This window comes from Streptomyces sp. NPDC043427, from assembly GCF_056436655.1.
Window position 1 is genome coordinate 1 of sequence record NZ_JBWKCC010000021.1, and the last position, 57671, is coordinate 57671.

Here is a 57671-nt window from a genome sequence, read left to right on the forward strand (position 1 = left end):
ATGCCCGATGGCAGCGGCCCGCCCGGCGCCTGAGCACGTCCGGCGACTTCCCCAACCCCGACATCAGGTGCGCCTTCCCACCGGTCCCCCGCCCGCAGGGACTCCCCCACAGCCCCCGGATCCATGCAGAAACCCTAAAGACCCGCGACCGCCCCCCGAACGGAACCATCGGTTCATTCACTCGTACTGCGTAAGAGAGGACAGATCACCGGCGGTCGACGACTTGGTGCGCCATAACCCAGTGAAGTGCCCCGGTCCCCGACCGGTCCCCAAAAATGATCAGGGCCGTTTCAGATCTCCTCTGAAACGGCCCTGACCTGCGACTTCGTAAAGTCGGGACGACAAGATTTGAACCTGCGCCCCCTTGACCCCCAGAAGCTGAGGCCACGGTCAGAGCGTCCATATTGTCCAGGCAGTCTGGTAAACGTCCAGGTCAGCGGCTCTGTCCATGTGACGGCGCGAGCCGGTCTGTGAGAAATGTGCGAGACGCATCGACGCCCGAGTTACTCGGCGTTGATGTCTCCCGGTCCCTTCCATTCGGGAAGCCTGGTCATGAAGTCGTACTCCTTGGCGATCTTCTAAGTTCTGCGCACCACCGCAGTGTGCCTCTTGAGGATGTGCCGGTATATGTGACAGGCTCATGTCGACTGAGCGTCGGCCGATATGTCGACATCACGTCATGCACTCTTACCTCACGCCGCGGATGTGAGCGCTTACTCGAACAATAGGCAGTCGGCGATCACATTCCCCCCTTTCAGGAGTGCCGCCGTGCAGCCAGGAATGGCCCGCGCCACCCTCAGACCGACCCAAGCGATTGGCATGAATATGCCAGTACTGGCGTGTGCTGAGTTCTGGGGAGTCCACCCGTCGCAGGGTGACGGCGTGCGGTGGATGAGTACGACTCATCAAGAGACGTAACCCACTCGCAGCGGTGGTTCGGCGGCTCCGCCGTGCCTCGCGGCCCACTCGACCCCGCGGGCGCCGTTCGCGTCGTACAGCGGTCCGACGTCACCGACAACGCGGTGCAGGCCGACATCACCGCGGCCGACCGTCGCCGAGCCGGGCGGTGACCTGGGCGATGCCGCTCGCAGCCGCGTGGCGTAGGCCCTCTGGACACCTCGTGCGGCTGCTCCCTTCCCCCAAACGATGCGCTAGGAGGCGCGCGATGCCCAGAACCACCACACCTCTCTTACGCGCGGCCATGGCAGCCATGTGCTCTTTCGGTCTGCTCGGTGCGGTCGGCGGCACGGCTCATGCCGGTCCGCCGTCCGCGGTCCGAGCGTCCCCGCCCATCTATCTCGACACCTCCTATTCCTTCCCGGAGCGGGCCGCTGACCTCGTCTCACGGATGTCCCTGGACGAGAAGGTCCAGCAACTGCGTACCAACAGCGCGCCGGCCATTCCGCGGCTGGGCGTACAGCAGTACACGTACTGGAGCGAGGGACAGCACGGCATCAACGCGCTGTTCGCCAACACCCATCCGGGCTCCGTGACCGGCGGTGTGCACGCCACCAGCTTCCCCACCAACTTCGCCGCGTCCATGTCCTGGGACAAGGACCTGATGTACAAGGAGACGACGGCGATCTCCGACGAGGCCCGGGGCCTGCTGGACAAGTCGCTGTGGGGAACCGGGCAGAACAACCTCGGGCCCTCGAAGGACAACTACGGGATGCTCACCTACTGGGCGCCGACGGCCAATCTCGACCGTGACCCGCGGTGGGGCCGCACCGATGAGGCGTTCGGCGAGGACCCGTACTTCACCGCGCAGATGGCGGGCGCGTTCGTCAACGGATACCAGGGCCAGAACCCCGACGGCACCCCGCGGAGCAAGTACCTGAAGGTCGCCGCGACGGCGAAGCACTACGCGCTCAACAACGTCGAGCAGGACCGCACCGGGATCAGCTCGAACGTCTCGGACGACGACCTGTACGACTACTACACCGCACAGTTCAAGAGCCTCATCGAGAAGTCGCGTGTCGCGGGCCTGATGACGTCGTACAACGCGATCAACGGCACCCCGTCGGCGGCCAACACGTACACCACCAACCAGATCGCGCAGCGCACGTACGGCTTCGGCGGGTACATCACCTCCGACTGCGGCGCGGTCGGCACCACGTACCAGTCCTTCCCGGCCGGCCACGACTGGGCGCCGCCCGGCTGGACCACGGACCACAAGGGCGCCAACGCGACGTGGACCAGCACCGCCACGGGACGGAAGGTGTCCGGAGCAGCCGGCGGCCAGGCCTACGCCCTGCGGGCGGGCACCCACGTCAACTGCACGGGCGCGGAGGCCACCTCACCCAACCTGGAGCAGGCGATCAAGGCCGGCGTCCTCAGCGAAGGCGTCATCGACAACGCACTGGTGCACCTGTTCACCGTCCGGATGCGGACTGGTGAGTTCGACCCGGTGAACGAGCAGGAATACACGAAGATCACCAAGGACGTCATCGAGTCCCCGGCCCACCAGGAGCTGGCCCGGGCCGTCGCCGACAACGCGCTCGTCCTCCTGCAGAACAACAAGGTCACCGGCCTCGACAGGCCGCTGCTGCCGGCCGACCCGGCCACACTGAAGAAGGTCGTCATCGTCGGCGACCAGGCCGGGAAGGTCACCCTCGGCGGCTACTCCGGCGATCCCACCAAGAAGGTGGACGCCGTCAAGGGCATCACGGCCCAGGTCAAGGCGGCCAACCCCGACGCGCAGATCGTCCACGACGCGGCCGGCACCTCCAGCACCGCGACCGGCCCGGCGACGTTGAGCGCCGAGACCCAGGCCGCCATCAAGAGCGCCGACCTGGTGGTCGTCGCGGTCGGCACCGACGATGCCACGGCAGGCGAGGGCAAGGACCGCGGCGGGCTGGCCCTGCCCGGCAACTACGGCAGCCTCATCGACCAGGTCACCGCCCTGGGCAACCGCAAGACGGTGTTGGACATCCAGTCCGACGGGCCGGTCGCCATCGAGCCCTACCGCGCCAAGGTGGCCTCGATCGTCTTCGCCGGCTACAACGGCGAAAGCCAGGGCGACGCCCTCGCCGACGTCCTGTTCGGCAAGCAGAACCCCGGCGGGCACCTGAACTTCACCTGGTACAAGGACGACTCCCAGCTGCCCGCCCTCTCCGACTACGACCTCACACCCGGCGGGACCGGCGGTCTGGGCCGCACCTACCAGTACTTCACGGGCACGCCGACCTACCCCTTCGGCTACGGCCTGAGCTACACCACCTTCGCCTACTCCCACGTCCGCGCCGACCGCTCCTCGGTGAACGCCGACGGGTCGGTGAACGTCCGCTTCGACGTCACCAACGCCGGCACCGTGGCCGGAACCACCGTCGCCCAGCTCTACGCGGCCACCGGCTTCACGGTCAAGGACCGTGAACTGCCGAAGAAGCGGCTCGTCGGCTTCCAGAAGACCCGGGTCCTGCGGCCCGGCGCCACACAGCACATCACCCTGCGCGTCCGGGTCCCCGATCTCGCCTTCCACGACGGCCGGAAGGCCAAGCAGGTCGTCCACGCCGGCACGTACCGGTTCGAAGTCGGGCCGGACTCCGCCAGCACCGCCGGAGCCGCCAGGGTCACCGTGCACGGCAGCCTCACCCCGCACGTGAAGTACGTGACCGTGCAGCCGGAGGCCGTGGTCTACAGCGCGGGCGACACCATCGACCTCACCGCCCGCAACCAGTGGATCAAGGACGACACCGACCCCACGGCGCAGCCCGGCCGCAACCTGAACGTCACCGCCGATCACGTCGTGGAGGCGGTCAACGACGACGGCTCCTTCCTGGACCTGTCCAGGACCAGGGTCCGCTACACCAGCAGCGACCCCTCCGTCGCCACCGTCAGCAGCAAGGGGCTGGTCACCGCGGTGGGCAACGGCGTGGCCACCATCAGCGCGACGGTGCACGGCGTCACCGGCTCCGCGATGATCCGCGTGCACCACACCCTGGCCCTCTCCGCCGCCCCGATCGTCAAGTCCGGCTCCCCCGTCGCGGCGACCACCACCTACACCAACACCGGCCCGACCGCCCTGCGGCGCGCCTCGGTCACTCTGGGCGTGCCCGACGGCTGGAGGGCAACCCCGACCTCACCGGCCACCTTCACGAGCATCCCGGCCGGCGCCTCGGTCAAGACCACCTGGACCGTCACGCCCCCGGCAGGCGTCACGCCCGGCACTTACGCCCTCGCCGCCTCAGCCACCTATCAGGGTGCCCGGGCCAGCGACGACGCGGCCGGCCAACTGCTCGTCCCGTACTCCTCCATCAGCGACATCACCAAGAACATCGGCATCAGCGATGACGCCACCCCCGGCGCCGGCGACCTCGACGGCGGCGTTCAGAGCCTGTCCCAGCAGGCCCTCGCCGCCCAGGGGATCACCTCCGGCGGCACCGTCACCCACGACGGACTGACCTTCACCTGGCCCACCACCGGCACCGGCAAGCCGGACAACATCGTGGCCGGCGGTCAGACCGTCCCCTTCACCGGAAGCGGCACCAAGCTCGGCTTCCTCGGCACCGCCGACTACGGCAACGCCTCCGGCACCGGCCTGATCACCTACACCGACGGCACCACCCAGAGGTACACCCTGTCCTTCGCCGACTGGTGGAGCACCACTCCCGCCGACGGCAGCGACATCGTCGCCACGACCGACTACTTCAACAGCGGCAGCGGCAAGGTCCAGCAGAAGGTCAGCGTGTACGGCGCCACCGTGCCGCTCCAGGCAGGCAAGACCGTGGCCTACCTGACCCTGCCGAACGTCGGCAATGACGCGGTCAAGGGCCAAGTGGCCATGCACATCTTCGCCACAGCCATCGGCTGACCACCCGTCCCCGGCGGGCGCAGGATCATGCGGCGCCCGCCGGGCGCCCCCAAGGGCCATACCGATCACCGGAAAAGAGGTTCATTCGTGAGACGCACTCTGCGCGCGGTCCTGGCGATGGTGCTACTGCCGCTGGCCGCGGCCTTGACGCTCCTGGCACCCCAACCCGCGGCCGCGGCGAGCCTGACCCGCGTCACCGGCTTCGGGAACAACCCCACCAACCTCAACATGTACCTCTACGTGCCCGACCACCTGGCGCCCAAGCCCGCCCTGCTGGTCCTGGTCCACTACTGCGGGGGCTCGGCCGGGGGGATCTTCGGCGGCAACGGACACGACTACGTGACCGCCGCCGACCGGTACGGCTACATCATCGTCCTGCCCGAGGCCACCCGCGACGGGCACTGTTTCGACGTCTCGTCCCCAGCGGCGCTCAAGCGTGACGGCGGCAGCGACTCCACCGGCATCATGTCGATGGTCGGTTACACACGCCAGCGCTACAACGTCGACCCGGCCCGCATCGTCGTCAGCGGGTTCTCGTCGGGAGCCATGATGACGAATGTGCTGGCCGCCGAATACCCCGATGTCTTCAGTGCCGCCTCAGCGTTCTCCGGGGTGCCGGCGGGCTGCTTCGCCACCAGTAACGGCTCCCAGTGGAACAGCCAGTGCTCCGGCGGCAACATCATCAAATCAGCTCAGCAATGGGGTGACCTGGCCCGCTCCATGTATCCGGGCTACACCGGCCGCTACCCGCGCATGCAGGCGTGGCACGGCACCACCGACACGACCCTCGCCTATCCCAACTTCGGCGAGGAGATCAAGCAGTGGACCAACCTCCACGGCCTGAGCCAGACACCCACCGCCACCGACCGGCCGCAGTCGTCCTGGACCCGCACCCGCTACGGCGGCACCGGCCCGCAGTCCCCCGTCGAAGGCATCAGCATCGCGGGCACCGGCCACACCCTGCCGCAGCCCGGCATGCTCGCCTACGCCATCACCTTCCTCGGTCTCGACGGCGGCGGCACCACCCCACCGCCCAGCACCTCCGGTGCGCTGCACGCGGTGGGTGCGGGCAAGTGCCTGGACGTGCCGAACGCGTCGACGACGGCAGGTACGCAGGTGCAGATCCGTGATTGCCAGGGCGGGGCCAACCAGCTCTGGACCCGCACCGCGTCCGGCCGGCTGACGGTGACCATGTCGGGCACCACCTTGTGTCTGGACGCCTACAACCACCAGACCACGTCCGGCACCAAGGTGGTGACCTGGCCGTGCAACGGCGGCGACAACCAGAAGTGGAACCTCAACACCGACGGAACGGTCACCGGCGTCCAGTCCGGCCTGTGCCTGGACGTCACCGGCGCCTCTACTGCCAACGGCGCCCCGGTCCAACTGTGGACCTGCAGCGGCGGCACCAACCAGAAGTGGAACCTGAGCTGACTCCACCCCTGTCCGGGCCGGGCACGCCCCGGCCCGGACACGGCGAAAACTCCGACGGGAACGCGCCCCCTTGTCAGGGGCATGGCCCTCTTCTACAGTCCCCGGATACGGAGACTATGGGAGCGCTCCCATGAGTGAAGTGTTCCAGCGCTCACTCCCCTCCCCCCGAGAGGACTCCCATACGAACGTCACGGCGCCCCGTCACGAAGAAGGCGGATCCCCCCCATGCAGCTTCTTTCGGCCCCCCGCTCGCCCGCCCGAAGGCGCACCGCCACGTTGCTGGCAGCGCTCTGCTGCGCCGCGTTACCCGTCGTGGCCGCGGCGGCCCAGCCGCCCGCGGCGAGTGCCGCCGCCACTGAGGTCCTGGGTAACGCGACCCACTTCGCCGGGCTCGGCAGCCCCTACGGCGGCTGCGGTCTGCCGCAGCGCGAACTGGACAGCCAGGACTTCGTGGCGCTCAACGTGTTCAACACACCCGGCGACTACTCGAGCACCTACCCCCGCCCGGTGCCGGACTCAAGCGCATCGGTCAAGGGCGTCTTCGACAACGGCCGCAACTGCGGCCGCTGGGTCAAGGTCACCATCGGGGACTACTGCACCGGCACCAACGACGGCGCCCCGGGCCGGCCCTTCTGCCGCAACGGCTCCTGGGTGGCCGACAAGTACAACGGGGCCACCCTGACCATGCTCGTCGCGGACAGCTGCGCCGATTCCAACGCCTGGTGCCGGGACGACCCCAACCACCTCGACCTGGCAACCGACTCCCTCAACCGCTTCCGGATCGGCGGCACCCCAGTGGGGACGATGTATCCGGACCACTGGAACAACCGTCATGTCTCCTGGAGCTTCGTCCCGGCCCCGGACTACAGCGGTGACATCCGTATCGGCTTCATCAGGGGAGCCCAGCGGTACTGGCCCGCCATCGCCGTCTCCCATCTGCCCCACGGCATCCACGGCGTCCAGTACCTGGCGAACGGCACCTGGACCGACGCCGCAATGAACAGCGACATGGGGCAGTCCTACGTCATCGGCGCGACGGCCTCCGGCCAAAGCAGCTTCACCATACGGATCCGCGACGCAGCCGACGCCTGGCTGGGCGGCGGCCGTACGTACTCCTTCTCGCTGCCGTCAGGCTGCGCGGGAGGCTGCTCGCAGGACTACACCGCCGTCCCCTACACCACCGACAGCTCTGGAGGGACACCACCTCCCACTCCCGCGCCGAGCCCCTCAGGCGACACCGCCTGCACGGCGGAGTGGAAGCTGACCGGCTCATGGCAGGGCGGGTACCAGGCCGACGTCACGGTCACCAACACCGGGTCCCGGCCGGTCACCGGCTGGTCGGTGCACCACGCCCTGCCGGGCGGTGTGACCGTGGCGAACCGCTGGAACGCGGTGGTGGATCCGTCCCGCCCCGCCACCACCGTTCACAACGCCTCCTACAACGGCTCGCTGGCACCGGGCGCGTCGACGACCTGGGGGATGACGCTCAGCGGCGACGACCGAGACCTCGGCACACTCTCCTGCACCGCGTCCTGACTCCCGGAGATTGATCATGGCCATGACTTCATTACGCGTGCGCCGCCACCGCCTGCCGCTCTGGGCATTGGTGTTGACCGTGGTGGCGGTGGCCCTTCCCACCATCGCGACGTCGCGCGCACAGGGCGCGGCGACGGGCTGCACGGTCACGTACACCACCAACGAGTGGTCCGGCGGCTTCACCGCCCAGATCCGCGTCACGAATCTCGGCGCCGCCCTGAACGGCTGGCGGCTGGAGTGGACCTACGGCGGCGACCAGCGGGTCACGTCCGCCTGGAACGCGCAGGTCACCCAGTCGGGCAGCGCGGTGACCGCCGTGAACGTCGCGCACAATGCCGTGCTCGCCGCCGGCGGGTCCGTGGACTTCGGGCTCCAGGGCACCTGGCGCACCGCCGACCCGGCTCCCACCGCCTTTGCCCTCAACGGCACGCCGTGCGGCGGAACCGCGAGTCCCACCCCGACGGCGACCGCCTCACCGACAGCGTCCGCGACAGCCACGGCGCCGGCCGAATGCGCCGGGGCTACGATCTGCTCCGACTTCGAGGACCAGACCGGCACCGTGCCCTCGGGCCCCTGGCAGACCACGGCACCCGACTGCCAGGGCACGGGGAAGGTCAGCGTCGACACGTCCGTCGCGTACAGCGGCACCAGGTCGCTGCGCGTCGACGGCGGCGCCGGCTACTGCAACCACGTCTTCGCAGCCTCCACCCGCGATCTGTCCTCCGTCGGGCCCGTGGTGTACGTACGCATGCGGGTCCGGCACACCACCGCCCTGCCCACCAACCACGTCACCTTCGTGTCCATGCCGGACGCCTCACAGGGCGGCAGGGCGCTGCGCGTCGGCGGGCAGAACGGCGCGCTGCAGTGGAACCGCGAGAGTGACGACGCGACGCTGCCGGAACAGAGCCCGGCAGGGGTCGCGCTCAGCACGCCGCTGCCGACCGGCCGGTGGCTGTGCCTGCGGTTCCAGATCGACACCACCGCCCAGTCCATGCGCACATGGGTCGACGACCGGGAGGTCGCCGGACTGCACGTGGACGGGGTGCCGACCCAGAACGTCGACGGGCAGTGGCTCGCCCGTAGGACCCCTCCCCGCCCCACCGGCCTGCGCCTGGGGTGGGAGAGCTACGGCACCGGGGACGACACTCTCTGGTTCGACGACGTGGCCCTGGGCTCCTCACCGATCGGCTGCTGACGCCCGCGTGGGATCCGTCGGGAAGACAGGATCTGAACGCGCGACAGTTGTTGATTCCTTGATCCGTACGGCGCGCAGCACCCGCCTGGTGGGCCGGTCAGCTGCAGGCCCTCGGCCTGGGCCCGGCTCACCAGCTTGTCGATCAGCTGGGTATCGAGCTCATCGATCCCTTACGGCAACGAGGAGATCAGGTGAAACGTCGTAACGCCTTGATGGCCACCGGCGCCGCCGGTGCACTGATCCTGGGTGGCCTTGCAATCGCCACCCTGCCCGCATCGGCAGCCGCCACCGGCTGCTCGGTCGCGTACAAGGTGCAGAGCGAATGGCCGGGAGGGTTCACCGCGGACCTGGCCATCACAAATCTCGGCTCCCCCGTGCGAGGGTGGACCGCGACGTTCGACTTCCCGAACTCCGACCAGAGGGTCACCAACGGCTGGAGTGCCACGTGGACCCAGTCCGGAACCCGCGTGTCCGCCACCAGCCTCGACTGGAACGGAGCGCTGGATACGGGCGGGTCGGCTTCCATCGGGTTCACCGGTGCGTGGAAGGGCGTCAATCCGGAACCCGCCTCGGTTGCGCTCAACGGCGTGACCTGTACCGGCTCGGTGACATCCCCGCCCCCCAGCCCCACCGCCACTCCGACCAGCGGTCCCAGTGGTCCGGCCCCGGAGCTGAAGGTTTCCGGTAACAAGATCGTCACCTCCAGCGGCAAGCCGTACCGGCTGCTGGGCGTGGACCGCTCCAGCGGTGAATACGCTTGTGTACAGGGCAAGGGGCTGTGGGACGGCGCCCCGGTCGACCAGGCTTCCGTCGACGCGATGAAGACCTGGAACATCCACGCCGTACGCCTGCCGTTGAACGAGGAATGCTGGCTCGGCATCAACGGCTCGCCCAATGGCACCCCTTACCAGCAGGGCATCAGAGACTACGTCAACCTGCTGGTGGCCAATGGCATCACCCCGATCCTCGACCTGCACTGGACGCGGGGCGCCTACACCAATGGGCCGGACTGGCACTGCAAGGACACCGCCGCGACGTGCCAGAAACCGATGCCGGACGCGCAGTACGCCCCCCAGTTCTGGACCGGTGTCGCCAACGCCTTCAAGGGCAATGATGCCGTCGTCTTCGATCTGTTCAACGAGCCGTACCCGGAGATCGCCGGCGACTGGGACAAGACCGTCGGCTGGCGGTGCTGGCGAGACGGCGGTACCTGCACGGGCCTTCCCTATGAGACGGCCGGCATGCAGGACCTGGTCGACGCGGTCCGGGCCACCGGCGCGACCAACGTCCTCATGCTGGGTGGCCTGGAGTGGGCCAACGACATGCGCGAGTGGCTGACGCACATGCCGACCGACCCGTTGAACAACATCGCCGCGTCATGGCATTCGTACAGCTTCAACGCCTGTGCGACCGAATCCTGCTGGGACAGTCAGGTCGCGCCGCTCGCACAACAGGTACCGGTCGTCATCGGTGAGTTCGGCCAGGACAACTGCGGCTTCGACTACATGCAGCGGTTGGCGGACTGGGCTGACGCGCACAGCATGGGTTATCTCGCGTGGACGTGGAACCCATGGGGCTGCAGCACTGGTGGCGTGCTCATCAAGGACTGGGCGGGCACCCCGGAACCTGGCATCGGCGAGGGTCTGAAGGCCCACCTGATCAGCCAGGACCCCTACACGACCCCGTAACCGCGCACCCAGCGGCTGCCCAGCCGCGTACGACGCCGCCCCGGCCGGATGCCCCAACGGCACAACTCGGCCCGGGCGGCTTTCGACCACCACGAGTGTGAGTGTGGCGAGGTGCTCGAACCGCAGCCCACAGGGGAGCCGCCGGCTCCCAGACTCCAGGTGTGAAACCGGTCGGCGGCCGGCATCGGAGCGTCCCGCACCAGCCGGATGCCCATTCGTCCTCGTCCGCCAGGATTCCTCGTGCGTGCAGGCGGAGGATCTGCTTGACAGTGCAGGTCAGGAGCGCTTGGCGACCGGCTCCAGGCCACCCGTGACGGCATCATCAAGGTCAACCCCGCCCGGGCGCCCGGCTGGCGACCACTACCGCGGCTGGGGAGATGTCGTCCTCTTCGCCGCCTGCACCGCCGCCCGGATAGGCGAGGTCTCAGGCTGCCGCGTCGGAGACATCGACACCAGCCAATGGATCTGGACCGTGCGGGTCCCCAACTGGTCCCCATAAATGATCAAGGGCCGGTTGCGGAAACCGCCGAAACCGGCCCTCACCTCCGACTGTCTCCAGTCGGTCCGACAGGATTTGAACCTGCGACCCCTTGACCCCCAGTCAAGTGCGCTACCAAGCTGCGCCACGTCCCGGCGTGCGCCCGCGGGTGGACCGCGTGATCAAGCAGGTGAACCCTACCGCACCCGCGACGGTCGCGGCAGCGGACTGTTCGAGGGGTCGGACGTCGTTCGAGAACTCTTGACGGGCGTCGCACCACGTCTGACACTCTCGCAACACGACTTCACACAGATGAAATCGGAGGGGTGCGCGCAGAGGGGTCAGGACCCCGTCATCCGCCCTTCCTTCCGTCAGTCATGTCTCGACGAGGAGACCTGTCCATGCTGCACACCCCCCGGCCCCGCAGCCGCGCGAGACGTTGGGCGGGCCGGCTCGCCGGACTGACCGCGGCCTCGCTGCTCGTAAGCCTCGCCGGACCTCTCGCGCCCGCCCGGGCGGCGGACCTCACCGACGGCCTGGCCCTCTGGTACAAGCTCGACTCCGCCTCGGGCGCCGTGGCGGCCGACGCCTCCGGCAACGGCCGGGACGGCACCGTGAACGGCACCGCCGGCTGGTCCGGCACCGGCGAGGGGCTCGCCTTCAACGGCTCGGACACCTACATCAAGGTGCCGAACAACATCATGAGCGGCATGAACTCGATCACCGTCTCGATGGACGTGAAGATCGACTCCGCGCAGGCGACGCCGTACTTCATGTACGGCTTCGGCAACACGAGCGGCACCGCCGGCAACGGCTACCTCTTCACCACCGGTGACGGCCTGCGGACCTCCATAGCCACCGGCAACTGGTCCACGGAACAGACGACCAAGCCCGGCGACTCGCACGCCCTGACCCGCGCCGTCTGGAAGACGGTCACCTACACCCAGACCGGCACCACCGGTGTGCTGTACGAGGACGGCGTCGAGGTCGGCCGCAACACGGCGGTCACCATCACTCCCGGCGCAATCGGCTCCGGCACCACCACCGCCAACTACGTCGGCAAGTCCGTGTATCCCGGCGACAAGCTCTTCAAGGGCCGGATCCGCGACTTCCGGGTCTACAACCGCGCGCTGGCCGGTACGGAGGTCGAGCAGCTCTCCCTCCCCGTGGCCACCCAGGGCGTCGCGGACGACAAGGCGGCCCTCACCCTCGGCGACACCGGCGCCGTCGTCTCCGACCTGACCCTGCCGACCACGGGCACGGCGGGCGGCTCGAAGATCAGCTGGGCCAGCGACAACCCCTCCGTGGTGTCCGCGACCGGCAAGGTCACCCGTCCGCCCTCCGGTGAACCGGACGGACACGCCACGCTCACGGCGACCCTGACGAAGGGCACCGTGACCGCCACCAAGAGCTTCGACGTCACGGTCCCCGCCGCGTTCGACGACGCCACGGCCACGCGGCAGGCCGCCGAGGCGCTGAGTGTCCACAACCTCGGCGACGTCCGCGGAAACCTGACGCTGCCCGCGACCGGCGCCTACGACACCAAGGTCACCTGGTCTTCCGCGAACCCGGACGTGGTCTCCGCCGACGGCGTGGTCCACCGCCCCGCGCAGGGTGCCGGTGACACCACCGTCGAACTGACGGCCACGGTCACGAAGGGCGACGCGAAGGCGACCCGCGCCTTCACCGCCAAGGTGCCCGAGCTCCCCGTCAAGGAAGCCCTCAAGGGCTACATGTTCAGCTACTTCACCGGCGAGGGCACCGCGGACGGCGAGCAGCTCTACGCCGCTCTCAGCAAGGGCAACGACCCGCTGCACTGGCGGGAGTTGAACGACGGCAAGCCCGTACTGACGTCCACGCTGGGCGAGAAGGGCCTGCGCGACCCGTTCATCATCCGCTCCCCCGAGGGCGACAAGTTCTACCAGATCGCCACCGACCTCAGGATCTACGGCAACGGCAACTGGGACGCCTCTCAGCGCACCGGCAGCAAGTCCATCATGGTCTGGGAATCGACCGACCTGGTGCACTGGACCGACCAGCGCCTGGTGAAGGTCTCGCCCGACTCGGCCGGCAACACCTGGGCGCCGGAGGCGTTCTACGACGAGCAGCGCGGCGAGTACGTGGTCTTCTGGGCGTCGAAGCTGTACGACAACCCCGAGCACTCCGGCGACACGTACAACCGGATGATGTACGCCACCACCCGCGACTTCTACACCTTCAGCGAGCCCAAGGTGTGGATCGACCGCGGCTACTCGGTCATCGACTCCACGATGATCAAGCACGACGGCGAGTACTACCGCTTCTCCAAGGACGAGCGGAACAACACCTCCTCCACCCCCGACAGCAAGTTCATCTTCGAGGAGAAGAGCGACTCGATCCTGAACCCGTCCTACGACCCGGTCGTCGCGGGCATCGGCAAGGGCACGATGAGCGCCGCCGAGGGGCCGCTGGTGTTCAAGTCCAACACCGAGGAGAAGTGGTACCTGTTCGCCGACGAGTTCGGCGGCCGCGGCTACATCCCGTTCGAGTCGACCGACCTCGACTCCGGCCAGTGGACCCCGTCCACCGGCTACGACCTGCCCGCCAAGCCCCGCCACGGCACGGTGCTGCCGGTGACGCAGGCCGAGTACGACCGGCTGCTGCGCGCCTACCAGCCCGACCAGCTCGTCGAGAGCGCCGAGGACGTCTCGGTGAAGACGCGCATCGGTCAGGCCCCGGTCCTGCCGGGCACCGTGATCGCGAAGTACGCGGACGGTGCCGAGCGGCCCGTCTCCGTCACGTGGGACGACGTCCCGGCGTCGGCGTACGCGCAGGCGGGCACGTTCACGGTGCAGGGCGGCCTGCCGGACGGCTCCGCGCTCAAGGTCAAGGCCGAGGTCACCGTCTCCGAGGAGGGCTCCGACGTACCGGCCGACCTCGTCCTTGACTACAAGTTCGACGAGACCGGCGGCAACATCGTCCGTGACTCCAGCGGCCACGGCTACCACGGCACCTACGTCCGCACGCCCGACTTCGGAACGGGCGTAGCGGGCGGCTCCTTCAAGATGTCCGGCGGTTCCAGCTCCTCCACCACCTCGCCGTACGTCCGCATCCCCAACGGCGTCCTGAAGGGCGCTGAGAGCGTCACCGTCTCCACGTACGTCAAGTGGAAGGGCGGGGACAACTTCCAGTGGCTCTTCGGCCTGGGCCCCGACAACAACAAGTACCTCTTCGCCTCCCCCTCCAACGGCGGCGGCAAGCTGTTCTCGGCCATCACCAGGGCCACCTGGTCGGGCGAGAAGCAGATGACGGCGGGCTCCCCGCTCACCGCCGGCAAGTGGCAGCACGTGACCGTCACCGTGGACGGCTCGTCCGAGACGGCGGTCCTCTACGTGGACGGCGTCGAGGCCGCCCGCGCCACCGGGGTCACCGTCAAGCCGTCCGAGCTCTACGACGCCTCGAAGGGCTACTCCGGCTACATCGGCAAGTCCCTGTACTCCCCGGACCCGTACTTCGGGGGCGAGGTGGACGACTTCCGGATCTACAACCGGGCCCTGACGCCCGCCGAGGTCCTGGAGCTCAGCGGCAACACCACGGGCATCGCCGCCGCGACCCACCCGGCGCTGAAGGTCGACGCCATCGTCGACGACGCGCACAGCAGGATCACGCTGCCGCTGACCGAGGGCAGTGATGTCAGCGCCCTCGCACCGCAGTTCACCCTCGCCCACGGCGCGACCATCAGCCCGGCCTCCGGCACCCTGCGCGACTTCACCGAGCCGCAGACCTACGAGGTCACCGGCTCGGACGGCGCGAAGCGCACCTGGACGGTCTCGGCACTGATCATGAAGAGCCCGGTCCTGCCGGGGCTCAACGCCGACCCGAACATCGTCCGCTTCGGCGACACCTTCTACATCTACCCGACCACCGACGGCTTCGCTGGCTGGAGCGGCACGCAGTTCAAGGCGTACTCCTCCACCGACCTGGTCCACTGGAAGGACCATGGCGTGATCCTCGACCTGGGCCCCGACGTGTCCTGGGCGGACAGCAGGGCGTGGGCGCCGACGATCGCCGAGAAGGACGGCAAGTACTACTTCTACTTCTGCGCCGACGCGAACATCGGTGTCGCCGTCTCCGACTCGCCCACCGGTCCCTTCAAGGACGCCCTGGGCAAGCCTCTGCTCAAGGCCGGCCAGTACACGGGCCAGATGATCGACCCCGCTGTCTTCACGGACGACGACGGCCAGTCGTACCTCTACTGGGGCAACGGCCGGGCGTACGTCGTGCCGCTGAACGACGACATGGTCTCGTTCGACGCCGCCAAGGTCACCAACATCACCCCGAGCGGCTACAACGAGGGCTCCTTCGTCATCAAGCGCAAGGGCACCTACTACCTGATGTGGTCGGAGAACGACACCCGGGACGAGAACTACCGGGTCGCCTACGCCACCGGGCCCTCCCCGACCGGTCCCTGGACCAAGCAGGGCGTGATCCTCGAGAAGGACCTCTCCCTCGGCATCAAGGGCCCCGGCCACCACTCGGTGGTCCACGTCCCGAACACCGACGACTGGTACATCGCCTACCACCGCTTCGCCATCCCGGGCGGTGACGGCACCCACCGCGAAACCACCATCGACAAGCTGGAGTTCGGCTCCGCCGGCCTGATCAAGAAGGTCGTCCCGACCCTGACCAGCATCGACCCGGTCACCATCGTCCACGCGGGTCCGGACGCGAGTGGCACCGAGGGCAGCGCGATCTCCCTCACCGGGACGATCTCCGGGGCCGGTGGCCCCAAGTGGACGGTCGAGGACGGAGCGCCCTGCACCTTCTCCGACCCGGGGGCCATCCTCACGGCCCTCACCTGCGCGGACGACGGCACCTTCAAGGTCACGCTGACCGGTGGTCGCAGCAGCGACTCGCTCACCGTCACGGTCGCCAACGCGGCCCCGGTGATCACGGCGGCCGCGGGCCCGAAGCCGGTTGCGGCCGGCCAGGGCGCGGTGGTCACCGCGGACTTCACCGACCTGGGCACGGCAGACACCCAGACCTGCCGGGTCGAGTGGAAGGACGGCACCGCACCGACCGCCGGTAAGATCACCGGCTCCCGCTGCGAGGCCACCCATGCCTACGCCAAGGCGGGCATCCACCGCCCGGAGATCACCGTCACCGACGACGACGGCGGCTCGGACACCACCGAGCTCCCCGAGCTGATCGTCTACGACCGTGCGGCCGGTCCCATCGCCGGCGTCGGCATCATCTCCTCCCCCGCCGGCGCCTACCCGGCCAAGCCGACCCTGACCGGCCCGGCCGGCTTCTCCTTCGGGGTCGCGTACAAGAAGGGCGCCACCGTTCCCAGCGGCAACGCGACCTTCGACTACGCGGCGGCGAAGCTGTCGTTCCGTGCCACGTCGTCCGACTGGCTGGTGGTCACCGACTCCGGGGCCCAGTACCAGGGCTCCGGCACGGTCAACGGCACGAGCGGGTACGGCTTCCGCATCACCGTCACCGACGCCCCGGACACCTTCCGCGTCAAGATCTGGAAGAAGTCCACCGGCGACGTCGTCTACGACAACCGCACCGGCAGCAAGGCCTACGGCATCATCTTCGGCTGACGCCGAGGCCGAGACCGGGCCGCAGGGCCCGGTCGTAGGACCCACCGAGCGGCGCCCGGGGCTCCACAGCCCAGGGCGCCGCTTCGGTGTTTCAGGGGGGCTCCACGGGCCGGGAAACCGGTCGATACGGGAGCGCTCGGCGGGCAGGATGGCGTGATGGCCGATCTGCTGTGGGACGACGTCAAGTGGCTCTTCGACCCTGACGACATGGGGGCGCTGCCGGACGTGTTCGTCCCCGACACCTCGGTCGAGGACTGGCAGGCGGTCCTCGACCTCGTCCGGGAGCAAGGCTGGACGTATGAGTACACGGAGGGTGAGACCGTGTTGCCGCTGCCGCCGGCAGAGGTCGTGCTGTCCCGTCCGGCCGATGCCGAGCAGCCTCATCTGGAGGTGTGGCCTGCTGCCGACGTGCTGGCGATCTTCCGGTTCTACGCGGCGGAGGCGATCGACTTCGACGTGGATCTGCGGGAACTCCAGGGCCAGCAACGGCTCGACGTGCTCTGCGGGTTCCTCGGGGCGATCGGACGGCGTCTGGGCAAGCCCGTGCTGATGGACAACGAGGGCGGCGACGGCACGCGCCCCTTCCTCAGGTTCGACGTCGGGGCCGACCGGGTCGTGCTGCTGGTGGAGTCCCCGGCCATGTGACCGGCGCCGCACGCCGAAGCGGCCCGTCGCACGGCACGCGGGGTGCGTGTCTCGTGCGACGGGCCGCTCGGGTCGGACGGGCCGCGGGGCAGATGCCCCGCAGGACGGCTCAGGTCTTCTTGCGGGCCGTCATCGCGCGCTGGATCAGGATGAAGGCGCACAGCAGCACACCCGTGGCGATCTTCGTCCACCAGGAGCTGAGCGTGCCCTCGAACTGGATGATGCTCTTGATCAGGCCCAGGACGAGGACGCCGAACAGGGTGCCCACGACGTAGCCGGAGCCGCCCGTCAGGAGCGTGCCGCCGATGACGACCGCGGCGATCGCGTCGAGTTCCATGCCGGTGGCGTGCAGCGGGTCACCGGACTGGATGTACAGGGTGAACAGCAGACCGGCCAGCGCCGAGCAGAAGCCGCTCACGGTGTACACGGCGATCTTCGTGCCGCCTTGTGGAAGGCCCATCAGCATGGCCGACTGCTCGTTGCCGCCGATGGCGTACACCCGGCGTCCGAAGCGCGTGTAGTGCAGCACGTAGAACGCCGCCGCGAGGACGACCAGGGCGATCACGGCCCCGAGCGACAGGAAGCCCGCCCCGAGCGACACCTGGGTCTGGGCGAGGCTGCTCACGGAGGAGTCGCCGATGGAGATCGACTCCTTGCTGATGACCAGACACAGCCCCCGGAAGAGGAAGAGACCGGCGAGGGTGACGATGAAGGGCTGGATCTCGAAGTTGTGGATCACGTAGCCCATCAGGAAGCCACCGAACGCACCCACGCCCAGCGCGATGGGCACGACCACGACGAGCGGCAGCCCCTGACGCTCCACCAGCCACGCCGTCAGCATGGTGGTGAAGCCGATCACCGAGCCCACGGACAGGTCGATGCCGCCGGACAGGATGACGAAGGTGGCACCGACGGCGGCGACCAGCAGGTAGCCGTTGTCGATGAACAGGTTCATGAAGACCTGCGGCTCGGCGAAACCGTAGTTCTGGTACCGGCTCAGGCCGACCCCGTACATGACGAGAAAGAGCAGGGCCGTCACCAGGACGGGCAGGCGCCGGTCGCCGAGCAGACGCGTGACCTTGGACGTCGTACGGCTGTCCGGCGCCGTGGGGGTCTGGGTGGTCGTGGTCATCACGACACCTCCATCTGGGGAGCGGCCTCGGTCGTCGCGGCGGCTCCCGAAGGGGCCGCGGCCGGCTTGCCGCTGTCCTTCGGACCGGACTTGGGGCCGAACTTGGCGCCGAACTTCGCACCGAAGACCTTCGCGCGGAACTTCGGGGACTGCAGCAGGCAGACGACGATGACGACGGCGGCCTTGAAGACCAGGTTGGTCTGGGTCGGCACGCCGATGGTGTAGATCGTGGTGGTCAGGGTCTGGATGACGAGGGCGCCGACCACCGTGCCGCCGATGGAGAACCGGCCGCCCAGCAGCGAGGTGCCGCCGATGACCACGGCGAGGATCGCGTCGAGCTCGATCCACAGGCCGGCGTTGTTGCCGTCCGCGGCCGAGGTGTTGGAGCTGATCATCAGGCCCGCGATGCCCGCGCACAGCGCGCAGAACACGTACACCATGATCTTGATGCGGCGGGACCTGATGCCCACCAGGCGGCTGGCCTCGGCGTTGCCGCCGACGGACTCGACGAGCAGGCCGAGGGCCGTCTTGCGGGTCAGCGCCACGGTGACGGCGACGACCGCGGCCACGACGAAGATGGAGAAGGGCAGCGTCAGCCAGTAGCCGCCGCCGATCAGTTTGTACGGCTCGCTGTTGATGGTGATGATCTGGCCGTCGGTGATCAGCTGGGCGACACCGCGTCCGGCGACCATGATGATCAGCGTGGCGATGATCGGCTGGATGCCCATCCTGGCGACGAGGAAGCCGTTCCAGAGGCCGCAGACGACCGCGGCCAGCAGTCCGATGCCCATGGCGAGCAGTACGCCGGAGAGGGCACTCTGGTCGGCCTGGTCGCTGATGTACGAGCAGGCGAGGGCTCCGGTGATGGCGACGACGGCGCCTACGGAGAGGTCGATGCCTCCGGTCGCGATGACCAGGGTCATGCCGACCGCCACCAGGATCAGGGGCGAGCCGAACAGCACGATCGAGACGAGGCTGCCGTAGAGGTGGCCGCCCGTCATCTTGATCGCGAAGAAGTCGGGTGTGAAGGGAACGTTGACGAGCAGCAGGAGGACCAGCACCGCTACCGGCCAGAAGAGGTGATGGTGCGTCAGCGCTCGCCATCGGGACGGTGTGCTCACTCGTGCTCTCCGCTCGCGATGGTCTCCAGGATCCGGCTCGGGGTGATCTCGGGCCCGTTGGCGATCTGCGCCACCAGCCGGCGGTCGCGCAGCACTCCGATGGTGTGACTGAGCCGGAGTACCTCCTCCAGCTCGGCCGCGATGTACAGGACGGACATGCCGTCCTCGGAGAGGGAGACCACCAGCTTCTGGATCTCCGCCTTGGCACCCACGTCGATACCGCGCGTCGGCTCGTCGAGGATGAGGAGCTTCGGCTGGGTGATCAGCCAGCGGGCGAGCAGCACCTTCTGCTGGTTGCCGCCGCTGAGCTGACCGACGCGGGCCTCGGGGTTGGCGGGGCGGATGTCCAGCGCCTTGATGTACTTGGCGACGAGTTCGTCGCGCTGGGCGGCCGGGATGGGCCGGGTCCAGCCGCGTGCCGCCTGCAGGGCGAGGATGATGTTCTCCCGCACCGTCAGGTCCGGTACCAGGCCCTCGGTCTTGCGGTTCTCCGAGCAGAACGCCACGCCGGCGCCGATGGCGTCGTTCGGGGCGCTCATCGAGACCTGCTTGCCGCCGATGCTCAACTTGCCGCTGTCCGGCTGGTCGGCTCCGAAGAGCAGCCGGGCGAGTTCGGTGCGCCCGGACCCCAGCAGGCCCGCCAGTCCGACGACTTCGCCCTTCTTGATCTCCAGGTCGAAGGGGTCGATGGCTCCGGCCCTGCCGAGGCCCTCGGCGTGCAGCAGCGACTCGCCGACATCGGCGCGCAGTTGGTGGTCGTGGAGCTCCTCCAACTGATCGAGCTCCTTGCCGATCATCAGCTGGACGAGGCCGACCTGGTCGAGGTCGGCGACCATGTGCTCACCGACGAGGGTGCCGTTGCGCAGGACGGTCATCCGGTCGCAGACCTCGTAGATCTGGTCCAGGAAGTGCGAGACGAACAGGATCGCCACGCCCTCGTCCTTCAACTGCCGCATCAGGCGGAACAGTTCCTGGACCTCGCCGCGGTCGAGGCTGGACGTCGGCTCGTCGAGGACCAGCACCTTGGTGCCGGATCCTCCGCCGAGGTTGTCGCCGGTGCTCACCGAGCGCACGATCGCGACCAGTTGCTGAACGGCCAGCGGGTACGAGGACAGGGGGGCGGTCACGTCGATGTCGAGGCCCAGACGGTCGACCAGCTCCGCCGCCTCCTGGCGCAGGCGCTTCCACTGGATGCGGCCGGTGCGTGTCGGTTCACGTCCGATGAAGATGTTCTCCGCCACCGACAGGTTGGGGCAGAGGTTCACCTCCTGGTAGACCGTGCTGATGCCGGCCTGCTGCGCCTGCAGCGGGCTGCCGAACAGCACGGACTTCCCGTCGAGGGTGATGGTGCCGCCGTCGAGGGAGTAGACGCCCGTCAGCACCTTGATGAGGGTGGACTTCCCCGCACCGTTCTCGCCCATCAGGGCGTGGATCTCCCCGGGGAAGAGCCGGAAGTCGACGCCCGACAGAGCCCGTACCCCCGAAAACTCTTTGACTATGCCCGTCATCTCCAGGACGGGCGCAGGCTCTGCCATGGCAGCGCTCCTCATGAAATGGGTTCAGGCCCGCGGGGAGCCACCTGGACCGAGGCGTTCTCGGTCGGCCGGAGGCTCCCTGCCGGTGGGTGCGGTCGGTCAGTACTTGCGGCTGGGGAGCGCGGCCTTGGCCTGGTCCTGCATGAAGTCGCCCTCCTTGGTCTTGATCCAGCGCTCGACCGACTCGCCGTTCTTGACCTTCTTCACGACCTCCATCAGCTGGGGGCCGAGCAGCGGGTTGCACTCGACGATGGCGTTGATCTTGCCTTCGGACATGGCGACGAAGCCGTCCTTCACACCGTCGATCGAGACGATGAGGATGTCCTTGCCGGGCTTCTTGCCGGCCGCCTCGATGGACTGGATGGCGCCGATGGCCATGTCGTCGTTGTGCGCGAACAGGACGTTGACGTCCGGGTTGGACTGCAGGAAGGCCGCCATGACCTGCTTGCCGCCGGCGCGGGTGAAGTCACCGGTCTGGCTGACGACGATCTTCCAGTCGTCCTTGTGCTCGGCCTCCATGACCTCCTTGAAGCCCTTGGCCCGCTCGATCGCCGGGGCGGCACCGGTGGTGCCCTCCAGCTGCGCGATCTTCACGGCGCCCTTGTGGCCGGCCTTCTCCAGGACCTTCTCGAGGATCTTGGCCGCGCGCCGTCCCTCGTCCGTGAAGTCGGAGCCGACCAGCGTCACGAACAGAGAGTCGTCGGAGGTCTCGACGGAGCGGTCGGTCAGGACGACCGGGATGTTCTTGGCCTTGGCCTCCTTGAGCACCGCGTCCCAGCCGGTGACGACCACCGGGGAGAAGGCGATGACGTCCACCTTCTGCGCGATGTAGCTGCGGATCGCGGAGATCTGGTTCTCCTGCTTCTGCTGGGCGTCGGAGAACTTGAGGTTGTAGCCGGCCTCCTTGGCGGCCGACTTCACCGAGTCGGTGTTGGCGCTGCGCCAGCCGCTCTCCGAGCCGACCTGGGAGAAGCCGAGGGTGATGGTCTTGCTGCCGCCCCCGGAGGTGCCGGTGGAGCTCTTGTCCTCCTTGGCGCAGGCCGCAAGTCCGCCCGCAGCCGCAACGCCGACCGCCGCAGTGAGGAAGTTCCGTCTGTTGAGCATGTTTCTTCTCCTTTGAAGAGCCGGCCCGGGGTTGGACCAGGTACTCGTGGGACCGGCCGCACTGCGTCCAGCCTGTCGATCATTGTTCGAGATATCGACCACATGGAAGGGTTGGAAGACCATGGGTCGGGATCACGTCAGGTGGGGGGCGCCCCCGCTTGAGGGGCTCGTTGTGGGGTCTGTGGGAAGGTGCTGGCGCGGACTACCAGCTGGGGTTCGATGGCGATCCGGGGGATCCCGGAGATTTCTCTGCCCTCGATGAGGTCCAGGAGCAGGGCGATGCTGTGCTTGCCCACGGCCGAGAAGTCCTGTCGGACCGTGGTGAGCGGGGGTGCGAAGAACTCCGCCTCCGGGATGTCGTCGAAGCCGACCACCGCCACGTCCTCGGGAGTCCGTACGCCCGCCTCCCGAAGAGCCCGCAACACCCCCAGTGCCATCTGGTCGTTGGCGACGAAGACCGCTGTCAGTCCCCGCCCCACCCAGCCCGCCAGTTCCTGGCCGGCACGATACCCCGACAGCGGACTCCAGTCCCCGCGCAGGAGCAACGGCGGTTCTACGCCGTCCTCTTCGAGGGTCGCCCGCCAGCCGGCCGCCCGGTCGGCGGCCTCCTGCCAGTCCTCGGGCCCGGCGAGATGCCAGACCTTGCGGTGACCGGCCGCCAGGAGGTGTGCGGTGGCCAGCCGTGCGCCCAGATCCTGGTCCACGGTGACGCAAGGGGCGCCTCCGCCAAGACCGCTTCCCACGGTCACCACCGGGAACGGATGGCGCAGTCCGGCGAGGGCCTCGACCGCCGACCGCTGGGGGGCGATGGCGACGACTCCCTCCACCCCGCCGTCGCTGAGGTGGTCCAGGGCCTCGGAGAGGGTGTCTACGGTCAGTTTGCGCAGACTGACCGTGGAGACGAGGTACCCCTCGGCCCGCGCCGCCTCCTCGAGCGCGAACAGGGTGCTGGCCGGGCCGTAGAGGGTGGTGTCGGAGGCCACCACACCCAGGGTGCGGGTGCGTCGGGTTGCGAGGGCCCGGGCGGAGGAGTTGCGACGATAGCCCATCTCCTCGATCGCCCGCAGCACCTTTGCCCTCGTCTCGCCCCGGACGTTGGGGTGCTCCCCCAGCACCCGGGACACGGTCTGGTGGGACACGCCCGCCAGTCGTGCGACGTCGGCCATGGTGGGCCGCCGAAGCTGCGATGATGCCACGGCCGCACCTCCTTGGCGGTCGTCTGCGGATAAGACCTGCGCTCCGCTCCTTCCCGGGTCGGCCGGGGAGGCGAGTCGGGGCCCGGCGGTCACGACGATCACACCTCCCTGGATGTCGCTGGATGCCGATTGATGAATGCGGACGTCATTGTGAGCGCTAACAATTCATGGCGGTCAAGAGGGATGCAACGGGAAGTCGTCACGGTTGAATAACGCGACAGGAAGGCGGGGCTCGAGGTGCCCACCGACTCCGGGGAGAGCGGTCCGCCGCGACAAACCCCCCGGCCAAAAGGGGTTGACGCACCTGGGACGCGACCCTATCTTCAGCAACGAAACTTCGAACCATGTACGAAATACCGGATGTTGAGGTTGTTCATGGTTGTGCGCAGGGCCGAGCTCATCCGCCACGGCCCCCGGATGTGCCTTGACCAGGCGGGTGTGCGGCCGGCCCCGGAATGATGCAGAGGTCCCCATGCGTGACGGTCCCTCGGACAAGTCGGGCAGCGAGCTGATTGTCGTGCCGGTTGATGCCATGCACAATGCACGGGACCGCCTCGCCCCGCTACGGCGGCGGTCCGAGGAGGACGGGCCATGGTCACCGTGTGGTGGTTGCCGGTGGCAGCGCTCGGTGGTGCAGGTGCCGCTGCCCTGCTGACGTTCATACGGATGCGCCGGTCCGCCGCGGCGCGCGTGACGGAGCTGGCTCACCTGGAGCACATGGTGGAACGCCGGGCGGAGCAGGTCACCGCGCTCAGTCATGAGTTGCGTACGCCGCTCAGCATGATCAAAGGCGCGGTGGATCTGCTGAGGGAGGGAACTCCGGGCCCGCTGACTTCGGCGCAGGAGCGCTTGCTGCAGGTCGCCGCTCACCAGTCCACGCAGGTCACGTCGTTGTGCGAGAGCCTGCTGATCCAGGCGAAGATCGAGGCGGGCCTGTTCACCCCGCGCATGGAGAAGGTCGACGTGTCGGTGGTGGCGCGGGACGTCGTCACCGCGATGCGGCCGCTGTGCGCTCAGCGCGAGCAGCGGATCAGCCTGGACGTGCCGCAGGTGATGCCCCGGATCGCGGCGGACCCGATGCTGCTGACCCAGGCACTGACGAACCTGCTGTCGAACGCGAGCCGGTTCACCACCACGGGTGGCAGTATCGACGTCCGGGTCGCGCTCATCGACAGCGGCGTCGCGCTGTACGTCACCGACGACGGCGCCGGCATGACGCGGGCCGAGCGTCATCGGCTGTTCCACCGCTTCGCCACCGGGCGGCCCCTGGCCGACGGGACCGGTCTCGGTCTCGTGATCACGAAGACCGTCGTGGAGCTGCACGGAGGCGAGATCATGGTGCACACCGCGTCGACCCGCGGGACGACGTTCCTGCTGACCCTGCCCGACGCGTCGTGACGGCTCAGGCACAGACGGCGGCGGGGCCGACCGCGCTGGTGGTCGACGACGAGCCGCAGATGACGATCATCATCGAATTCGCCCTGCAGACGCAGGGATTCGCGGTGCTCACGGCACACGACGGCGCGACCGCGCTGAATCTGCTGCGGACCCGCACCGTCGACCTGGTCGTGTTGGACGTGATGATGCCGGCGATGGACGGGCTCACGCTGTGCGAGCGGATCAGGGCGCGGTCGGACGTGCCGGTCATGCTGCTCACCGCGCTGTCCGGGCACGACGACGTCATCGCCGGCCTGGAGCACGGCGCCGACGACTACGTGACCAAGCCGTTCCATCCGCGCGAGGTCGCGCTGCGCGCCCAGGCCCTGGTCCGACGTCACCGCCGGAGCGGCGGCGCAGCGGTCCGCGTCGGTCGGCTGGTGATCGACCCGGTGGCCCAGTCGGCGCGGCTGGGCCGGCACCGGCTGGACCTGCCGTTCACGGAGTTCAAACTGCTGACCCAGCTGGCCTCCCGCCGGGGTGTTCCGCAGCCCTGGCAGGACCTCCTGCGGGAGGTGTGGGGCACCGCCGACCTCCTGGGCGGACGGGACGTGGTCAAGTCCACGGTGTACCGGCTGCGGTCGCGGCTGGCAGGGGTTCCGGGCGGCGCGGCGTACATCCGTACCCTGCGCGGGGTCGGCTATCTGATGCCGGACCTCCCGGTGGACGCCGAGGAGAGCGCTCCCGCCGAGGAGCCGGACGGGCCGCCCGCTGGGTGACGGCGCTGTCACCGGGGATCACTCCGCCGTCACCGGGGCCCCGTTCACGCGCTCCTAATCTGGCCGAAACATCGCTCGACCGAGCCGGTTCGGCTCGCATACGCGGAGGTCAACGTCGTGACAAAGGGAAGACGGTCGCGCCGCGGCGCAACACTGACGATGGCGCTGGCGGCTGTGGTGGTCGCGGCCGCGAGCGGCTGCGCGCGGGAGGCCGGTGAGGTCGGCGCCGACCAGGACGGCGGCGTGGTGCACGTCGCCTGCGGTGCGACCGAGGAGTGGTGCGCCGCCACCACGAAGCAGTTCACCAAGACCACCGGGGTGAAGGCCGACTTCGTCCGTCTGTCCAGCGGCGAGGCACTGGCCAGGATCCAGGCCGGCAAGGGCAACGCCGAGTTCGACGTCTGGTACGGCGGGCCCGCCGACGGGTACGCCGCCGCGGGCGAGCAGGACCTGCTGGAGCCGTATGTGTCGGCGAACGCGAAGGCCATCCCCGCCAAGTACAAGGACGCCTCCGGCCTGTGGACCGGCGTCTACGTCGGCGCGCTGGGCTTCTGCAGCAACGGCAAGCTGCTGAAGGAGAAGGGCCTCGCCGCCCCGGACTCCTGGGCCGACCTGCTCGATCCGAAACTGAAGAAGGACATCGGCATCGCGCATCCGTCCACGTCGGGCACCGCGTACACGGCCTTGTGGACGCAGGTGCAACTGGCCGACGGGGACGAGGACAAGGCGCTGAAGTACATGCGCAGGCTCCACCCGAACGTGCTGCAGTACACCAAGTCCGGCTCGGCGCCGGCGCAGATGACGGCGCGCGGCGAGGTCGCCGTCGGCGTCATCTTCTCCCACGACTGCACAGCCACCCAGGAGGCCGGCTTCCCCGGCCTGAAGGTGACCTTCCCGTCCGAGGGCACGGGCTACGAGACCGGCGGCGTCGCACTGGTCAAGGGCGCGAAGAACCCCACCAGCGCCAAGAAGTTCGTCGACTGGGCGCTGACCCCCGAGGCGCAGGAGATCGGGCCCGGCGTGAAGGCGTACCAGTTCCCGACCAACCCGGCCGCCAAGGTGTCGGACAAGGTCGTGGACCTGGACCGCATCAAGCTGGTGACCTACGACGCGGACGCGGCCGGAGCGGCCAAGGCGGCGCTGACCAAGCGGTTCGACGAAGAAGTCGCGCAGGCGCCGAAGTCATGACCACGATGCTTTTTGGCCGCGAGCCGTCCACCTTGCCCGAGGTGGCGGCTCCGCGGCGGCGCCGCCGGACCGACCTGGGTGTCCGGGTGCTGATCGCCGTCGTCGCCCTGCTGGTGGTGATCGGCGCTGTCGTGCCGCTGGTCGCGGTGCTCGCCACCGCCTTCGCGCCCGACGCGCTGCCCCGCTACGCGGAGTTCTTCACGTCGTGGGTCGACCTCGCCGCGCTGCGCAACACCCTGGTGCTCGGCGCCCTCGTCGGCGTCTGCGGTACGGCACTCGGCTTCCTGTTCGCGTTCGTCCAGGCCAGGCTCGATGTGCCGGGGAAGAAGATCCTGCACGTCATCGCCCTGGTCCCGATCGTCAGCCCGCCCTTCGCGATCGCCACCGCCACCGTCGTGCTGTACGGCCGGCGCGGTGTCATCAGCAACGGCGTGTTCGGTATGGAGTACGACATTTACGGCCTGGACGGGCTGGTGTTCGTCCTGTCGCTGTCGCTGTTCCCCGTGGCGTACCTCGGGCTGCTCGGCATGCTGCGGGGTCTGGACCCGGCGCTGGAGGAGGCGGCCATGAACATGGGCGCCTCCCGGTGGACGATCCTGCGGACGGTGATCCTGCCGCTGGTGGCGCCCGGTCTGGTCGCGCCGTTCCTGCTCCTGTTCGTGGAGGCGATCGCGGACCTGGCCAACCCTCTGGTGCTCGGCGGTGATTACACCGTCCTCGCCGGCCGCGCCTATCTGGCGGTCACCGGCGAGTACGACATCACCGGCGCCGCGGTCTACTGCGTGATCCTGCTGGTGCCGTCGCTGGCGATCTACTTCGGGCAGCGACGCTGGATGAACCGTAAGGTGCGCACGACCATCACCGGCCGCCCGTCCGGCAGCGTCCATCTGATCACCGGCTGGGAACGGTGGCCGGTCTACACGCTGGCGCTGCTGGCCGCCGCGGTGATCCTGAGCCTCTACGGCACGGTCATCGTCGGCTCGATGACCCGGGTGTTCGGGGTCGACAACACGTTCACGCTCGACTACCTCAAGGAGGTCGTCGCCGGGGTCGGGGTCGAGGCCGTGCTGGACACGCTCAGGTTCGCCGCCATCGCCACGCCCATCGCGGGTCTCGTAGGGCTGGCCGTCGCCTGGCTGGTCGTGCGGCACCTGGATCGCACGGCCTGGCTGCTCGACCTCGGCGGAACGCTGGGCGTCGCCGTGCCCGGCACCGTCCTGGGCATCGGCTTCGTGCTGGCCTACCGTCCGGACCGGTGGATCGGCCCCGTGCACGCGCTCCCCAGCCTGGTGGGAGGCAGCGCCGTCGCCGGCGGTGCGGTCGCCATCGTCCTGGCGTACATCGTCCGCAGCGTCCCGGCGGGCCAGCGCACCGCGGTGGGCTCGCTCACGCAACTGCATCCGTACATCGAGCAGGCCTCGACGGACCTGGGGGCGAGTCCGCTGCAGACCTTCCGCCGGGTGACCCTTCCGCTGATCCGGCCCGCGCTGCTCACCGGGCTGAGCTACAGCTTCGCCCGCAGCATGACCTCCGTCTCGACGATCGTCCTGCTGGTCACGCCCGAGACGAAGATCATCACGTCCCAGGTCCTCAGCGCCGCCGGCACGGGCCGGTACGGCGTCGCCTTCGCCTACTGCACCGTACTGACCGCACTGGTACTGACGGGGTTCGGAATCATCCGTGTCCTCGTCGGCACCGGCGCCGCACTGCAGCGCACCGCCACCTCCGAAAGGCAGAAGTCATGACCGCCGCCGCGACCGAACTCAACCCCGCGCCGCCGCGCGAGGCCGACAGCGGACACCTGCGGCTCGACGCCCTGACCAAGCGGTTCACCGGCCGCTCCGGCACCGTGACCGCCGTGGACAGCGTCTCGCTCGATGTCGAGCCCGGGGAGTTCATCACCCTGCTCGGCCCGTCCGGCTGCGGCAAGACCACCACCCTGCGCATGGTGGCGGGCTTCGAGGACTCCTCCAGCGGCAGCATCCTCCTCGACGGCAAGGCCATCGACGACATGCCCGCGCAGCGCAGGCCCATGGCGATGGTGTTCCAGAGCTACGCGCTGTTCCCGCACATGACCGTGGCCGAGAACATCGCCTATGGGATGCGGCTGCAGCGGCGTACCCGCGACGACATCGCCACCAGTATGAGGATGGCCGTCACCAGCATGAACCTGGTCGGTCTTGAGGACCGCAGCCCGCACGAGCTGTCCGGCGGCCAGCAGCAGCGGGTCGCGCTGGCCCGCGCTCTGGTGGTGCAGCCGAAGGTACTGCTCTTCGACGAGCCGCTGTCCAACCTGGACGCGAAACTGCGGGATGCGATGCGGGCGGAGATCCGGCGCATCCAGAAGATGTTCGGCATCACCAGCATCTATGTCACCCACGACCAGGACGAGGCGATGAGCATGTCCGACCGGATCGTGGTGATGAACAAGGGCAGGGTGGAGCAGGCGGCCACACCGGGCGAGATCTACGCCCGGCCGACCAGCGTCTTCGTCGCCGACTTCATCGGCCGGGCCAACTTCCTGGAGGCGGTACCCGAGCGTGCCGACGGCAACAAAGTCACCGTGACGGTCCTCGGCCGGCAACTCACCGTCGCCGCGCACCCCAAGGTGACCGCCGGCGCCACCGGTGCGTATCTGATGGTGCGTCCGGAAACGGTCCGGCTGTCCCCGATCACCGACGCCGGCACCGGCATCGGCGTGGTACTGCGCTCCACCTTCCACGGCCCCACGATCGACTACGAGGTGGAGACGACCGGCGGCACCATCACGGTCACCGAGCCGGGCGTCGATCCACGGGAGGCACTGGCCGAAGGCACCAACGTCGACGTCACCTTCGACCCGGACCGTTCCTACCTGCTCACCCAGGACTGACCCCCGCTTTCCGCTCGCGGTGGCGTCCGGATCCCGCACGGACGCGCGAAGACTGACCGGGTGGCTTCCAGGAATGACCGAGAGGCCGTATCGCCATGCTCCGATACGGCCTCTGACCTGCTGCTTCGCAAGTCGGGACGACAGGATTTGAACCTGCGACCCCTTGACCCCCAGTCAAGTGCGCTACCAAGCTGCGCCACGTCCCGTTGCCCGTCTGACCTGGGGTTTCCCTGGTCGAACGCGCAGGGAAACAATACCGCACCCGGGCCGGTGGACGCGCGCTCGTTTATTCGGCGGTCGGCAGCCCCAGCTCGGGGTAGGCCTCCAGCAGCCGGGTGGGGGCGGCCTGGCGCCAGGAGTCGGCCAGGATGTCACGTAGTTCCCGCTCGTCCTCGACGGCGGCGAGGCGGGCCCGCACCCACGCGAACTGCGCCTCGTGGTCGGCGATCCAGAACTTCTCCGGCTCGGCGAGGACGAGTTCGTCGCGCTCCTCCTTCGGGCAGCGCACGGCGAGGGAGGTCTCGTCCTCGGGCAGCGTGGCGAACATCTTCCCCGCGACCCGGAACGTGGGCATGCTCCAGGCGATCTTCTCCGTGGTGTCCGGCAGGGAGAGGGCGATACGGCGTACGTCTTCGGCATCCGGCATGAGACGCACCGTAGCCGCTGCCACTGACAATCACCTGGTGATGGACTTGTAGTACAGCGTCGTCGGCCGCAGCACCCCGTCGGGGCTGGCGGCGTAGTCGGGGATCACCCCTGCCCGGGTCCATCCGGCGGAGCGGTAGAGGTGTTCGGCGGAGCTGTCGGTCTCGGTGTCCAGGTGCAGCAGGGTGCGGCCGGCCGTGGCGGCGAACTCCTCGGCGGAGGCCAGGAGACGGCGGCCGAGACCGAGTCCGCGCGCGTCCCTGTGCACCATCAGCTTGACGACTTCGGCGCGGTGACGGCTGTTGGGCTTGTCGGGGAAGGCCAGGCTGACGGTACCGACCACGCGGTCGTCGTCCCGGGCCACCCAGACCGCGAGTTCACCTGCGGCCACGGCGGCCGCACGCGTCTTCCACCAGGCGACGGCCTCCGCCCGGTCGAGGGGCACGAGGAACCCGATCGAGGCGCCGCCGTCGACGGTGTCGGTGAGCAGGTCCCCCAACTCCTCCACAAGGAGCAGCACTTCGTGCGCGTCGAGCGAGCGTACGGTCACCGTCACGGCAGCACCACCGCCAGCACGTACCGCGCCTCCCCCTCACCCGCGCACCTAAACCGCGTCGGCCCCCACACCCGAAGCCGCAGGCAGTCACCCGCGCCCAGGGTGTGCTCGACGTCCTGTGCCGTCACCGCGAGGGATCCCGCCAGCACCCAGATGTGCTGCTCCAGGCCCGGCACGGGCGGCCGGTCGTAGGCGATGTCCGCGCCCGGGGCGAGCCGCCCCTCGACGAGTTCACCGCGCAGCCCGGGGTGCGGAGGGGACACGGACCGCCGTACGAAGCCGGAGGCCCGGTCCTCCCACACGTGCTGGTCGGCGCCGCGCACCAGCAGTGCGGGCTCCGCCTCCACCTCGCTGAGCAGCTGGGACATGGTCCGCCCGTAGACGGCGCACAGGCGGTTGAGCAGGGAGGCGGTGGGGCTGATCTCCGCGCGCTCGGCCCGGGAGAGGGTTGACCGGCTGATACCGCTGCGCTCCGCCAACTCGCCCAGGGACCAGCCGCGTTCGGCCCGCAGCTCGGCCAGGCGGGCACCGAGCCGGGTGTCGACGGGGTCCGGAACGGACACATCCTGTTTCATATTCGGGATGCTATCCCAGATTCGGGACGACAAAGGGAGTGGTTCAGGTCACTTGCGGCCCCCGAACGCCGCCAGCGTGTGTTCCAGCGCCGGCAGCGCCCGCACCACGCGCTTCGAGCGGATCAGCAGGTCCCAGGCGGGCTCGAACTTCTTCCAGCCGCCCGCGTACGCGAGGTGCCGCAGCCGCTCGGGCCGGCCGGGCTGGGCGGCCGATCCGCGCCAGATGTTCGGCCAGCGGTAGAAGTCACGGTAGGCCCGCCGGTAGCCGTCCTCCAGCTGACGGGGTGTCATGCCCTTGGGCCGGTAGACGACATGGCGGGTGTCGTAGAGGTCCCAGTCGCGGTGCACGATGCGGTCCTCGGCCTGAAGCTGCTTCCACAGGCCGGTCGACGGATACGGCGTCATGATGTGGAAGGTCGCCGTCTCGATGCCCTGCTCGACGGCCCACTCCACGGTCCGGTCGAAGACGTCCGGGCCGTCCTGGTCGAGGCCGAAGACGAAGCTGGCGTTGACCATGACGCCGGCATCGTGCAGGCGCCGTACCGCTGCCGCGTAGTCCGTGCCGATGTTCTGGTTCTTGCGGCGCTCGGCGAGGTTGGCGTCGTTGACGGTCTCGAACCCGACGAAGAGGCTGCGCAGCCCCGCCTCCACCGCCCGCTCCAACAGGTCGGGCTTGAGCACCGAGTTGACCGTCCCCGCCGCCTGCCACAGCCGCCCCGCGCCCTTCATGCCGTCGAACAGGGCCTCCGCGAAGCGACGGTTGCCGAGGAGGTGGTCGTCGAGGAAGTAGAGGTGGCGGCCGGGCAGGCGTTCGATCTCGGCCAGGGCGTCGTCGACGGCCTGGGTGTAGAAGGACTTGCCGCCCTCGAAGAAGGCGTCCTTGTAGCAGAAGTCGCAGTGGTGCGGGCAACCGCGTGAGACGACGATCGAGTTGGGAACGAGGTACAGGTGGCGCTTGATCAGGTCGCGGCGGACGGGCGGGAGTCCCGCCAGGGTGCGCCGCGTCGAGTCGTAGCGGCGGGCGGGGACGCGGTCGCGGAAGTCCTTGAGGAAGAGCGGCCAGGTGTCCTCGCCGGGGCCGGTGAAGATCGTGTCGGCGTGGGCCGCGGCCTCGTCGGGGAGGGAGGTGACGTGCAGGCCACCCATGACCACGTGGACGCCCCGGGCGCGGAAGTGGTCGGCGATCTCGTAGCTGCGGCGGGCGGAGGTGATGTACGGCTGGATCACCAAGAGGTCGGGGGTCTCCAGGGCTTCCACGTCGATGCGTTCCACGTGCTCGTCGTGGAGGGTGACCTCGTCGTCGGGGTCCAGGTAGCCGGCCAGGGTCGCGAGGCCCAGGGGCGGGAACAGCGAGTACTTGATGGGCCGGAACAGCGGGCTCGTCGCCTCGGTCAGGGCCGGAAGGATCATCGTCACACGCATGCCAACCGAGACAGCGTGGGCGGGGTGGCTGGTTCCCGACGCCTCGCGCTAGGGGTCCTTGCACAATGAGCGCCCGATCAGGTCGCGTGGTCCGGTGCCGTGCATCGCAAGGCGCCGGAGAGCCCTCGATGGGGCCCCCGCTCGAGCGCAGCCGAGAGTGGGGGAGGAGCTACCAGGGCTTTTCGGCAACGCGGCGAGGTGCGGTGCCAGGCCGCGCGACCCGGGCGGGCATTGTGCAAGGACCCCTTATCCCTCGGCGGCTTCTCGCAGCGCCGCGAGGACGGGCTCGATCAGGGGGTGCTCCTCCGCTCCGCGGCGTATGGCCGCGAAGACGCGCCGGGTGGGCGCGACGCCGTCGACCGGGCGGACGACCACGCCGGTCAGGTCCATGCCGCGCAGCGCCGAACGCGGGACGAGCGCCACGCCCGCGTCGGCCGACGCCAGGGCCACCACCGCACGGAAGTCGTCCGAGGAGTGCTCGAGGCGTGGCTGGAAACCGGCGCTCTCGCAGGCCAGCACCACCACGTCGTGACAGGGGTTGCCGGGGTACGGTCCGATCCACGCGTCCTTGGCCAGTTCGGCCAGCGGCACCTCGGCGGCGTCGGCGAGCCGGTGGGTGACCGGGACGACCGCGTCGAAGGGTTCGGCGTACAGCGGTACGTGGGTGAGGCGGGGGTCGTCGGCGGGTGGGGCCCCGCGGTACTCGACGGCGACCGCGACATCGACCTGCCGGTCCAGGACCATGGGCAGGCTCGCGTCGCCCTCGGCGTCCTGGACGCGCAGTCTGATACCGGGCGAGGTCTCGGCGAGGCGGGCCACGGCGGGCGCGACGACCAGGGCGATACCGGTCGCGAAGGAGGCGACGGTGACCGTGCCGGCCGCGCCCGAGCTGTACGCGGCCAGCTCGGCCTCGGCCCGTTCCAGCTGGGCCAGGACCGCGTTGGTGTGGCTGAGCAGGATCTCGCCGGCCGGGGTGAGCCGTACGCCCTTCGCGCCGCGCTCGACCAGACGGTGGCCCGTCTCCTGCTCCAGGGCCGTCAGCTGCTGCGAGACGGCCGACGGGGTGAGGTAGAGCGCGGCGGCAGCGGCTGTCACCGTGCGATGGTCGGCCACCGCACGGAGGATGTGGAGCCGCCGCGCTTCGATCACGGGACCGATTCTCCCAGCTTTGCCGGGATGCTCAGGCCTCCAGCTCGGCCCGCGCCGCCACGAACGCGTCCACCGCGCGGTTGACGTCCTCGGTGGAGTGCGCGGCCGAGAGCTGCACACGGATACGGGCCTGCCCCTGCGGCACCACCGGGTACGAGAAGCCGATCACGTACACCCCGCGCTCCAGCAGCAGCTCCGCCATCCGGCCCGCCTTCGCCGCGTCGCCGATCATCACCGGCGCGATGGCGTGGTCGCCGGGGAGGATGTCGAAGCCCTCCTCGGTCATACGGCGGCGGAACAGGGCGGTGTTCTCACGGAGCCGGACGCGCAGGTCGTCGGCCTGCTCCAGCAGGTCGAGGACCTTCAGGGAGGCCGCCGCGATCACCGGGGCGAGGGTGTTGGAGAACAGGTACGGCCGGGAGCGCTGGCGCAGCAGGGCGACGATCTCGGCGCGGGCGGCGACATAGCCGCCGGAGGCACCGCCGAGGGCCTTTCCGAGGGTGCCGGTGATGATGTCGACGCGGTCCATGACGCCGTGCAGCTCGGGAGTGCCGCGGCCGCCGGGGCCGACGAAGCCGACGGCGTGGGAGTCGTCGACCATGACCATGGCGTCGTGGCGGTCGGCGAGGTCGCAGATCTCGGCGAGGGGGGCGAGGTAGCCGTCCATGGAGAAGACGCCGTCGGTGACGATCAGCTTGCGGCGCGCACCGCCCTCGCCGGCCTCCTTCAACTGCCGCTCCAGGTCGGCCAGATCGCGGTTGGCGTAGCGGAAGCGGCGGGCCTTCGACAGGCGGATGCCGTCGATGATCGACGCGTGGTTGAGGGCGTCGGAGATCACCGCGTCCTCGGGTCCGAGCAGCGTCTCGAAGACACCGCCGTTGGCGTCGAAGCAGGAGGAGTAGAGGATCGTGTCCTCCTGGCCGAGGAAGGCGGACAGCCGCGCCTCCAGCTCCTTGTGCACCTCCTGCGTACCGCAGATGAAGCGTACGGACGCCATGCCGTAGCCCCAGCGGTCGAGGGCCTCGTGGGCGGCGGCGATCACCTCGGGGTGGTCGGCGAGACCGAGGTAGTTGTTGGCGCAGAAGTTCAGCACCTCACCGGGGCGGCCGCCCGCGGTGACGGCGACGGTCGCGGACTGCGGGGTGCCGATCACGCGCTCGGGCTTGTGCAGACCGGCGGCGCGGATCTCGTCGAGGGTGGCGCGCAGGTCGTCGCGCACGGAGTCGAACATGGGGGAAGCTCCTAGAGTGCCTTCACCGAAAGGGAGTTACGCGGTCCAGTCGAGGATCACTTTGCCGCCGCGGCCGCTCGCCGCGTCCTGGAACGCCGCCTCGTAGTCGCGGTGGCCGTAACGGCCGGTGATCACGGGGGCGAGGTCGAGGCCGCCCTCCAGGAGGACCGACATCGCGTACCAGGTCTCGAACATCTCCCGGCCGTAGATGCCCTTGATGGTGATCATCGAGGTGACGATCCGGGCCCAGTCGACCGGGAACTCCTGCGCGGGCAGGCCGAGCATCGCGATGCGGCCGCCGTGCGTCATGTTGGCGATCATGTCGCGCATCGCCTCGCCGCGGCCGGACATCTCCAGGCCGATGTCGAAGCCCTCGCGCAGGCCGAGTTCGCGCTGCCCGTCGGCGATCGTCGCGTGCGCCACGTTCAGCGCGAGACTCACGCCGATCTTGCGGGCCAGTTCGAGACGCTCCTCGCTGACATCCGTGATCACGACGTTGCGCGCACCGGCGTGCCGGGCCACCGCCGCGGCCATCAGCCCGATCGGACCGGCCCCGGTGATCAGCACGTCCTCGCCGACCAGCGGGAAGGACAGGGCGGTGTGCACGGCGTTGCCGAACGGATCGAAGATCGCGGCCACGTCGAGGTCCACGGGGACGCGGTGCACCCAGACGTTGGTGGCGGGCAGCGCGACGTACTCGGCGAACGCCCCGTCCCGTCCGACACCGAGCCCCACCGTGGCCCGGCACAGATGACGGCGGCCGGCGAGGCAGTTGCGGCACTTGCCGCACACCAGGTGGCCCTCACCGCTGACCCGGTCGCCGATCTTGATGTCGGTGACGTCGCGGCCGGTCTCGACGACCTCGCCGACGAACTCGTGTCCGACGACGAGCGGGGTACGGATCGTCCGCTGCGCCCAACCGTCCCAGTTCCGGATGTGCAGGTCGGTGCCGCAGATCCCGGTGCGCAGCACCTTGATCAGTACGTCGCCGGATCCCACGGCGGGCTCCGGGACGTCCGCGAGCCACAGCCCCGGCTCCGCCTTCTCCTTGACCAGCGCCTTCAACGCTACGGCTCCTGTGAGTGAGGTCCCGGGCGCGAGCATGCGAAGGAAACCCGTGCCGGGGAGGATGTGGATGCGATCAGCAATCTGCCGTACCGCGGGCCCCCGGTCCATCGAGGATTTCTTAAGCGCCGCCGCAGCTTTCCTTCACGTGTCACGCTGGACAACGACCGGCACAACCGGCCGACGACCGATGGGGAGGCCCTGATGACCACCGCACAGGACCTGATGATCGTCTCGATGGACGTGAGACCCGTGCGCCCCGTGGGGCAGGGCGACCTGTCGCTCGCCCTCGCGGGAGCCGAACTGATCGACCTGGTCGAGGCCGGGGAGCTCGTCCTCGACGACGACCGCATCGTCCCCCGCCCGCCGTCGGCACCGGACGACCCCCTTCTGCAGGAGGCCGTGTCGTCCCTCGTACGGGAGGAACCGTACGAGCCGGTCGACGACTGGCTGTGGCGCCGTGGCCGTGACCTGTCCTCGGGCTATGCCACCCGGATGGAGGCGGACGGACTGCTGACCCGGACACGCGGCCGGTTGTTCTCGGTGCGGTCCGCCCAGACCGCGCCGGCGGACACACCGGCCCGTAGCCACGCCACCGAACGCTGGGCTTCGGACGAGCCGGTCCTCGCCGCGCTGGCCGCAGCCGTCGGTCTCCGTGAGGAGCCGGCCGACGGTTTCGCGGCGCCTCTCACCGACTCGGTCGTGGCGGTCCTGGCGGCGGTCGGCGACGCGCTGGCGGAACTGGAGGCCGTACGACAGCGACGGACCGTCGAGAAGGCGGCGTTCGACAACATCTGGCGGGGTGCCTGACGGGAACACGAAGACGCGGGACTCACAGGGGAGACCCTTCCGCCTCCCGGCGTTCAAACCGTCCGGCGAGGGCGGCCGCCGTCGCCTTGATGGTCTCCAGGCCGGACTTCCCCCAGGGCCGGGGCGCCAGATCGGCCACGCAGACCGTGCCGAGCACCATGCCGGACGTGTCGATCAGCGGGGCCCCGAGGTAGGAGCGGATGCCGTACTCGTCGACGACCGGGTTGCCCGCGAACCTCGGGTAGTCGCCCACGTCCTCCAGGACCAGCGCCTTGCGCCGTACGACGACGTACGGGCAGTAGCCGTACTCGCGCGCCAGCCGACGGCCCACCTCGGGCTTGCCGCCCCGGGCGGCCCGGCCGCCCGGCGGGGTGTGCAGACCGGCGAAGTACTGCCGGTCCTCGTCGATGAAGTTGACCATGGCGTACGGCGCCCCCGTCACCTCGGCGAGATCGTCCGCGAAGGAGTCGAGGGCGGGCTCCGGCCGCTGACCGAGGCCGAGTCGGCGCAGCCTTCGGCTGCGGGCGGGAGCTTCCTTGTCCTCGGGCGTGAGCAGCAGTCGACCCGCCGGACGCGGCGGGTCGTAGCTCATGGTCGGGCTCCGTGGCTGTGGACGTGTTTCATCTGCGGCTCCGGTGCGTGGTGTGCGGGGGTCACATGTGGGCGCCGCGGCTCGGCTGGGGTGCGGCCGGGGCGTGGGCGATGAGGTGCCGGACGAGGGTGAGCAGGGTCTGGACGCCGGAGGCGGAGATGCGTGCGTCGCAGCGGACGACGGGGACCTCCGGGTCCAGGTCGAGGGCGGCGCGCACCTCGTCGGGTTCGTAGCGGTGGGCGCCGTCGAACTGGTTGACCGCGATGATGAAGGCGAGGCCGCGCTCCTCGAAGAAGTCGACGGCCGCGAAGCACTCCTCCAGGCGGCGGGTGTCGGCGAGGATGACCGCGCCGAGCGCCCCCTCGGAGAGCTCGTCCCACATGAACCAGAACCGCTCCTGCCCGGGGGTGCCGAACAGGTACAGCACATGTTCCGGGTCGAGGCTGATCCGGCCGAAGTCCATGGCCACGGTCGTCTCGACCTTGTTCTCGATCCCGTCGAGGTTGTCGGTCGCGGCGCTGACCGTGGTGAGCAACTCCTCCGTACTGAGCGGCGCGATCTCGCTCACCGCGCCGACGAACGTCGTCTTGCCGACCCCGAACCCGCCCGCGACCAGGATCTTCAGCGCGGTGGGAAAGGGGTCGGAGCCGTCCTCGTACTCAGAGCTGTCGTCGTAGTCCATCGAGCACTGCCTCCAGAAGAGCCCGGTCTGTCGGGTTGTGGTGGAACTCGGGGGGCTTGGTGGTCAGCGCCCCGCAGTCGACGAGGTCGGACAGCAGCACCTTGGTGACCGCCGCCGGCAGCTTCAGGTGGGCTGCGACCTCGGCGACCGAGACGGGTGCACGGCACAGAACAAGGGCCTGCGCGTGCTCGGGGCCGAGGTAGCCGAGGGGGGTTTCACCGGTGCCCCGCACCTGTGACATCAGGTCCAGCGCGATGGTGGGCCGGGTGCGGCCGTTGCTGATCGTGAAGGGGCGCACCAGCCGTCCGGCCGCGTCGTCGAGCCAGGGCCCGTCGCCGGCCGACGCCACGTTCAACGCCTCATCGCCGGGGGTTCGACGGCGTGCTGCCGGGGCGCGGTCATCAGGTACGGGCGGACGCTCTTGACCAGCATCGCCATCTCGTAGCCGAGCACGGCGGCGTCGGCCTCGCGGCCGGCGAGCACGGCGAGGCAGGTGCCGGATCCGGCCGTCGTGACGAACAGCAGGGTCGAGTCGAGTTCGACGACGACCTGCCGTACGTCCCCGCCGTCGCCGAAGCGAATGCCGGCGCTGCGACCGAGGGAGTACAGGCCGGAGGCGAGGGCGGCCATGTGGTCGGCGCTGTCGGGGTCGAGGCCGTGGACGGACTTCACCAGGCCGTCGCAGGAGAGGAGGACCGCGCTGGTGGTGTGGGGTACGCGCTGCACGAGGCCACTCATCAGCCAGTCGAGATCGGATACGTGGCCGGTCGTCGGCGCATCGCTCGCCATGGTGGATCGACTCCTTGGGGTACGAAGGTCTGCGGGAGCGCTGGGGGTGGGGGTGGAGAGGGGGGTGCTCATCCGGCGGGTGCGCTCCCGTCGTGCCGGGTGGGGTGGTGGTCGGGGCGGCCGGGCGAGGCGAGGCCGTCGCGGGCCTCGTCCGCCTCGTTCGCCTCATGCGTTTCGGGTGCCGCGGGCGGGCGCCCGGGGCGCGACCCGGTTATGCGGCTCGCGTCCGGGCGGCGGACCTCCAGGGGCGGCAGATTCCGGGGCGGTGTCGCGGTGCGGGGCGCGGGTACGGGTGCGTTCCGGGGAGCCGGGTCCGTGAGGGTGCCGTCCGACTCCAGGCTCTGCTGGGCCTCGGCGAGGCCGATGCCGCGCTGGAAGGCCGCCATCAGTCCCGGGTCATGGCCGACCGGCTCCCGCTCGGCGTCCGGACGTGGCGCCGGCCCACCGCGCAGCTGCGGCACGATGTGCTCCTGAGCACGCCGCCGCGGCAACTGCGGCTTCCCCATCGTGCCGCGCACGGTTCCGACCCGCGGCGTCGGCATCGTCCCCGCGTTCTGCGCCACGATATGCCGATCAGCAGCCCGAATCCCCGGCACAGCCTCGGCCGGATTGGGCCGCTGCGAACGTGTGCCACGCCTGGGGAGGGGGGCGGGGCGATCGGGGTCGGGGGCGGGGGGCGCGGGGCGGGTCGTGTCGGGAGTGGTGCGGGTCGCGTCCGGCGCTGGGGGCAGCGGGCGGACGGTGCCCGGGGTGGGGGACACGGGGCGACCGGCGTCCGGGGGCACGGGGCGACCGGCGTCCGGGGCGAGGGGCACGGGGCGGTCGGCGCCCGACGCGGGGAACACGCCGCCTGCATCCGACACGGGCACGGGGCCAATGCGGGTCGCCCCCGAGGACGCAGGCCGACCGGCGCCCGACGCGGAGGACCCAGGGCCGTCGGCGCCCGACGAGGGCACGGGGCGACCTGCATCCGGGGCCGGAAACACGGGACGGCCCGCATCCGACACGGGGAACACCGGACGGCCTGCATCCGACACGGGGAACACCGGGCGGCCTGCATCCGACACGGGCACGGGGCCGATGGCGTTTGGCGGAGAGTGCGCGGGGCGGCTGTCCTCCGATGCTGCGGGCATGGTCCAACTGCGCTGCGCCCCGGGGAACATGGGCCCGTCGGTGTCCGGCGCGGTGGGTGCGGGTCCGCGGGCCTCCGACGCCGGGGTCGCGGTGGGAGACGCGGGTCGTGTGTGCTCCTGCGGGCGGTGCGGTGCGGCGGAAGGCGCCGCCGACTGCGCCGCGTCGGGCGCGGACGCGCCCTGCGGGCGTTGCCGCGACGGCGGTACGGGGGTGTTGCCGACGCCTGTGAGGTCGGCCGACCCGGATACGGTCCCCCGGTCGGTCGGGGTTGCTCCGGCCCGGCGGGGGGCGCCCGAGGCGGGGATGCCCCGGCCTCCCGGTGCTGTGATACCCCGGCCTCCCGGCGCTGGGTCGGCTGACACGCTTCCCCGTGAGCCCGTGCCAGGGGCGCCCGGTGCGGCGGTGGCCGGGGACCCCGGCGCCGATCCTCCGGCAGTTCCCGGCGTCACGATCCCGGAGGTCCCGGGAGCCGCGGTGCCCCGGGCTCCTCCGGGGACCACTCCCCCGGGGCTTCCCGAAGCCGCGGCCGTCGGCACTCCAGGTGCCGAACTCCCCAACGCCGCCGTGGCAGTGCCTCGCCCCAGGGGGGTCGCGCCGCCTGGGTTTCGCACCGCCGCAGCCCCGGCGGCTCCCAGGGCCGTGCCTCCCAGCCCCGCCGTACCTCCGAGCCCAGCTACACCACCGGGCCCAGCGGAACCCCCCGGCCCAGCCGAACCTACCGGCCCTGCCGAACCCCCCGGCCCAGCCGAGATTCCAGGCCCACCCGCGCCCACCGCCTCGGACCCAGCCTCGCCGCCGGCCTCGGGTGCCGTGCCCAACAACGCCTGCGGCACCACAAGTACCGCCTGTACCCCGCCGTAGATGTTCGTCTGCAGCCGTACCTGGATGCCGTGGCGGCGGGCCAGTTGGGAGACGACGAACAGGCCGATGCGGCCGTCGGCGAGGAGGCGGGCGACGTTGACCTGGTCGGGGTCGGTGAGGAGGGCGTTCATGCGGCTCTGTTCCTCGACGGGCATGCCGAGGCCGCGGTCCTCCACCTCGACGGCGAGCCCGGAGGTGACCAGGTTGGTGCGCAGCAGCACCTGGGTCTGCGGCGCGGAGAACACCGTGGCGTTCTCGATGAGTTCGGCCAGCAGATGGATGACGTCGGCGACGGCGTGCCCGCTGAGTTCCCCCTCGATCGGCGGGACCAGCTTGACCCGCGAGTACTGCTCGACCTCGGCGATGGCGGAGCGCAGCACCTCCGTCATGGAGACGGGGTTGCTCCACTGCCGACGGGAGACCGCGCCGCCGAGCACGGCGAGGTTCTCGGCATGGCGGCGGATGCGGGTGGCGAGGTGGTCGACGTGGAAGAGGCCCTTGAGCAGGTCGGGGTCCTCGATCTCGTTCTCCAGCTCGTCGAGGATCGAGATCTCACGGTGCACGAGCGACTGCAACCGCCGCGCGAGGTTGACGAACACCTCGAGCTTCTGTTCGCTGCCGGTCTGGCTGGAGAGCTGGGCGGCCTGGACGACGGCCGTGACAGCTCCGTCGTGCGCACGGGCCAGGTCCGCGGCGAGCAGTTCGAACTCGTCGGCGTCCTCGGGCGGCCCCCCGCGCGGCTTGCGTGGGGGCGCGCCCTCACCCCGGCGCAGCGCCTCGACGAGGGCCCGCAGGTCGGCCTCGCCGCTGGCGCTGCTCTCGCGCAGGGCGTCGATGCGGTCGCTCACGGACTTGGCCGCGCGGTTGGCGGCGACCGCGGCGATCACGATGCCCGCGCCGGTCACGGTGACCGCGCCGCCCAGCACGCCCCACAGGGTGAGGCTGGGGCGGGCCCCGGTGGAGCGGACGGTGAAGAGCACGGCCGCGCAGGCGCTGAGGGCGACCGCGATCGGTGGAAGTACGGCGAGACGCAGCAGTTGGGGCCGTATGTGTGTCTCGGCCAGTGGCGGTACGGCACGGTCGACCGGCCGCCCGTGCCGCCCGCTCTCACGGCGGTCTGCGCGTGCGGCCGGTGCGCGGAGGTGAGACATCGGTGTCCTCGTACTGGTACTGGTCCGTCGGGCCGGTGTCGGACGAGAGAGCCGAGAAAAAGGGCTCTGCGTCGCCCGGCGGACACTGACAGTAGTCGCCGATGCACCACGTCCGGTGGGCTGTTGACAAAGCGCCGCGCGGCGCTCCCGGCTGTGGTAGGAGCGCTGGTACGACAGAACGACAAGTACCTCGAAGAGCCCAGTCCCGAAGGAAAGAGAAGCGATCGAGGATGGTCAGAAACGGTCGGAGATGCGCGCCACAGAGAGGGCGCGCTCTGCGAGGGCGCGACCGCACATCACCCGATCGGGGGACGTCTCACGCCCTCTCCCCCGGTTGACAGGTGCCCCCGCGTCAGCGCTCACCCGCGAGGTCGACATCGCCGCGAGTCACTTCCGGGGTGACGGTCGGGGTACCGGGGCGCCACGGGTGTGCGAGGGGCGCGGACACCGCTCGCCACCAGGCGTCGGTCGGGAGCGTCCCGCCGGGCTCGAAGGGCTCGCCGGGGCGCGGGAACGCGGCCGCCTGCCCGGCCTCCTCCGCGGCGTCCTTCGTCCACTCCCCCGGCTCCGCCCACGCGTGCAGGGACAGGTTGAAGGTGCCCCAGTGGATCGGCAGCAGCACGCCGTGCGGCCGGCCGCCCTGCAGGTCGAGGTGGGCCCGCACACCGTCCGCGGGCGACATGTGGATGTCCGGCCACTGCCCGGGAAGCGGGGTGCGGTCGGTACGGCCCTCGGGCCAGTACTCGGAGTACGCGCCGATCTGGATCATCGTGGCGTCGAACGGCCCGTACTCGGCGCCTATGTCCTTGAAGCCCTCGAAGTACCCGGTGTCGCCACTGTGGAAGATCCGGTGCTCGTCCCCGGCGACGGTCCAGGAGGCCCACAGGGTGTGCTGGGTGTTGCGCAGGCCGCGGCCGCAGAAGTGGCGGGCCGGGGTGGCGGTGAGGGTGAGGCCGCCGACCTTGGTCGCCTCGTGCCAGTCCAGCTCGCGCAGCCGGTCGGTGGACACACCCCAGTGTTCGAGGTGGGCGCCGACGCCGAGCGGCACGGCGAACAGGGTGTCCGTGCCGGCCAGCGCCTTGATCGTGGGCAGGTCCAGATGGTCGTAGTGGTCGTGGGAGATCACGACGACGTCGACCGGGCCGAGCGCGGCCAGCGGGAGGGGCGCCGGGTGCAGCCGCTTGGGTCCGGCGAAAGGGAAGGGCGAGCAGCGCTCGCCCCAGACCGGGTCGAAGAGCACCCGGTGCCCGTCGATCTCCGCGAGCACGCTGGAGTGGCCCATCCAGGTCAGCCGCAGTCCGGTGGCGGGCGGCTTGGCGATGTCGGCGAGCGTGGTGGCGTGCACGGGGATCGTGCCCGCGGGGGCGCGCCGGGCGCGGTCCTCCTTGGCGAAATAGCGCTTCGCGAAGTCGAGCGGCGAGCCGGAGGGCCGGATCCGGGACGGACCGCCGGGATTCTGGAAGACCCCGTCCTTGAAGTGAGGTGATCTGCGGATGCGCGCCATGCGCTCACCGCTCGGGTCCGCACCGAAGGCCGCGGGCTGAAGCGCGCGCAGCCCGGAGCTCGGGGAACGGAAACCGGTCACGGGACCTCCAGATGGAGTCGGGGTATCCCATTATGGTCGGACCCTCCGACAACCGGGGGCCGGGCGGTTCCCGCCCCGCTCTCCGGCCCTCCCCCGAAGATCCGCCGGTGCGTTGACAGGGCCTCCGGAGGCTTTCGATACTGAATTGTCATTCAGTACGCTCGTCCCGAGGAGCTGAGGAGCCCCCATGACCGCGTCGCCCCTGTTGTCCCTGACCTGGGTCGACCACGTCACCGGCCGCCCGGGCCATCTGGTAGTGGACCGGCTGGTGCGCGGAGTGGCGAGCGGCGGTCTGCGGATGCGGGAGGGCTGCACGCTGGACGAGGTCGCCGGGCTCGCGCGCGGGATGACCATGAAGGAGGCACTGCACTACGACCCCGCGAGCCGTTACGTCCCGCTGGGCGGCGCCAAGGGCGGCATCGACTGCGATCCGCGAGACCCGCAGGCGTACGGGCTGCTCGTGCGCTACCTGCGCGCCATGCGGCCGTACATAGAGAGCTGCTGGACCACCGGCGAGGACCTCGGCCTCACGCAGGACCTGGTCGACCGGGCCGCCGCCGAGGCGGGTCTGGTGTCGTCGATCCAGGCCGTGTATCCGCTGCTGGACGACGAGGCCGCGGCCCGGCGGCGGCTCACGGACGCCTTCGCCGTGGAGGTGGACGGCATCGGCCTGGACGAGCTCGTCGGCGGCTGCGGGGTCGCCGAGTCGGCGCTCGCGGCCCTGGACCGGGCCGGGGTGCCGTACGCGGGGGCGCGGGTCGCCGTGCAGGGGCTGGGCACCATGGGCGGGGCCACGGCGCGTTTCCTCGCGCGCGCGGGCCTGACGGTGGTGGCCGTCGCGGACGTCAAGGGCACGATCGCCAACCCGGCGGGCCTCGACGTCGAGGCACTGCTGGCCGCGCGGGACGCCCACGGCACAGTCGACCGGGGTGTGCTGCGCTCCGGCGACCGCGAACTGCCAGGCGACGCCTGGCTGTCCGCCGACGCCGAGGTGCTGGTGCCGGCTGCGGTCTCCTACGCGATCGACGCCACGAACCAGGAGGTGATCACCGCGCGCTGGGTGGTCGAGGCGGCCAACATGCCCGTCCTACCCGAGGCGGAGGCGCTGCTGTCCGCGCGCGGGGTGACCGTGCTGCCGGACGTCGTGGTCAACTCCGGTGCCAACGCCTGGTGGTGGTGGACCCTCTTCGGCGACATCGGCGCGGACGCGGACGAGGCGTTCGCACACACGCGCCGCTCCATGCGGGCCCTGGCCGACCTGATGCTGACCCGCGCGCGGGCGGAGGGAACGACCCCGCGGGCCGCCGCACACGCCATCGCCACGGACCGGCTGCCGGTGATCGCCGAGCGGTTCGGCTGGTACCGGTGAGGGCGGCTCTGGGCCTCGCTGGTGCTGTGACCGGAAAGGTTTGCCGGAAAGCTCGCGGCGTCCGGGGCGGTGCCTCGCAAGGCGGAGCATGACCCGCGTACTGGATGTACTCGGGTCATGCGACAACGCGGCGAGGAGCCGTGCCGGGCGTCGCGAGCCGGTGAACCTTTCCGGTCACAGCACTAGGGACCGCTGAGGGCGGTCCTGCGCAGGCCGGGCCAGGGCCTGTCCGGCGGATCAGGTCGGAGGACAGCTGCGGCGCCGGATCGGCGCGGGTGAGCGGGGCTCGGTGCGTACAGCTGCAAGGCGGAGGAGGGCGTCGACGCGGGGGGACCTCCCGCTCGAGCGAAGGCCGAGCGGGAGGGGGAGGGAGTCGGCAACCGACGACAACGCCGGTGGGGGTACCTCCCGCTCGAGCGAAGCCGGGAAGTGCGGGAGGCCGTGCCAAGCCCCGCGTCCGGCATGATCCGCCGGACAGGCCCTAGGGTGACGGCGTGGCGAGAGTGCGGTTGAGTGTGGCGGAGCGGCGCGAGGAGTTGTTGCGGGCTGCCGTCGAGCAGATCGAGGCGCGGGGCGTGGCGGCGGTGCGGATCGCCGATGTGGCCTCGACACTCGGCGTGAGCAACGCGCTGGTGCTCTATCACTTCTCGACGAAGGAGAAGCTGGTCGCCGCCGCCTTCACCCACGCGGCCGAGGACGACCTCGCGCATCTGCGTAAACTGCTCGGCCGCCGCACGACGGCACTACGACGGCTGCGGGCGGCCGTGCGCTGGTACGCCCCGACAGGCCAGGCCAAGGGCTGGCGGCTGTGGATCGAGGGCTGGGCGGCGGCGCTGCGCGAGCCGGCCCTGCAAGAGGTCACCCGGGGCCTCGACCGACAGTGGAAGGCGGCGATCACCGAGGTCATCGTGGAGGGCGTGGACGGCGGCGAGTTCGCGTGCCCCGACCCCGCCGGTGCCGCCCTGCGTCTGACGGCCCTGCTGGACGGGCTCGCCGTGCAGATGACGTCGTACGAGGGTGCGGTGCCCCGGGTGCGCGCGCTCGAGTGGGTCGATGACGCGCTCGCCCGGGAACTCGGCGTGGAACGGGAGGCGTTGACGGCGCCGGAGCGGTGAGCACCCCCACTGGGCGCCCGCCCCGCTCGCCGGGCCTCCCGCCCCCCCTCACGCCACCGCTGAGATCCGCGTCCTGATGTCGTCCGGCGACAGCGTGCCCTTGGCCGTCACATGGTCGCCCGAGGACTCCCCGCGCAGCCGACGGCCGATCCACGGCACCAGGTACTCGCGCGCCCAGTGGACGTCGTCGCGCCGCACCTCGAGCGTGCCGCGCACCGGGAGCGGCGGCCAGGGCTGCTCCGGGTCGGCGGGTATCTCGAGGCCGAGGGCCTGCCCGGCGCGCAGCGCCACGCGCGTGTGCCCCTCGGGAGAGAGGTGCAGCCGGTCGTGATCCCAGGCCCGGCGGTCCTGGACGGACTTCAGGGACCACAGGTCGAGCACGGGACAGCCGTACCGGTCGGCGATGGCGCGGACGTGCCCGTTGTAGGTGGCGATCTTGCCACGCAGGTGCTTGAGCACGGGGATGCCACGGGTGTCGAAGCCGGTCGTCACCATCACCGTGCCGGCCACCGCGGTCAGCGCCGTGATCGCCTGCTCGAAGCGCTCGGCGACCTCGTCCGGGTCCGTGCCGGGGCGCAGGATGTCGTTGCCGCCCGCACAGAAGGAGACCAGGTCCGGCGCGAGCGCGACGGCCTGCGGGAGTTGGTCCGCCACGATCTGGTCGAGGAGTTTCCCCCGGACCGCGAGGTTGGTGTACTCGAAGTCGCCCTCGGGCCGCCGGTCCGCGAGCAACACCGCGAACCGGTCGGCCCAGCCGACGAACGCCCCGTCGGGGCCGGGGTCGCCGACGCCCTCGGTGAAGCTGTCCCCCACCGCCACGTACGACCCGATCACTGATCTGCTGTCATTCTTCGAATCGTCTGCCACAGCAGTTCATGATTCACCCCCGAATGTGACCTACGCGACCGTAGGCAGGGGTTGACGGGCGGTGAGATAAGCCACTCCTAAAGAGTTTGCCAATCCGGGAATAAGGCCCACACCCGGAAGCCGCTGATACGGAAGTGGCTCCACGTCGTGCGGAACGCGAAGTGGCCGCCGGTGTACGGCTCCAGGTCGGTGTAGTCGAAGACGAGCCGCCCGTTGCTCCACCAGCGGACCGTGGAACCGGCCGACACGATGCGGACGCGGTTCGGCTCGTTCGCGACGAGCAGCGGCTCGGTGCAGTCGTGGAGCAGGGGGCGCACCCCGGCCTGGCCGACGTAACGGCGCAGTCGGGTGGTGGTGTTGGAGTTGGCGCCGTAGCCGACGTAGTACGTCTTGAGGTAGTCGTACTCGGCGAGCGCGCCGCCGCGCCGGGTGGCGAAAAGGTCGTCAGGAGAGCGGACGTCGACGGCGTTCCAGAAGTTGTTGAGGTCCGAGACGCGGTCGTTGAGGCCTCCGGCGGAGACGGGTGTGGCGGTGTACTCGATGGCGTAGGGGCCCGCGAGCGGTTTTCTGAACCAGATCGTGGCTCCGGCGGGTACGTCGACCTCCAGGGTTCCGCGGGAGGCGGTGACGATGCCGCCCTGCTCGAGTTCGACGGCCCACTGACGCAGGCCGTGACGGAAGTCGTCGTGGGCGATGAGGCGGCGGTGGCGGGGCGCGGCGCTCGCGGTGGTCACGGGGGCGAGGGCGGCCAGGGCGGCGCCGGCGGCGAGGGCACCGAAGGCTCTGCGCGTGCTCGTCACGGGTAACAGCTCCTCAGCGGGGCGGGACTACGGATGGAAAGCGCTTGCCGTCTGACGGGGATCACCTTCCCCCGCCTCCGCCCCCGCTGTCGACACCCCTGACGCCACCGCCACAGGACCGCAACGCGGCGATCGTCCACGACCGTGCCCGGACATACCGAAGGCCGGACCCGGGGATCGGGGGTCCGGCCTTCGGCAGCGTGTCAGGCAGATGGTGGCGCGGTCCGTCAGCCGACGGTGACGCCGTGCGAGCGGAGGTAGGCGACCGGGTCCACGTCCGAGCCGTAGTCCGGGGTCGTCCGGATCTCGAAGTGCAGGTGCGGTCCGGTCACGTTGCCGGTCGCACCGGAGAGGCCGATCTGCTGACCCTCGGTCACGGCCTGGCCCGCGGAGACGGAGATCGAGGACAGGTGGGCGTACTGGGCGTAGTAGCCGTCGTTCAGCTTGATGACGACCTGGTTGCCGTATGCGCCGCCCCAGCCCGCGGAGACGACCGTGCCCGCGGCCACGGCCTTGAGGGACGTGCCGGTCGGGACGACGAAGTCGACGCCGGTGTGGTAGCCGCTGGACCACATGCTGCCGGCCATGTGGTACGGGGTGCCGATGGTGGCGCCGACCACGGGGAGGGTGTAACCGCTGCCGGTGGAGGCGCCGTTGGACTGGGTGGCCGTGGTGGTCTTGGCGGCGGAGGACTTCGAGGACGTGGAGGTCTTCGAGGTCTTCGACGACTTCGAAGACTGCGGCGAGGTCGAGGACTTCGACGTCTTCGACTCCGAGGAGGAGGTCGTGCCGGTGCTCGTCTCGGCCTTCTTGCCCAGGGACAGCTTCAGGCCGGGGTGAATGAGCGACGGGTCGGAGCCGACGGTCTCGCGGTTGTCGGCGTAGAGCTTCTTCCAGCCGCCTCTGACGTGCTGCTCGTCGGCGATCTTCGAGAGGTAGTCGCCGGAGCGCACCGTGTAGATCCGGGCGCTCGCGGGGTCCGAGGCGGTCTTCTTCTCGGCCGCCTTCTTCTCCGTTACCGGAGCGGACTGGACGGCCTTTTCGGGAGCGGACTGGGAAGGCGCGGCGTGGGCGCCGGTGGCCCCGAGAAGGGGGAGGGCGAGCGCGGCGCCGCCGGTTCCGGCGACAGCGATGGAGCGGGTGAAACGTTGGGCCTTGGGACGGCGGTGCTTACCCTTCGCGGGCATGGCGAATTCCTCTCCGGCGCCTGCGAGGTGAGCTGTCGGGTGCGAGCTGGAGATGCCCGGCCGCGCCGAGGCGCGGCTTAACCCCAAGCCGTTCCGGGAACCGGAACAGGCGGTCTTACCTGTGGGTCCCCCGCTCCTGCCGTGCACGGGTCAGTGTGTGCGGTTCTCCGGACGGCGGCAGGATTGGGCGTCCGTCCGGATTGGTGGCGAACGTAAGCGACCAGGACGCAAAGGAACAAGCGGAGGGTTGCGCGGGAATGCGTTTCTCGTGATCCGCTGTGAGAATTCCCGGTGACACTCCGTGTAGTACGAAGGCACCGGTTCCTGTGAAAGCCCTTGGAAACCACATGAATTACGTGGACATGACGAGCAACTCACGGTCACGGATATGACGCTAATCACGTGACGTCGCTCCAGACCCCTTTCTTTCAGAGCGAGTTGGGATTAACCCCGCAATTCAGACAGAACTCTCAGATGCGACGCAGCCGGAGAACTGCCGCATCCAGGTCGCCCCGCAGTCCGGTACGCCATCCGTGATGCAACAGCACCGCCCCTCGATGAATTTCACCCGTTTCGAGGCATTCGTACGATGCTGTCGGGTCGAGCCCGCGCAGCCGCAGCGCCGGCACGGGCTCGCCGTGGTGCTGCGCCTGGAGCCAGGCCAGGACGACGGACTCGTCCCCGCGGACGTACTGCACGGCGCTGAGTCCGCCCCGCGGGGGCCGCAGCCGGTGGAGATCGCCGTGCTGCACCAGCGGGCGGATCTTCTTGTAGAGCTCCACCCACTCCCGGGCCTCCGCGAGCTCCTCCTCGGCCCACTGGGCGAGGTCGCCGCCGACTCCGAGGACGCCCGCCATGGCGCTGACGAACCGGAAGCGCAGGGAGCTGACCCGGCCGTTGAGCTGGGCGTTGGGGCTGTCGGTGACCCAGGCGGCCATGACCCGCGCGGGGTGGATCTGACTGAAGCCGTGCTGGATGGCGAGCCGGTCGAGGGGGTCGGTGTTGTCCGAGGTCCACACCTGGTCCGTACGGCTCAGCACCCCGAGGTCGATCCGGCCGCCGCCACCCGAGCAGGACTCGAAGGCGACACCCGGGTGGGCCGCCCGCAGCCGGTCCAGCAGGGCGTAAAGGGCGTTGACGTGGTCGACCCAGAGTCGCTGCGGGTAGCCCTCACCGGGCCAGCCGGCGTCGGTGAAGCAGCGATTGAAGTCCCACTTCACGTAGTCGATCGGGGCACTGGAAAGAAGGCTGTCGAGCTGCCGCCAGAGGTAGTCCTGGACATCCGGGCGGGCGAGGTTCAGTACGAGCTGATTGCGGAACTCCGTCCGCTTTCGTCCCGGTTGGTACTGCACCCAGTCGGGGTGCGCCCGGTACAGCTCGCTGTCCGGGTTCACCATCTCGGGTTCGACCCAGATGCCGAACTGCATCCCGAGCGCGTGGACGTAGTCGGCGAGCGGCTTCAGCCCGCCGGGGAAGCGGTCGGGGTTGGGCCGCCAGTCGCCGAGCCCGGCGCGGTCGCTGGTGCGCGCCCCGAACCAGCCGTCGTCGACCACGAACAGCTCGACGCCGATGGCCGCGGCCCGCCGCGCCAGCGTGGCCTGCTGCTCCTCGGAGATGTCGAACTCGGTGGCCTCCCAGGAGTTGAACAGCACGGGCCGGTCCCGGTCCGCGTCGGGAACGACGTAGGTCCGCTGGTAGCTGTGCCAGGCCCGGCTCGCCCCGCCGAAGCCGCCGTCGCTCCACAGGCCCGCGAAGACCGGCGTGGTGTGGACCTCTCCTGCCGCGAGCCGCAGCAGGCCCGAGTCGTCGTATCCGGCACCGCCTGTGATCTGCACGCGCGCGTCGGGAAGCTGGGCCACGGCGATCCGCCAGGAGCCGGACCAGCCGAGCGCGCAGCCGTAGACCTCGCCGCGCTCCTCGGTCGCGTCGGTGTCGAGGGCGACCCAGGGCAGGTGCTGGTGACCGGTGTGACCGCGCCGGCTCCCGATCACCTTCTCACCGTAGGTGAGGGGGGAGGACGTCAGCCGGGACTCGGCGGCCCAGCGGCCGTGCAGGTGCGACAGGCGCCAGCCCTCGCGGTCGGGCAGGGTCCAGGTGGCGGAGTCGGCGCGCAGCAGCTCCAGGGGCTCGGGTCCCTGGTTGTCGAGGGTGACCCAGCGCTCGACCACGTCGTCGCGCATCCGGTAGTGCAGCGTGACGACCAGCCCGGCGTCCCGGAAGCGCAGGCGCAGGAGGTCGCCCTCGGTGTCGTACGCCTCGAAGCGCCACTCGGTGCCGCGTCGCTCGTCGGTGCGCACGGACAGCGCGGGGCGGGTGAAGCGGGGGCCGCCCTCGACGGGGTACTCCTCGCGGCCGTCGAGCGGGGACTCGAAGGGCCAGTAGTCGGGCAGCGGGCGGACGGCCAGTGCCTCGGCGTCCGCCATGGCGATCGAGGGGCCCCAGTGCAGGTGGAGCAGCTCGTCGTCCTCGGTGACGTGGACGGCGTAGCTGCTCGTGGGTCCCGAGAGCAGCCACGTACGGCCGTTTTCCGCGATCTCCAGCATGAGGCCTCACAGGTCCGAACAGGTGCGATCAAGCACCAACATCATCAAGGCCCGAGGGCGTCACCTGCAACGTCTGTGGACAACTCGTCGTCGCGGGGTGTCGCTCCAGGACCGGCCTGTGGACAACTCGTTGGCCTCCACACCGGTGTCGTATGGTCGAGACCGCACCCCGTCGGCCCTTCGACGAGCCGCGCAGGCGGGGCCGACTGGGAGGAGCCCCCGTGACGCAGCAGGTCCCGTCGACCGAACCCGAGCTGGCAGGAGTGCGCAACTTCCGCGACGTGGGCGGACTGCCGACGGCGGACGGACGGCGGGTGCGGTACGGGGTGCTGTTCCGCAGCGGCCATCTCGCGCACGCCACCGACGAGGACGCCGCGTTCCTCGCCTCCCTGGGCCTGCACACGATCTTCGACTTCCGCAACGCGGCGGACCAGAAGCTGGAAGGGCAGGACGTCGAGCTGCCGGGCGTGCGCAATGTGAACCTGCCGCTGTCCGACCCGGCGGACGGCGCCGAGTTCTGGAAGATGGTCCGTGACGGTCACGTCGACCAGCTGCGCGAGATCCTCGGCGACGGCAAGGCCGCCCAACGGATGATCACCTCGTATCGCAAGATCATCAAGGAGCGCACGGCCGAGCAGTCCCAGGTGCTGCACGCGCTCGCCGAGGACAGCGTCCCGGTCCTGATGCACTGTGCGGCCGGCAAGGACCGCGCGGGGTTGTCCATAGCCGTGACGCTGCTGGCCCTGGGCGTGGAGCGCGAGGCGATCGTCGCCGACTACCTGGAGTCGAACGCCAAGCACCGCCGTTACAAGGTGCACCGCGGCGGTTCCTCCGCCGGCGCCTACTCCCCCGAGGTCATGGAGCTGCTCAGCCCCCTCTTCGACGCCCGCGCCGCGTACCTCTCGGCGGGCTTCGAGACCATCGAGGAGACCTGGGGCGGCGTCGACGCCTACCTGGAGCAGGGCCTGGGACTCGCCCCCGAGACCCGGGAGCGGCTGCGCGAGCGCCTCCTCGACTGATCGGGTCTCGACCGATCGGGTCCTCCACTGATCGGGCCGCTACTTGCGGGCCCCCGCCTCGAACAGCAGCCAGATGAAGGCCGCGAGGAGGTGTCCCCCGGCGAGGTAGATGGCCAGCCGGACCCAGAGGGTGCGGGGGAACTTCTGCTCGAGGTCGCTCATGGCGTTTCTCCCGTGGTGGGGCCGAGGCAGAGCGTCGCCGTGGGGCTCTGCAACAGCGTGTGGACGAAGAGGAGTTCGACTCCGTCGGGGTCCCGCGCGGCGATGCGGTGCGGGGTCAACGAGTCGAAGTGGGCGCTGTCGCCCGGCCCGAGCCGGTGCGCGGTGTCGCCGAGGCGCAGGAGCAGCCGCCCCTTGAGGACGTGCAGCCACTCCTCGCCGGGGTGCACCCGGACGATGTCGCCCTGCGAGCCGTACGGCACATGCACGCGCAGGGCCTGCATCCCGCGCCCCGGGGCGCCGGCCTGCCAGTACGTCCAGCCGCCCGCCGCGGTCGGCTCCATGTCTGCGGCGCGCACGACGGCGTCCCGGTCGGCGGCCGTCTCACCGAGCAGCTCCGAGACCGTCGTACCGTAGATGCGGGCGAGCGCGAGCAGCATCGGCAGCGAGGGCTGGCGCTGCCCGGTCTCCAACCGGGAGAGGTGTGCGGGTGACAGGCCGGCGGCGCGGGCCGCGGCTTCCAGGGTGAGGGAGGCGCGGCGGCGCAGGGCGCGCAGTTGGGGCGCGACGACGGCTTCGACGCCGGCCTCACCGTCGGTTTCGGCCCCGGCCCGGGGGTCGGGTTCGGAGGAGTTCACGCCTCCATTGAGCCCGGGCTTTGCCTCTGCGGCAAACTTGTTGCCTCAGAGGCAAAAACCTGCGGTCGCCTCTATCGGTTCGCCACCGCCTGCTTGATCAGTGTCTTGCTGAAGTCCCACATCAGCCCGCCCCCGTTGTGTGCGTCGTCCATCACCTCCGTGAAGGCGTCGACGAACCGGTCCACCTCGCGCTCGCCGACGATCAGTGGCGGGATCAGCTTGATCACTTCCAGGTGGTCGCCGGAGACCTGGGTGAGGATGCGGTGCCGCTGGAGCAGCGGGACGACCACCATCTGCGCGAAGAGCCCCTTGCGGGCGGCCTGGAGCATGGCCCAGCGGCTGCGCAGCTTCAGCGACTTCGGTCTGCCGAACTCGATGCCGATCATCAGGCCCCGACCGCGGACGTCGGCGAGCAGCTCGTACTTGTCGACCAGGGCGGCGAGCCGGGACCTCAGCAGCTCCCCCGTGGCGCGCGCATGCGCGACGACCTGCTCGTTCTCCATGACCGACAGCACGGCGAGTCCCGCCGCCATGGCCTGCGCATTGGATCCGAAGCTCGCCGAGTGGACCAGCACCCGGTCCATCGACGAGTAGACCTTCTTGAAGATCCAGTCCTTGCCGAGTGTGGCACCGACCGGCACATAGCCGCCGGAGAGCGCCTTGGCCACACACACCAGGTCCGGTTCGACGCCGTCCTCGTGCTGGTAGGCGTAGAAGTCGCCGGTGCGGCCGAGTCCGGTCTGCACCTCGTCGGCGATCAGCAGCGCCTTGTGCCGGTGCAGCAGCTCCTGCGCGGCGCGGAGGTAGCCGGGCGGGGCCTCGTGCACGCCCTTGCCCTGGATCGGCTCGACGACGAGGGCCGCCACGTCGCCCTTCTTCAGCTCCCTCGCCAGTGCGTCGAGGTCGCCGAGCGGGACGGCGGTGTCGGGCAGCAGGGGTGCGAAGCCGTCGCGGAAGCCGGACTCGCCGTTGACGGACAACGAGCCGGTGGTCAGCCCGTGGAAGGCGTGGTCGCAGTACAGGATGCGCGGCTTCCCCGTGGCGTAGCGGGCGAACTTCAGCGCGGTCTCGACCGCCTCCGTGCCGCTGTTGCCGAAGAACACCCGGTCCAGGTGCGGGCTGTGCGTGAGCAGCCGCTCGGCCAGCAGCCCGGGCAGGGGCTGACAGTCGAAGCGGGTGAGGTCGGCGAGCCGGGCGTCGAGGACGTCGTGCAGCGCCTTGCGGACGACGGGGTGGTGGCGGCCGAGGCCCATCACCCCGAACCCGGCGAGCATGTCGAGGTAGTCGTTGCCGTCCGCGTCCCAGAAGTAGGCGCCCTCCCCCCGCTCGTAGACCTTGTCGAAGCCGATGGTGTGCAGCATGCGCGGGAGCTGGTGGTTGAGGTACTTGGCGTGCAGCTCGTAGCGCTCGGCTCCGCGGGCGGCGAGCAGGGCACCGAGGTCGAAGTCCCCGGCCCGGCCCGACGGCTGCGACGCGGATTCGGCGGTCGTCATGCCTGTTTCTCTTTCCCCTTGGACGGCTCTTCGTCGACGGCCGGGCCCGCGTCCTTCGCGGCCGGGCCCGCGTCCTTCGCGGCCAGGTTCGCGTCCTTCGCGGCCGGGTTCGCGCCCTTCGCGGCCAGGTTCGCGCCCTTCGCGGTCCGGCCCGCTTCCCTCACGGCCAGGCTCGCCCCGATCCGGCCCGCGACCTCCACCGGCGTGAGTCCGATGTCGGCCAGCACCTCGCCGCGCTTGGCGTGCGCGAGGAACTGCTCGGGGATGCCGAAACGACGGACCGGCACATCGACGTCGGCGTCGCCCAGGGCGAGCGCGACGGCGGAGCCCACGCCCGCCGCGCGGCTGTTGTCCTCGACGACGGCCACCAACCGGTGCTCGGCGGCGAGGCCGGGCAGGGCCGGGTCGACGGGCTTGACCCAGCGGGGGTCGACGACGGTGCAGGTGATCCCGCGGGCCTGAAGCAGCTCGGCGGCCTGGAGGCACACCGGTGCCATGACGCCGACGGCCACCAGCAGTACCTCGGGCGTGCCCGGCCCTCGGTGCAGGACGTCCAGCCCGCCGACACGGTCGATCGCGGGCACCTGAGGCCCCACCGACTCCTTCGGGAAGCGGACCAGCGTGGGCGCGTCGTCGACCGCGACCGCTTCCCGCAGCTGCGCCCGCAGTTGTTCGGCGTCGCGCGGCGCGGCGATCCTCAGACCGGGGACGACCTGGAGCACCGACAGGTCCCACATGCCGTTGTGGGAGGCACCGTCGACGCCGGTGACCCCGGCCCGGTCCAGCACGAACGTGACCCCGCAGCGATGCAGGGCGACGTCCATCAGCAGCTGGTCGAAGGCACGGTTGAGGAAGGTGGCATAGACGGCGACGACAGGATGCAGTCCACCGGTCGCGAGCCCGGCCGCGCTCACCGCCGCGTGCTGCTCGGCGATGCCCACGTCCCACACCCGGTCCGGGAAGCGTTCGGCGAACGCGCCGAGGCCCACGGGGTGCAGCATGGCCGCCGTGATCGCCACGACGTCGTCGCGTTCCTCGCCGATCCGGACGATCTCGTCGCCGAACACCGATGTCCAGGACGGACCGCCGGCGGGGACGAGCGGCGCGCAGGTGAGCGGGTCCATCACGCCGACGCTGTGGAAGTGGTCCTCCTCGTGGGCGAGGGCGGGCTCGTAGCCGCGCCCCTTCTCGGTGAGGCAGTGCACGAGGACCGGACCGTGGAAACGCTTGGCGCGCCGCAGCGCGGACTCGACGGCCCTGACGTCGTGCCCGTCGATCGGGCCGACGTACTTCAGCCCGAGGTCCTCGAACATGCCCTGCGGGGCGAACGCGTCCTTGAAGCCCTTCTTCGCGCCGTGCAGCGACTCGTAGAGGGTGCTGCCCACCAGCGGGGTCCGCAACAGCACGTCCTTGCCCCAGGCCAGGGCCCTCTCGTAGCTGTCCGTGGTGCGCAGGGTGGCCAGGTGGTTGGCGAGGCCGCCGATGGTCGGCGCGTACGAGCGTTCGTTGTCGTTGACGACGATGATCAGCGGCCGGTCCTTGGCGGCCGCGATGTTGTTGAGCGCCTCCCAGGCCATGCCGCCGGTCAGCGCCCCGTCGCCGATGACCGCGACCACATGCCCCTTCTCGCCCTGCACCTGGCGGGCCTTGGCGAGTCCGTCGGCCCAGCCGAGCGCGGTGGAGGCGTGGCTGTTCTCGATGACGTCGTGCTCGGACTCCTCACGGGAGGGGTAGCCCGACAGGCCGCCCTTGCCGCGCAGCTTGGAGAAGTCCTGACGTCCCGTCAGCAACTTGTGTACGTAGCTCTGGTGGCCGGTGTCCCACAGGATGCGGTCGACCGGCGACTCGAAGACGCGGTGGAGGGCTATGGTCAGTTCCACCACGCCCAGGTTGGGCCCCAGGTGGCCGCCCGTTCTGGCGACCGCGTGCACCAGGAACTCCCTGATCTCTTCGGACAGTTCACCGAGTTCCGCCTCGGACAGCGCCTTCAGGTCACGTGGTTGCCGGATGTTCTCCAGGATCGTCACGCTCGGGCCCCCTCTCGGTCCGTGCCGTTCAACTCACGGTGACGGTCGGTTCCCCCGACGCGGCGCCGCCCTGCTCCATCTGCTCGGCGATCCTCATCGCCTCCTCGATGAGGGTCTCCACGATCTTCGACTCGGGTACGGTCTTGACGACCTCGCCCTTGACGAAGATCTGCCCCTTGCCGTTGCCGGAGGCGACCCCCAGATCCGCCTCCCGCGCCTCGCCGGGGCCGTTGACCACACACCCCATGACCGCGACCCGCAACGGGACCTCCATGCCCTCCAGGCCCGCGGTGACCTCGTCGGCCAGCTTGTAGACGTCGACCTGGGCCCGCCCGCAGGACGGACAGGAGACGATCTCCAGACGTCGCTGCCTGAGCCCCAGGGACTCAAGGATCTGGATGCCGACCTTGACCTCCTCGGCGGGCGGCGCGGACAGCGACACCCGGATGGTGTCCCCGATGCCCCGGGAGAGCAGCGCCCCGAACGCCACCGCCGACTTGATGGTCCCCTGGAACGCGGGGCCCGCCTC

44 protein-coding genes, 2 tRNA genes, 1 pseudogene and 1 riboswitch (1 of these 48 running past the window's edge) are annotated in these 57671 nt (G+C 70.1%); of the genes and pseudogenes, 18 read left to right on the plus strand and 29 right to left on the minus strand.

All coding sequences use genetic code 11. From position 1 onward, the window contains the following. Positions 1–887: 887 nt before the first annotated feature. The 7 genes and pseudogenes from AC067M_RS28785 to AC067M_RS28815 form a co-directional block, all read left to right on the plus strand. Positions 888–1070: a hypothetical protein gene (locus AC067M_RS28785; protein WP_478699949.1), complete on the plus strand. Its 183-nt coding sequence runs from the start codon at positions 888–890 to the stop codon at positions 1068–1070. Positions 1071–1165: 95 nt separating this feature from the next. Beyond that, positions 1166–4810, plus strand: a complete 3645-nt coding sequence (locus tag AC067M_RS28790) for a glycoside hydrolase family 3 C-terminal domain-containing protein (protein ID WP_478699950.1) — start codon at positions 1166–1168, stop codon at positions 4808–4810. Positions 4811–4897: 87 nt separating this feature from the next. Then, positions 4898–6244: an extracellular catalytic domain type 1 short-chain-length polyhydroxyalkanoate depolymerase gene (locus tag AC067M_RS28795; RefSeq protein WP_478699951.1), complete on the plus strand. Its 1347-nt coding sequence runs from the start codon at positions 4898–4900 to the stop codon at positions 6242–6244. Positions 6245–6469: 225 nt separating this feature from the next. Further along, positions 6470–7780, plus strand: a complete 1311-nt coding sequence (locus AC067M_RS28800) for a cellulose binding domain-containing protein (RefSeq protein ID WP_478699952.1) — start codon at positions 6470–6472, stop codon at positions 7778–7780. Positions 7781–7802: 22 nt separating this feature from the next. After that, the gene (locus AC067M_RS28805; protein WP_478699953.1) at positions 7803–8975 is read left to right on the plus strand and encodes a cellulose binding domain-containing protein; all 1173 of its coding nucleotides are present in this window, start codon (positions 7803–7805) and stop codon (positions 8973–8975) included. Positions 8976–9187: 212 nt separating this feature from the next. After that, positions 9188–10663 (plus strand): cellulase family glycosylhydrolase, encoded by a 1476-nt coding sequence (locus tag AC067M_RS28810; protein WP_478700078.1) that lies wholly within the window; start codon positions 9188–9190, stop codon positions 10661–10663. A gap of 300 nt (positions 10664–10963) precedes the next feature. Then, positions 10964–11141, plus strand: a pseudogene (locus AC067M_RS28815) (site-specific integrase); the annotation flags it as partial. 81 nt (positions 11142–11222) lie between these two features. On the opposite strand, the gene AC067M_RS28820 reads toward AC067M_RS28815, so the two are convergent. Then, positions 11223–11296: transfer RNA gene (locus tag AC067M_RS28820), tRNA-Pro, on the minus strand. Between the two features lie 246 nt (positions 11297–11542). On the opposite strand from AC067M_RS28820, the gene AC067M_RS28825 reads away from it, so the two are divergent. Continuing rightward, the gene (locus AC067M_RS28825) at positions 11543–16729 is read left to right on the plus strand and encodes a family 43 glycosylhydrolase (protein WP_478699954.1); all 5187 of its coding nucleotides are present in this window, start codon (positions 11543–11545) and stop codon (positions 16727–16729) included. 156 nt (positions 16730–16885) lie between these two features. Next, positions 16886–17374, plus strand: coding sequence for a hypothetical protein (locus tag AC067M_RS28830; protein ID WP_478699955.1), 489 nt, complete (start codon positions 16886–16888; stop codon positions 17372–17374). 109 nt (positions 17375–17483) lie between these two features. Here AC067M_RS28830 and yjfF read toward each other — a convergent pair whose 3' ends face one another. The 5 genes from yjfF to AC067M_RS28855 all read right to left on the minus strand — a co-directional run bounded on the left by yjfF (position 17484) and on the right by AC067M_RS28855 (position 23432). After that, positions 17484–18506: a galactofuranose ABC transporter, permease protein YjfF gene (yjfF, locus tag AC067M_RS28835; RefSeq protein WP_478699956.1), complete on the minus strand. Its 1023-nt coding sequence runs from the start codon at positions 18504–18506 to the stop codon at positions 17484–17486. Continuing rightward, complete coding sequence (locus tag AC067M_RS28840) at positions 18506–19627, minus strand: ABC transporter permease (RefSeq protein ID WP_478699957.1); 1122 nt, start codon at positions 19625–19627, stop codon at positions 18506–18508. Before AC067M_RS28840 ends, yjfF begins: the two co-directional genes overlap by 1 nt. Next, positions 19624–21162 (minus strand): sugar ABC transporter ATP-binding protein, encoded by a 1539-nt coding sequence (locus AC067M_RS28845; RefSeq protein ID WP_478699958.1) that lies wholly within the window; start codon positions 21160–21162, stop codon positions 19624–19626. Before AC067M_RS28845 ends, AC067M_RS28840 begins: the two co-directional genes overlap by 4 nt. Before the next feature lie 99 nt (positions 21163–21261). After that, on the minus strand, positions 21262–22266 hold the full coding sequence (locus tag AC067M_RS28850; RefSeq protein ID WP_478699959.1) for an ABC transporter substrate-binding protein: 1005 nt from the start codon (positions 22264–22266) through the stop codon (positions 21262–21264). A 137-nt stretch (positions 22267–22403) separates the two neighbouring features. After that, positions 22404–23432 carry a LacI family DNA-binding transcriptional regulator gene (locus tag AC067M_RS28855; protein ID WP_478700079.1) on the minus strand — a complete coding sequence of 343 codons (1029 nt, stop codon included), beginning with the start codon at positions 23430–23432 and terminating at the stop codon, positions 22404–22406. Between the two features lie 621 nt (positions 23433–24053). Here AC067M_RS28855 and AC067M_RS28860 point away from each other — a divergent pair. From AC067M_RS28860 to AC067M_RS28880, 5 genes are all read left to right on the plus strand, one after another. Next, complete coding sequence (locus AC067M_RS28860; protein WP_478699960.1) at positions 24054–24860, plus strand: sensor histidine kinase; 807 nt, start codon at positions 24054–24056, stop codon at positions 24858–24860. After that, positions 24857–25618 (plus strand): response regulator transcription factor, encoded by a 762-nt coding sequence (locus AC067M_RS28865; protein ID WP_478699961.1) that lies wholly within the window; start codon positions 24857–24859, stop codon positions 25616–25618. Before AC067M_RS28860 ends, AC067M_RS28865 begins: the two co-directional genes overlap by 4 nt. 117 nt (positions 25619–25735) lie before the next feature. Continuing rightward, the gene (locus AC067M_RS28870) at positions 25736–26806 is read left to right on the plus strand and encodes an ABC transporter substrate-binding protein (RefSeq protein ID WP_478699962.1); all 1071 of its coding nucleotides are present in this window, start codon (positions 25736–25738) and stop codon (positions 26804–26806) included. Beyond that, positions 26803–28551, plus strand: a complete 1749-nt coding sequence (locus AC067M_RS28875; protein WP_478699963.1) for an ABC transporter permease — start codon at positions 26803–26805, stop codon at positions 28549–28551. The genes AC067M_RS28870 and AC067M_RS28875 overlap by 4 nt, the downstream gene beginning before the upstream one ends. Continuing rightward, positions 28548–29678 carry an ABC transporter ATP-binding protein gene (locus tag AC067M_RS28880; RefSeq protein ID WP_478699964.1) on the plus strand — a complete coding sequence of 377 codons (1131 nt, stop codon included), beginning with the start codon at positions 28548–28550 and terminating at the stop codon, positions 29676–29678. The genes AC067M_RS28875 and AC067M_RS28880 overlap by 4 nt, the downstream gene beginning before the upstream one ends. Before the next feature lie 132 nt (positions 29679–29810). Here the strand turns inward: AC067M_RS28880 and AC067M_RS28885 are convergent. From AC067M_RS28885 to tdh, 8 genes are all read right to left on the minus strand, one after another. Next, positions 29811–29884: transfer RNA gene (locus tag AC067M_RS28885), tRNA-Pro, on the minus strand. 80 nt (positions 29885–29964) lie between these two features. Then, positions 29965–30324 carry an MmcQ/YjbR family DNA-binding protein gene (locus AC067M_RS28890; RefSeq protein WP_478699965.1) on the minus strand — a complete coding sequence of 120 codons (360 nt, stop codon included), beginning with the start codon at positions 30322–30324 and terminating at the stop codon, positions 29965–29967. Positions 30325–30354: 30 nt separating this feature from the next. Continuing rightward, positions 30355–30873, minus strand: coding sequence for an N-acetyltransferase family protein (locus tag AC067M_RS28895; protein ID WP_478700080.1), 519 nt, complete (start codon positions 30871–30873; stop codon positions 30355–30357). Positions 30874–30875: 2 nt separating this feature from the next. Further along, positions 30876–31454 (minus strand): helix-turn-helix domain-containing protein, encoded by a 579-nt coding sequence (locus AC067M_RS28900; RefSeq protein WP_478699966.1) that lies wholly within the window; start codon positions 31452–31454, stop codon positions 30876–30878. A gap of 48 nt (positions 31455–31502) precedes the next feature. Next, positions 31503–32864: a B12-binding domain-containing radical SAM protein gene (locus AC067M_RS28905; protein ID WP_478699967.1), complete on the minus strand. Its 1362-nt coding sequence runs from the start codon at positions 32862–32864 to the stop codon at positions 31503–31505. A 258-nt stretch (positions 32865–33122) separates the two neighbouring features. After that, positions 33123–34025 (minus strand): LysR family transcriptional regulator, encoded by a 903-nt coding sequence (locus AC067M_RS28910; protein WP_478699968.1) that lies wholly within the window; start codon positions 34023–34025, stop codon positions 33123–33125. 31 nt (positions 34026–34056) lie between these two features. Next, on the minus strand, positions 34057–35256 hold the full coding sequence (locus tag AC067M_RS28915; protein ID WP_478699969.1) for a glycine C-acetyltransferase: 1200 nt from the start codon (positions 35254–35256) through the stop codon (positions 34057–34059). Between the two features lie 36 nt (positions 35257–35292). Then, a complete protein-coding gene (gene tdh, locus AC067M_RS28920) occupies positions 35293–36321 on the minus strand; it encodes an L-threonine 3-dehydrogenase (protein WP_478699970.1) in 1029 nt (342 codons plus the stop codon). A 204-nt stretch (positions 36322–36525) separates the two neighbouring features. Between tdh and AC067M_RS28925 the strand changes: the two genes are divergently transcribed. After that, positions 36526–37131, plus strand: coding sequence for a GOLPH3/VPS74 family protein (locus AC067M_RS28925; protein ID WP_478699971.1), 606 nt, complete (start codon positions 36526–36528; stop codon positions 37129–37131). A gap of 22 nt (positions 37132–37153) precedes the next feature. Here AC067M_RS28925 and AC067M_RS28930 read toward each other — a convergent pair whose 3' ends face one another. From AC067M_RS28930 to AC067M_RS28955, 6 genes are all read right to left on the minus strand, one after another. Continuing rightward, positions 37154–37723, minus strand: coding sequence for a GAF domain-containing protein (locus AC067M_RS28930; RefSeq protein ID WP_478699972.1), 570 nt, complete (start codon positions 37721–37723; stop codon positions 37154–37156). Between the two features lie 61 nt (positions 37724–37784). Beyond that, positions 37785–38405 carry a GTP-binding protein gene (locus AC067M_RS28935; RefSeq protein ID WP_478699973.1) on the minus strand — a complete coding sequence of 207 codons (621 nt, stop codon included), beginning with the start codon at positions 38403–38405 and terminating at the stop codon, positions 37785–37787. Next, positions 38383–38754, minus strand: coding sequence for a DUF742 domain-containing protein (locus AC067M_RS28940; protein ID WP_478699974.1), 372 nt, complete (start codon positions 38752–38754; stop codon positions 38383–38385). Before AC067M_RS28940 ends, AC067M_RS28935 begins: the two co-directional genes overlap by 23 nt. Positions 38755–38756: 2 nt before the next feature. Further along, complete coding sequence (locus AC067M_RS28945; protein WP_393618861.1) at positions 38757–39194, minus strand: roadblock/LC7 domain-containing protein; 438 nt, start codon at positions 39192–39194, stop codon at positions 38757–38759. Between the two features lie 68 nt (positions 39195–39262). Beyond that, a complete protein-coding gene (locus tag AC067M_RS28950; protein WP_478699975.1) occupies positions 39263–42340 on the minus strand; it encodes an ATP-binding protein in 3078 nt (1025 codons plus the stop codon). Positions 42341–42692: 352 nt separating this feature from the next. Further along, entirely contained in the window at positions 42693–43925 is a 1233-nt protein-coding gene (locus AC067M_RS28955; protein ID WP_478699976.1) for an MBL fold metallo-hydrolase, read from the minus strand. Between the two features lie 187 nt (positions 43926–44112). On the opposite strand from AC067M_RS28955, the gene AC067M_RS28960 reads away from it, so the two are divergent. Further along, entirely contained in the window at positions 44113–45294 is a 1182-nt protein-coding gene (locus tag AC067M_RS28960; RefSeq protein WP_478699977.1) for a glutamate dehydrogenase, read from the plus strand. 494 nt (positions 45295–45788) lie between these two features. Further along, a complete protein-coding gene (locus tag AC067M_RS28965; RefSeq protein WP_478699978.1) occupies positions 45789–46409 on the plus strand; it encodes a TetR/AcrR family transcriptional regulator in 621 nt (206 codons plus the stop codon). Positions 46410–46457: 48 nt separating this feature from the next. Here the strand turns inward: AC067M_RS28965 and AC067M_RS28970 are convergent, their stop codons facing one another. The 4 genes from AC067M_RS28970 to AC067M_RS28985 form a co-directional block, all read right to left on the minus strand. Then, positions 46458–47243 (minus strand): SGNH/GDSL hydrolase family protein, encoded by a 786-nt coding sequence (locus AC067M_RS28970; RefSeq protein ID WP_133925562.1) that lies wholly within the window; start codon positions 47241–47243, stop codon positions 46458–46460. A 110-nt stretch (positions 47244–47353) separates the two neighbouring features. Then, complete coding sequence (locus tag AC067M_RS28975; RefSeq protein WP_478699979.1) at positions 47354–48076, minus strand: DUF6250 domain-containing protein; 723 nt, start codon at positions 48074–48076, stop codon at positions 47354–47356. Positions 48077–48303: 227 nt separating this feature from the next. Continuing rightward, positions 48304–49263 (minus strand): M23 family metallopeptidase, encoded by a 960-nt coding sequence (locus AC067M_RS28980; RefSeq protein WP_478699980.1) that lies wholly within the window; start codon positions 49261–49263, stop codon positions 48304–48306. 4 nt (positions 49264–49267) lie between these two features. Continuing rightward, a riboswitch (cyclic di-AMP (ydaO/yuaA leader) is annotated at positions 49268–49429 on the minus strand. 304 nt (positions 49430–49733) lie between these two features. Next, complete coding sequence (locus AC067M_RS28985) at positions 49734–51806, minus strand: alpha-galactosidase (protein ID WP_478699981.1); 2073 nt, start codon at positions 51804–51806, stop codon at positions 49734–49736. Positions 51807–52027: 221 nt separating this feature from the next. Here AC067M_RS28985 and AC067M_RS28990 point away from each other — a divergent pair, with 221 nt between their 5' ends. Then, the gene (locus AC067M_RS28990; protein ID WP_478699982.1) at positions 52028–52825 is read left to right on the plus strand and encodes a tyrosine-protein phosphatase; all 798 of its coding nucleotides are present in this window, start codon (positions 52028–52030) and stop codon (positions 52823–52825) included. 39 nt (positions 52826–52864) lie between these two features. Here AC067M_RS28990 and AC067M_RS28995 read toward each other — a convergent pair whose 3' ends face one another. From AC067M_RS28995 to ispG, 5 genes are all read right to left on the minus strand, one after another. Further along, the gene (locus AC067M_RS28995) at positions 52865–52987 is read right to left on the minus strand and encodes a DUF6126 family protein (protein ID WP_478699983.1); all 123 of its coding nucleotides are present in this window, start codon (positions 52985–52987) and stop codon (positions 52865–52867) included. After that, entirely contained in the window at positions 52984–53622 is a 639-nt protein-coding gene (locus AC067M_RS29000) for a helix-turn-helix domain-containing protein (protein ID WP_478699984.1), read from the minus strand. Before AC067M_RS29000 ends, AC067M_RS28995 begins: the two co-directional genes overlap by 4 nt. Positions 53623–53693: 71 nt before the next feature. Further along, positions 53694–55115, minus strand: a complete 1422-nt coding sequence (locus tag AC067M_RS29005; RefSeq protein WP_478699985.1) for an aspartate aminotransferase family protein — start codon at positions 55113–55115, stop codon at positions 53694–53696. Further along, positions 55112–57142, minus strand: a complete 2031-nt coding sequence (gene dxs / locus AC067M_RS29010) for a 1-deoxy-D-xylulose-5-phosphate synthase (protein ID WP_478699986.1) — start codon at positions 57140–57142, stop codon at positions 55112–55114. Before dxs ends, AC067M_RS29005 begins: the two co-directional genes overlap by 4 nt. Before the next feature lie 28 nt (positions 57143–57170). After that, positions 57171–57671, minus strand: the final stretch of a protein-coding gene (gene ispG / locus AC067M_RS29015) for a flavodoxin-dependent (E)-4-hydroxy-3-methylbut-2-enyl-diphosphate synthase (RefSeq protein ID WP_478699987.1). Its footprint extends 657 nt past the window's final position; the window shows 501 of its 1158 coding nt (coding positions 658–1158); its start codon lies off the right edge, out of view — the gene reads right to left on this strand; its stop codon occupies positions 57171–57173.

Bases quoted from the DNA above. Each gene is read 5' to 3' on its own strand.
- AC067M_RS28790 (WP_478699950.1), top strand. From the start codon at position 1,166: ATGCCCAGAACCACCACACCTCTCTTACGCGCGGCCATGGCAGCCATG.
- AC067M_RS28800 (WP_478699952.1), top strand. From the start codon at position 6,470: ATGCAGCTTCTTTCGGCCCCCCGCTCGCCCGCCCGAAGGCGCACCGCC.
- AC067M_RS28805 (WP_478699953.1), top strand. From the start codon at position 7,803: ATGACTTCATTACGCGTGCGCCGCCACCGCCTGCCGCTCTGGGCATTG.
- AC067M_RS28810 (WP_478700078.1), top strand. From the start codon at position 9,188: ATGGCCACCGGCGCCGCCGGTGCACTGATCCTGGGTGGCCTTGCAATC.
- AC067M_RS28825 (WP_478699954.1), top strand. From the start codon at position 11,543: ATGCTGCACACCCCCCGGCCCCGCAGCCGCGCGAGACGTTGGGCGGGC.
- AC067M_RS28830 (WP_478699955.1), top strand. From the start codon at position 16,886: ATGGCCGATCTGCTGTGGGACGACGTCAAGTGGCTCTTCGACCCTGAC.
- yjfF (WP_478699956.1), bottom strand. From the start codon at position 18,506: ATGACCACGACCACCCAGACCCCCACGGCGCCGGACAGCCGTACGACG.
- AC067M_RS28845 (WP_478699958.1), bottom strand. From the start codon at position 21,162: ATGGCAGAGCCTGCGCCCGTCCTGGAGATGACGGGCATAGTCAAAGAG.
- AC067M_RS28850 (WP_478699959.1), bottom strand. From the start codon at position 22,266: ATGCTCAACAGACGGAACTTCCTCACTGCGGCGGTCGGCGTTGCGGCT.
- AC067M_RS28855 (WP_478700079.1), bottom strand. From the start codon at position 23,432: ATGGCCGACGTCGCACGACTGGCGGGCGTGTCCCACCAGACCGTGTCC.
- AC067M_RS28860 (WP_478699960.1), top strand. From the start codon at position 24,054: ATGGTCACCGTGTGGTGGTTGCCGGTGGCAGCGCTCGGTGGTGCAGGT.
- AC067M_RS28875 (WP_478699963.1), top strand. From the start codon at position 26,803: ATGACCACGATGCTTTTTGGCCGCGAGCCGTCCACCTTGCCCGAGGTG.
- AC067M_RS28880 (WP_478699964.1), top strand. From the start codon at position 28,548: ATGACCGCCGCCGCGACCGAACTCAACCCCGCGCCGCCGCGCGAGGCC.
- AC067M_RS28890 (WP_478699965.1), bottom strand. From the start codon at position 30,324: ATGCCGGATGCCGAAGACGTACGCCGTATCGCCCTCTCCCTGCCGGAC.
- AC067M_RS28900 (WP_478699966.1), bottom strand. From the start codon at position 31,454: ATGAAACAGGATGTGTCCGTTCCGGACCCCGTCGACACCCGGCTCGGT.
- AC067M_RS28905 (WP_478699967.1), bottom strand. From the start codon at position 32,864: ATGATCCTTCCGGCCCTGACCGAGGCGACGAGCCCGCTGTTCCGGCCC.
- AC067M_RS28915 (WP_478699969.1), bottom strand. From the start codon at position 35,256: ATGTTCGACTCCGTGCGCGACGACCTGCGCGCCACCCTCGACGAGATC.
- AC067M_RS28925 (WP_478699971.1), top strand. From the start codon at position 36,526: ATGACCACCGCACAGGACCTGATGATCGTCTCGATGGACGTGAGACCC.
- AC067M_RS28930 (WP_478699972.1), bottom strand. From the start codon at position 37,723: ATGAGCTACGACCCGCCGCGTCCGGCGGGTCGACTGCTGCTCACGCCC.
- AC067M_RS28935 (WP_478699973.1), bottom strand. From the start codon at position 38,405: ATGGACTACGACGACAGCTCTGAGTACGAGGACGGCTCCGACCCCTTT.
- AC067M_RS28945 (WP_393618861.1), bottom strand. From the start codon at position 39,194: ATGGCGAGCGATGCGCCGACGACCGGCCACGTATCCGATCTCGACTGG.
- AC067M_RS28950 (WP_478699975.1), bottom strand. From the start codon at position 42,340: ATGTCTCACCTCCGCGCACCGGCCGCACGCGCAGACCGCCGTGAGAGC.
- AC067M_RS28960 (WP_478699977.1), top strand. From the start codon at position 44,113: ATGACCGCGTCGCCCCTGTTGTCCCTGACCTGGGTCGACCACGTCACC.
- AC067M_RS28980 (WP_478699980.1), bottom strand. From the start codon at position 49,263: ATGCCCGCGAAGGGTAAGCACCGCCGTCCCAAGGCCCAACGTTTCACC.
- AC067M_RS28985 (WP_478699981.1), bottom strand. From the start codon at position 51,806: ATGCTGGAGATCGCGGAAAACGGCCGTACGTGGCTGCTCTCGGGACCC.
- AC067M_RS28995 (WP_478699983.1), bottom strand. From the start codon at position 52,987: ATGAGCGACCTCGAGCAGAAGTTCCCCCGCACCCTCTGGGTCCGGCTG.
- AC067M_RS29005 (WP_478699985.1), bottom strand. From the start codon at position 55,115: ATGACGACCGCCGAATCCGCGTCGCAGCCGTCGGGCCGGGCCGGGGAC.